47 protein-coding genes, 4 tRNA genes and 1 pseudogene (1 of these 52 cut by a window edge) are annotated in these 56,047 nt (G+C 72.3%); 31 read left to right on the top strand and 21 right to left on the bottom strand.

Annotated elements, in window-relative coordinates; all coding sequences use genetic code 11:
• Positions 1–240 carry the 3' portion of a hypothetical protein gene (locus tag ACZ4XD_RS08735; protein WP_468039576.1) on the top strand. 51 nt of this gene lie to the left of the window's left edge, so the window shows 240 of its 291 coding nt (coding positions 52–291); the start codon falls outside the window, past its left edge; the stop codon is at positions 238–240.
• Between the two features lie 66 nt (positions 241–306).
• Positions 307–2,136 (top strand): glutamine--fructose-6-phosphate transaminase (isomerizing), encoded by a 1,830-nt coding sequence (glmS, locus tag ACZ4XD_RS08730; RefSeq protein WP_468039574.1) that lies wholly within the window; start codon positions 307–309, stop codon positions 2,134–2,136.
• Between the two features lie 362 nt (positions 2,137–2,498).
• Here the strand turns inward: glmS and ACZ4XD_RS08725 are convergent, their stop codons facing one another.
• Positions 2,499–3,020: a universal stress protein gene (locus ACZ4XD_RS08725; protein ID WP_093646379.1), complete on the bottom strand. Its 522-nt coding sequence runs from the start codon at positions 3,018–3,020 to the stop codon at positions 2,499–2,501.
• 365 nt (positions 3,021–3,385) lie between these two features.
• Between ACZ4XD_RS08725 and ACZ4XD_RS08720 the strand changes: the two genes are divergently transcribed.
• From ACZ4XD_RS08720 to ACZ4XD_RS08705, 4 genes are all read left to right on the top strand, one after another.
• Complete coding sequence (locus ACZ4XD_RS08720) at positions 3,386–3,691, top strand: hypothetical protein (protein ID WP_468039571.1); 306 nt, start codon at positions 3,386–3,388, stop codon at positions 3,689–3,691.
• A 349-nt stretch (positions 3,692–4,040) separates the two neighbouring features.
• Positions 4,041–5,321, top strand: a complete 1,281-nt coding sequence (locus ACZ4XD_RS08715) for a GlxA family transcriptional regulator (protein WP_388196966.1) — start codon at positions 4,041–4,043, stop codon at positions 5,319–5,321.
• Between the two features lie 5 nt (positions 5,322–5,326).
• Positions 5,327–5,944 carry an oligoribonuclease gene (gene orn / locus ACZ4XD_RS08710; protein WP_042155020.1) on the top strand — a complete coding sequence of 206 codons (618 nt, stop codon included), beginning with the start codon at positions 5,327–5,329 and terminating at the stop codon, positions 5,942–5,944.
• Positions 5,945–6,106: 162 nt separating this feature from the next.
• Positions 6,107–6,182, top strand: a tRNA-His gene (locus tag ACZ4XD_RS08705).
• 341 nt (positions 6,183–6,523) lie between these two features.
• Here the strand turns inward: ACZ4XD_RS08705 and ACZ4XD_RS08700 are convergent.
• The 3 genes and pseudogenes from ACZ4XD_RS08700 to ACZ4XD_RS08690 form a co-directional block, all read right to left on the bottom strand.
• A pseudogene (locus tag ACZ4XD_RS08700) lies at positions 6,524–7,417 on the bottom strand (chitinase); the annotation flags it as partial.
• Positions 7,418–7,742: 325 nt separating this feature from the next.
• Positions 7,743–9,146, bottom strand: coding sequence for a sensor histidine kinase (locus ACZ4XD_RS08695; protein WP_468039568.1), 1,404 nt, complete (start codon positions 9,144–9,146; stop codon positions 7,743–7,745).
• Positions 9,143–9,835, bottom strand: coding sequence for a response regulator transcription factor (locus tag ACZ4XD_RS08690; RefSeq protein ID WP_468039566.1), 693 nt, complete (start codon positions 9,833–9,835; stop codon positions 9,143–9,145). Before ACZ4XD_RS08690 ends, ACZ4XD_RS08695 begins: the two co-directional genes overlap by 4 nt.
• 121 nt (positions 9,836–9,956) lie before the next feature.
• Between ACZ4XD_RS08690 and ACZ4XD_RS08685 the strand changes: the two genes are divergently transcribed.
• Positions 9,957–10,526 carry a hypothetical protein gene (locus ACZ4XD_RS08685; RefSeq protein ID WP_468039563.1) on the top strand — a complete coding sequence of 190 codons (570 nt, stop codon included), beginning with the start codon at positions 9,957–9,959 and terminating at the stop codon, positions 10,524–10,526.
• A 24-nt stretch (positions 10,527–10,550) separates the two neighbouring features.
• Here ACZ4XD_RS08685 and ACZ4XD_RS08680 read toward each other — a convergent pair whose 3' ends face one another.
• Positions 10,551–11,411 carry a spermidine synthase gene (locus ACZ4XD_RS08680; protein WP_468039561.1) on the bottom strand — a complete coding sequence of 287 codons (861 nt, stop codon included), beginning with the start codon at positions 11,409–11,411 and terminating at the stop codon, positions 10,551–10,553.
• 186 nt (positions 11,412–11,597) lie between these two features.
• A complete protein-coding gene (locus ACZ4XD_RS08675; RefSeq protein ID WP_468039559.1) occupies positions 11,598–11,912 on the bottom strand; it encodes a chaplin in 315 nt (104 codons plus the stop codon).
• A gap of 244 nt (positions 11,913–12,156) precedes the next feature.
• Here ACZ4XD_RS08675 and ACZ4XD_RS08670 point away from each other — a divergent pair, with 244 nt between their 5' ends.
• The 4 genes from ACZ4XD_RS08670 to ACZ4XD_RS08655 all read left to right on the top strand — a co-directional run bounded on the left by ACZ4XD_RS08670 (position 12,157) and on the right by ACZ4XD_RS08655 (position 17,325).
• Entirely contained in the window at positions 12,157–12,870 is a 714-nt protein-coding gene (locus tag ACZ4XD_RS08670) for a hypothetical protein (RefSeq protein WP_468039557.1), read from the top strand.
• Positions 12,871–12,918: 48 nt separating this feature from the next.
• On the top strand, positions 12,919–14,421 hold the full coding sequence (locus ACZ4XD_RS08665; RefSeq protein WP_468039555.1) for an exopolysaccharide biosynthesis polyprenyl glycosylphosphotransferase: 1,503 nt from the start codon (positions 12,919–12,921) through the stop codon (positions 14,419–14,421).
• Positions 14,422–14,605: 184 nt separating this feature from the next.
• A complete protein-coding gene (locus tag ACZ4XD_RS08660) occupies positions 14,606–15,868 on the top strand; it encodes a glycosyltransferase (protein WP_468039552.1) in 1,263 nt (420 codons plus the stop codon).
• 203 nt (positions 15,869–16,071) lie between these two features.
• A complete protein-coding gene (locus ACZ4XD_RS08655) occupies positions 16,072–17,325 on the top strand; it encodes an NAD(P)-binding domain-containing protein (RefSeq protein WP_468039550.1) in 1,254 nt (417 codons plus the stop codon).
• A gap of 146 nt (positions 17,326–17,471) precedes the next feature.
• On the opposite strand, the gene ACZ4XD_RS08650 is transcribed toward ACZ4XD_RS08655, so the two are convergent.
• Complete coding sequence (locus ACZ4XD_RS08650; RefSeq protein ID WP_245698566.1) at positions 17,472–17,960, bottom strand: hypothetical protein; 489 nt, start codon at positions 17,958–17,960, stop codon at positions 17,472–17,474.
• A gap of 224 nt (positions 17,961–18,184) precedes the next feature.
• Here ACZ4XD_RS08650 and ACZ4XD_RS08645 point away from each other — a divergent pair, with 224 nt between their 5' ends.
• Positions 18,185–19,633 carry a tetratricopeptide repeat protein gene (locus tag ACZ4XD_RS08645; RefSeq protein ID WP_468039547.1) on the top strand — a complete coding sequence of 483 codons (1,449 nt, stop codon included), beginning with the start codon at positions 18,185–18,187 and terminating at the stop codon, positions 19,631–19,633.
• 71 nt (positions 19,634–19,704) lie between these two features.
• Here the strand turns inward: ACZ4XD_RS08645 and ACZ4XD_RS08640 are convergent, their stop codons facing one another.
• Complete coding sequence (locus ACZ4XD_RS08640) at positions 19,705–20,298, bottom strand: histidine phosphatase family protein (RefSeq protein ID WP_042155046.1); 594 nt, start codon at positions 20,296–20,298, stop codon at positions 19,705–19,707.
• Between the two features lie 208 nt (positions 20,299–20,506).
• Here ACZ4XD_RS08640 and ACZ4XD_RS08635 point away from each other — a divergent pair, with 208 nt between their 5' ends.
• From ACZ4XD_RS08635 to ACZ4XD_RS08610, 6 genes are all read left to right on the top strand, one after another.
• The gene (locus ACZ4XD_RS08635; protein WP_468039545.1) at positions 20,507–21,832 is read left to right on the top strand and encodes a hypothetical protein; all 1,326 of its coding nucleotides are present in this window, start codon (positions 20,507–20,509) and stop codon (positions 21,830–21,832) included.
• On the top strand, positions 21,823–23,373 hold the full coding sequence (locus ACZ4XD_RS08630) for a hypothetical protein (RefSeq protein ID WP_468039543.1): 1,551 nt from the start codon (positions 21,823–21,825) through the stop codon (positions 23,371–23,373). The genes ACZ4XD_RS08635 and ACZ4XD_RS08630 overlap by 10 nt, the downstream gene beginning before the upstream one ends.
• A 40-nt stretch (positions 23,374–23,413) precedes the next feature.
• Positions 23,414–24,826 (top strand): AAA domain-containing protein, encoded by a 1,413-nt coding sequence (locus tag ACZ4XD_RS08625; RefSeq protein ID WP_468039541.1) that lies wholly within the window; start codon positions 23,414–23,416, stop codon positions 24,824–24,826.
• A gap of 104 nt (positions 24,827–24,930) precedes the next feature.
• A complete protein-coding gene (locus ACZ4XD_RS08620) occupies positions 24,931–25,314 on the top strand; it encodes a hypothetical protein (protein ID WP_063770801.1) in 384 nt (127 codons plus the stop codon).
• A gap of 184 nt (positions 25,315–25,498) precedes the next feature.
• Positions 25,499–26,134 (top strand): bifunctional DNA primase/polymerase, encoded by a 636-nt coding sequence (locus tag ACZ4XD_RS08615; protein WP_468039538.1) that lies wholly within the window; start codon positions 25,499–25,501, stop codon positions 26,132–26,134.
• 56 nt (positions 26,135–26,190) lie between these two features.
• A tRNA-Lys gene (locus ACZ4XD_RS08610) sits at positions 26,191–26,264 on the top strand.
• Between the two features lie 59 nt (positions 26,265–26,323).
• Here the strand turns inward: ACZ4XD_RS08610 and ACZ4XD_RS08605 are convergent.
• Positions 26,324–27,565, bottom strand: coding sequence for a M6 family metalloprotease domain-containing protein (locus tag ACZ4XD_RS08605; protein ID WP_468039536.1), 1,242 nt, complete (start codon positions 27,563–27,565; stop codon positions 26,324–26,326).
• Positions 27,566–27,924: 359 nt separating this feature from the next.
• Between ACZ4XD_RS08605 and ACZ4XD_RS08600 the strand changes: the two genes are divergently transcribed.
• A complete protein-coding gene (locus ACZ4XD_RS08600; protein ID WP_468039534.1) occupies positions 27,925–29,739 on the top strand; it encodes a putative bifunctional diguanylate cyclase/phosphodiesterase in 1,815 nt (604 codons plus the stop codon).
• 145 nt (positions 29,740–29,884) lie between these two features.
• On the opposite strand, the gene ACZ4XD_RS08595 is transcribed toward ACZ4XD_RS08600, so the two are convergent.
• The 3 genes from ACZ4XD_RS08595 to ACZ4XD_RS08585 form a co-directional block, all read right to left on the bottom strand.
• Complete coding sequence (locus ACZ4XD_RS08595) at positions 29,885–31,009, bottom strand: LLM class flavin-dependent oxidoreductase (protein WP_468039531.1); 1,125 nt, start codon at positions 31,007–31,009, stop codon at positions 29,885–29,887.
• Between the two features lie 147 nt (positions 31,010–31,156).
• Positions 31,157–31,882: a maleate cis-trans isomerase family protein gene (locus ACZ4XD_RS08590; protein WP_468039529.1), complete on the bottom strand. Its 726-nt coding sequence runs from the start codon at positions 31,880–31,882 to the stop codon at positions 31,157–31,159.
• A 146-nt stretch (positions 31,883–32,028) separates the two neighbouring features.
• Complete coding sequence (locus tag ACZ4XD_RS08585; RefSeq protein WP_468039527.1) at positions 32,029–32,940, bottom strand: maleate cis-trans isomerase family protein; 912 nt, start codon at positions 32,938–32,940, stop codon at positions 32,029–32,031.
• Positions 32,941–33,148: 208 nt separating this feature from the next.
• Between ACZ4XD_RS08585 and ACZ4XD_RS08580 the strand changes: the two genes are divergently transcribed.
• Together ACZ4XD_RS08580 and ACZ4XD_RS08575 are read left to right on the top strand one after the other, a co-directional pair.
• Positions 33,149–34,114 (top strand): D-2-hydroxyacid dehydrogenase, encoded by a 966-nt coding sequence (locus ACZ4XD_RS08580; protein ID WP_468039525.1) that lies wholly within the window; start codon positions 33,149–33,151, stop codon positions 34,112–34,114.
• 81 nt (positions 34,115–34,195) lie between these two features.
• Positions 34,196–35,623 carry an amidase gene (locus tag ACZ4XD_RS08575; RefSeq protein WP_468039523.1) on the top strand — a complete coding sequence of 476 codons (1,428 nt, stop codon included), beginning with the start codon at positions 34,196–34,198 and terminating at the stop codon, positions 35,621–35,623.
• Here the strand turns inward: ACZ4XD_RS08575 and ACZ4XD_RS08570 are convergent.
• Positions 35,620–36,120 carry a DUF3830 family protein gene (locus tag ACZ4XD_RS08570; RefSeq protein WP_423607617.1) on the bottom strand — a complete coding sequence of 167 codons (501 nt, stop codon included), beginning with the start codon at positions 36,118–36,120 and terminating at the stop codon, positions 35,620–35,622. The genes ACZ4XD_RS08575 and ACZ4XD_RS08570 overlap by 4 nt on opposite strands.
• A 110-nt stretch (positions 36,121–36,230) precedes the next feature.
• Here ACZ4XD_RS08570 and ehuB point away from each other — a divergent pair, with 110 nt between their 5' ends.
• The 6 genes from ehuB (at position 36,231) to ACZ4XD_RS08540 (ending at position 40,635) form a co-directional block, all read left to right on the top strand.
• Positions 36,231–37,169, top strand: coding sequence for an ectoine/hydroxyectoine ABC transporter substrate-binding protein EhuB (gene ehuB, locus ACZ4XD_RS08565; protein ID WP_468039521.1), 939 nt, complete (start codon positions 36,231–36,233; stop codon positions 37,167–37,169).
• Positions 37,166–37,897, top strand: coding sequence for an ectoine/hydroxyectoine ABC transporter permease subunit EhuC (gene ehuC, locus ACZ4XD_RS08560; RefSeq protein WP_468039519.1), 732 nt, complete (start codon positions 37,166–37,168; stop codon positions 37,895–37,897). Before ehuB ends, ehuC begins: the two co-directional genes overlap by 4 nt.
• Positions 37,898–37,929: 32 nt before the next feature.
• A complete protein-coding gene (ehuD, locus tag ACZ4XD_RS08555) occupies positions 37,930–38,547 on the top strand; it encodes an ectoine/hydroxyectoine ABC transporter permease subunit EhuD (RefSeq protein WP_042155561.1) in 618 nt (205 codons plus the stop codon).
• Positions 38,537–39,379 carry an ectoine/hydroxyectoine ABC transporter ATP-binding protein EhuA gene (gene ehuA, locus ACZ4XD_RS08550; protein ID WP_468039517.1) on the top strand — a complete coding sequence of 281 codons (843 nt, stop codon included), beginning with the start codon at positions 38,537–38,539 and terminating at the stop codon, positions 39,377–39,379. The genes ehuD and ehuA overlap by 11 nt, the downstream gene beginning before the upstream one ends.
• Before the next feature lie 317 nt (positions 39,380–39,696).
• Positions 39,697–40,455 carry an IclR family transcriptional regulator gene (locus ACZ4XD_RS08545; protein ID WP_398832398.1) on the top strand — a complete coding sequence of 253 codons (759 nt, stop codon included), beginning with the start codon at positions 39,697–39,699 and terminating at the stop codon, positions 40,453–40,455.
• A gap of 106 nt (positions 40,456–40,561) precedes the next feature.
• Positions 40,562–40,635 (top strand) — tRNA-Lys (locus ACZ4XD_RS08540).
• Positions 40,636–40,724: 89 nt separating this feature from the next.
• Here the strand turns inward: ACZ4XD_RS08540 and ACZ4XD_RS08535 are convergent.
• From ACZ4XD_RS08535 to ACZ4XD_RS08525, 3 genes are all read right to left on the bottom strand, one after another.
• Positions 40,725–41,318, bottom strand: coding sequence for a lytic polysaccharide monooxygenase auxiliary activity family 9 protein (locus ACZ4XD_RS08535; protein WP_190146608.1), 594 nt, complete (start codon positions 41,316–41,318; stop codon positions 40,725–40,727).
• 321 nt (positions 41,319–41,639) lie between these two features.
• On the bottom strand, positions 41,640–43,232 hold the full coding sequence (locus ACZ4XD_RS08530) for a hypothetical protein (protein WP_468039514.1): 1,593 nt from the start codon (positions 43,230–43,232) through the stop codon (positions 41,640–41,642).
• A complete protein-coding gene (locus ACZ4XD_RS08525) occupies positions 43,232–43,651 on the bottom strand; it encodes an SsgA family sporulation/cell division regulator (protein WP_467114760.1) in 420 nt (139 codons plus the stop codon). The genes ACZ4XD_RS08530 and ACZ4XD_RS08525 overlap by 1 nt, the downstream gene beginning before the upstream one ends.
• A 459-nt stretch (positions 43,652–44,110) precedes the next feature.
• On the opposite strand from ACZ4XD_RS08525, the gene ACZ4XD_RS08520 reads away from it, so the two are divergent.
• The 3 genes from ACZ4XD_RS08520 (at position 44,111) to glxA (ending at position 49,283) form a co-directional block, all read left to right on the top strand.
• A tRNA-Lys gene (locus tag ACZ4XD_RS08520) sits at positions 44,111–44,184 on the top strand.
• Positions 44,185–45,225: 1,041 nt separating this feature from the next.
• Positions 45,226–47,334: a glycosyltransferase family 2 protein gene (locus ACZ4XD_RS08515; RefSeq protein ID WP_468039512.1), complete on the top strand. Its 2,109-nt coding sequence runs from the start codon at positions 45,226–45,228 to the stop codon at positions 47,332–47,334.
• The gene (gene glxA / locus ACZ4XD_RS08510; RefSeq protein WP_468039510.1) at positions 47,331–49,283 is read left to right on the top strand and encodes a radical copper oxidase GlxA; all 1,953 of its coding nucleotides are present in this window, start codon (positions 47,331–47,333) and stop codon (positions 49,281–49,283) included. Before ACZ4XD_RS08515 ends, glxA begins: the two co-directional genes overlap by 4 nt.
• Before the next feature lie 112 nt (positions 49,284–49,395).
• Here glxA and ACZ4XD_RS08505 read toward each other — a convergent pair whose 3' ends face one another.
• The 5 genes from ACZ4XD_RS08505 to ACZ4XD_RS08485 all read right to left on the bottom strand — a co-directional run bounded on the left by ACZ4XD_RS08505 (position 49,396) and on the right by ACZ4XD_RS08485 (position 54,683).
• Positions 49,396–50,472, bottom strand: a complete 1,077-nt coding sequence (locus ACZ4XD_RS08505) for a glycoside hydrolase family 6 protein (RefSeq protein WP_468039509.1) — start codon at positions 50,470–50,472, stop codon at positions 49,396–49,398.
• Between the two features lie 275 nt (positions 50,473–50,747).
• The gene (locus ACZ4XD_RS08500) at positions 50,748–51,692 is read right to left on the bottom strand and encodes a sortase domain-containing protein (protein WP_468039507.1); all 945 of its coding nucleotides are present in this window, start codon (positions 51,690–51,692) and stop codon (positions 50,748–50,750) included.
• Positions 51,682–52,149 (bottom strand): hypothetical protein, encoded by a 468-nt coding sequence (locus ACZ4XD_RS08495; RefSeq protein WP_468039505.1) that lies wholly within the window; start codon positions 52,147–52,149, stop codon positions 51,682–51,684. Before ACZ4XD_RS08495 ends, ACZ4XD_RS08500 begins: the two co-directional genes overlap by 11 nt.
• Positions 52,150–52,420: 271 nt before the next feature.
• On the bottom strand, positions 52,421–53,200 hold the full coding sequence (locus ACZ4XD_RS08490; protein ID WP_042155092.1) for an HAD-IIA family hydrolase: 780 nt from the start codon (positions 53,198–53,200) through the stop codon (positions 52,421–52,423).
• A 310-nt stretch (positions 53,201–53,510) separates the two neighbouring features.
• On the bottom strand, positions 53,511–54,683 hold the full coding sequence (locus ACZ4XD_RS08485; protein WP_468039763.1) for an ROK family transcriptional regulator: 1,173 nt from the start codon (positions 54,681–54,683) through the stop codon (positions 53,511–53,513).
• A 71-nt stretch (positions 54,684–54,754) separates the two neighbouring features.
• Here ACZ4XD_RS08485 and ACZ4XD_RS08480 point away from each other — a divergent pair, with 71 nt between their 5' ends.
• Positions 54,755–55,873, top strand: a complete 1,119-nt coding sequence (locus tag ACZ4XD_RS08480) for a Gfo/Idh/MocA family oxidoreductase (RefSeq protein WP_468039503.1) — start codon at positions 54,755–54,757, stop codon at positions 55,871–55,873.
• Positions 55,874–56,047 lie beyond the last annotated feature (174 nt).

Raw genomic sequence — 56,047 nt, 5'->3', positions numbered from 1 at the left:
GACCACCTGGTGCGCAGCTCACCGCTTCAGCGCGGGGAGGCCGCCCGGGTGGTGCTGGACGTGCTGGCGTACTTCGACGAGACCACGGAGGAATTCGTCCGCCGTCGCCATCGGGAGCTCCAGTCCCAGGGACTGCGCAACGAAGCGATCTTCGAACGGATCCGCCACGAGATGCCGCACCGCGCCGTGGCCCCGCCCGAACTCTCGTCCCGCCAGCTGCGCCGCATCGTCTACGGCTGACGGCCCCGCCCGGGACGCCGGGCAGCACGCACCATTGCCACAACGCTTTTCTGGGAGGGTCACTGTATGTGCGGGATCGTTGGATACATCGGCAAACGTGATGTCGCCCCGCTGCTCCTCGAGGGCCTTCAGCGCCTGGAGTACCGAGGCTATGACTCCGCGGGTATCGCCATCCACGCCAAGGGCAGCGGCAAGGCCACGGGCGGCCTGAAGACCGCCAAGGCCAAGGGCCGGGTCCGTGAGCTGGAGTCCCGGCTGCCCAAGCGCTTCGCGGGCTCCACCGGCATCGCGCACACCCGCTGGGCCACCCACGGCGCGCCGACCGACGAGAACGCCCACCCGCACCAGGACACCGAGGGCAAGGTCGCGGTCGTCCACAACGGCATCATCGACAACGCCGCCGACCTGCGCGCCCGGCTGACCGCCGAGGGCGTCGTCTTCGCCTCCGAGACCGACACCGAGGTCCTGGCCCACCTCATCGGCCGCTCCACGGCCGAGAAGCTGGAGGAGCGGGTCCGCGAGGCACTGCGGCACATCGAGGGCACCTACGGCATCGCCGTACTGCACGCCGACTTCCCCGACCGCATCGTGGTGGCCCGCAACGGCTCCCCGGTCGTGCTCGGCATCGGCGAGCACGAGATGTTCGTCTCCTCCGACGTCGCCGCGCTGGTCTCGCACACCCGCCAGGTCGTCACCCTCGACGACGGCGAGATGGCCACCCTGAAGGCCGACGACTACCGCACGTACACCACCGAGGGCTCGCGGACCACGTCCGCTCCGGAGACCGTCGAGTACGCGGCCGAGTCGTACGACCTGGGCGGCCACGACACCTACATGCACAAGGAGATCTCCGAGCAGGCGGACGCGGTGGACCGCGCGCTGCGCGGCCGGATCGACGACCGCTTCTCCACCGTGCACCTCGGCGGCCTGAACCTCGACGCCCGTGAGGCGCGCGGGGTGCGCCGGGTGAAGATCCTGGGCTGCGGCACCTCGTACCACGCGGGCCAGATCGGCGCGCAGATGATCGAGGAGCTGGCCCGTATCCCCTCGGACGCCGAGCCGGCCTCCGAGTTCCGCTACCGCAACCCGGTCGTGGACCCCGACACGCTGTACGTGGCGGTCTCCCAGTCCGGTGAGACCTACGACGTGCTGGCGGCCGTCCAGGAGCTCAAGCGCAAGGGCGCCCGGGTCCTGGGCCTGGTGAACGTGGTCGGCTCGGCGATCGCCCGGGAGACCGACGGCGGCATCTACGTGCACGCCGGCCCCGAGGTCTGCGTGGTCTCCACCAAGTGCTTCACCAACATGGTGGTGTCCTTCGCGCTGCTCGCCCTGCACCTGGGCCGGATCCGTGACCTGTCGGTCGCGGACGGCAAGCGGATCATCGAGGGCCTGCGCAAGCTGCCCGCGCAGATCGACGAGATCCTCAAGGGCGAGGAAGACATCAAGAAGCTGTCGGCCGCCTACGCGGACGCCAAGTCGATGATGTTCATCGGCCGGGTGCGCGGCTACCCGGTGGCCCGTGAGGCCTCTCTGAAGCTCAAGGAGGTCTCCTACATCCACGCCGAGGCCTACCCGGCGTCGGAGCTCAAGCACGGCCCGCTGGCCCTCATCGAGCCCGCGATGCCGACCGTCGCGATCGTCCCCGACGACGACCTGCTGGAGAAGAACCGCGCCGCGCTGGAGGAGATCAAGGCCCGCAGCGGCCGCATCCTCGCCGTCGCCCACCAGGAGCAGGAGAAGGCCGACCACACCATCGTCGTCCCGAAGAACGAGCCCGAGCTCGACCCCATCCTCATGGGCATCCCGCTGCAACTGCTCGCCTACCACACGGCATTGGCCCTCGGCCGCGACATCGACAAGCCGCGCAACCTCGCCAAGTCCGTCACGGTGGAGTAACCCACCAACAGCGGCTCCGCGCGTGCCACCAGCGCGCGGAGCCGCCGCCTCCCCTTTGCCGGCGTCGCCCGTCCGCCGGCGGGATGCCGCCGCCCCGGGAGCCGTCACCTCCCGGCCGGCAGCACGAAGTTGCCGTGTGCGCGGCCGCCGGGCCCGTGCTGCGGCGCGCCCACGTGACGGTCTTCTACCCCTCGCGGACGCCCGATTCACCTGGCCGCGTCAGCGGAAGTGCGGCTGCGCACAATCCTCATGACGCCCCCGCACCTGTGTGCATGACGGGGAGGAAGATCTCCTGAAGAGGCGGCGCAAAACGGGGAGTTGAGCGCACGCCGAGAGGCGGACCGACCCGCCCCGGGGGTGCGTCAGGGAATCACGATCACCGGGCGCTGTGCCCGGCGGGCCAGCCGGCCGGCCACCGAGCCGAAGATCCGGCCGACGATGCCGTGCGTGGAGCCGACCACGATGGCGTCGGCCTCGTACTCCCGGCCGACCTCCTCCAGCTCATGGCAGATGTCCCCGCCGCGCTCGACGAGGATCCAGGGCACCTCGGTGAGGTGATCCGCACAGGCCAGCTCCAGGCCGAGCACTTCGGTGCGGTGATCCGGTACGTCCACGAAGACGGGCGGCTCACAGCCCGCCCAGACGGTCGTCGGCAGCCGGTTGGCCACATGGACGATGATCAATCCGGAGCCGAGGCGCCGGGCCATACCGATTGCATACGCCAATGCGCGTTCGCTCGACATGGAGCCGTCGAAGCCGACCACGACGCCGTGCCGGAAGGCGGGGTCGCAGGAGTGGCGCGTCTTTTCCGCCGCTTCGAGGTCCGCCAGGGGATCGGCGACCTGCTTGCGGTCCGCGGGTTCGGGGATTTCGTGACCGGCCATTGGTGTCTCGGCGAGGACGTCCTCTTGCGGAGGGGCGAACGGGGAACGGCGATTGACTTGATCCGGCAGTTGACTGAGCTGACTCGCCCGAAGTGCGGGAGCCATAGTTCAAAGAGGAACGATACGACTGGGAATCATCTTCCCAACCCGATACCCCAAGAGTACGGCGCCACTCCCCCGCTGCCCAGAGCCCGCCACGGACGCGGAGCGCCCGTGCGAGGTGGGTGGGGCCTCGAACGTTCCCCGGAGCATGCCGGAGCGTGGCGCGGATGGCAATGCCCCGGCCTGCCCCCGTACGTACCCCTCGCGGTGACCCATGATCGTCGGCCGCGTTGTAGTAGCAGCCCGTCCGAGGGGAGTGCGCGGTGCCGTTGCCGTCCGACAGATCACCCGACCCAGTGAGCGATGTGGTGCGCTGGGGCGCGTTCAGCTGTGCCCTGGTGCCCCTCGTCCTGATCTTCAGCGGGGCACCCTGGGCCGGTGCGGCCGGTGCCGCCGCCGGTCTGGCCGCGGTGACCTGCGCCTGTCGCGCACTGTTGCGGCATTCCGAACGGACCGCCGCCCGGGTCCGGGTGCGCGAGGTCGGACGCCACCGGGACAGAAGCGGACGTTCAGGGACAGCAGCGCACGGGGGCGGCCGGCACTCCGAAGGGCGTACGCCGGTCGATTGAGGCGTCTGCAAGTCTGCGCGCGACCGTTTTCAGCCAACTTCCGGCCGAGGTCCACACCTTGCCCGTGGCCCCCCTCAACCCTGGTGTGAGCAGGGAGGAAAGGACCGCTGGGCATGGTTGTGCCCTACTGCGAACGGGCAGAGCCGAGACGCGTACTTCCCATGTAGGCCCGACGAGTGGAACGCTTCGTGATCGAATGCTTCGCGCCAAGTTGCCATATCGACATACCAGCGGGTGGTGAACTTGGCACTCCATCCTCACGGAACACAGTAGATTCGATCTTGGTAGCAATGGCGGGGGAACTGTGCAGGACCGAGAGGGCGAGACGACCGAGGGGGGCTTAAGTGCCATGAGCCAGGACTCCGCTGCCGTACCAGATGCCGCACGCAAGCTCGCCGCCCGACGACGCCGCGAAATAGTCGCGGTGCTCCTCTTCAGCGGCGGCCCCATTTTCGAGAGCTCCATTCCGCTCTCGGTCTTCGGCATCGACCGACAGGACGCAGGCGTTCCGCGGTACCGGCTGCTTGTGTGCGCGGGCGAAGACGCGCCTTTGCGCACGACCGGGGGGCTCGAACTTTCCGCCCCCTACGGGCTGGAGGCGATCTCCCGTGCCGGGACGGTCGTCGTTCCGGCCTGGCGATCCATCACCCAGGCCCCGCCGCCCGCCGCGCTCGACGCGCTGCGGCGCGCGCATGAAGAAGGGGCCAGAATCGTCGGGCTGTGCACGGGGGCGTTCGTCCTCGCCGCGGCCGGACTGCTCGACGGCCGCCCGGCCACCACCCACTGGATGTACGCACCGACGCTCGCCAAGCGTTACCCGTCCGTCCATGTGGACCCCCGCGAGCTCTTCGTCGACGACGGCGATGTGCTCACGTCCGCGGGAACGGCGGCCGGTATCGACCTGTGTCTGCACATCGTGCGCACCGACCACGGCGCGGACGCCGCGAACGCGCTGGCCCGCCGGCTCGTCGTGCCGCCCCGCCGGACCGCGTCCGACATGGGGCACCAGCGCTACCTGGACAGGTCATTACCTGAAGAGATCGGCGCCGACCCGCTCGCCGAGGTCGTCGCCTGGGCGCTGGAGCATCTCCACGAGCAGTTCGACGTGGAGACGCTGGCCGCGCGTGCGTACATGAGCCGGCGCACCTTCGACCGGCGCTTCCGCTCGCTGACCGGCAGCGCTCCGCTCCAGTGGCTGATCACCCAGCGGGTGCTCCAGGCCCAGCGGCTGCTGGAGACCTCCGACTATTCGGTGGACGAGGTCGCCGGACGCTGCGGCTTCCGCTCGCCGGTCGCCCTGCGCGGCCACTTCCGGCGACAGCTGGGCGCCTCGCCCGCGGCCTACCGTGCGGCCTACCGTGCGCGCCGGCCGCAGAACGGGGGGCCCGAGCCCGCGCTCAGACCGGAGCGTGCGGAGCGGCCGGAGCGCGAGCGGGCGATGCTCGGCGCGGGCAGCGGGGAGCGGTACGCCGCCGCCGCGCTGGCCGGCCACGGGCTGGCGACCGCGGAAGCGGCCGAAGCGGGCAAACCGCAGTCGGACGCCTACGCCGCCCGGCTGCCGGAATCCCCGGTCGGCCGGGGTCCGGGCCGCCCCGTGCTGCCCGGACAGCGGGAGCGCCCCGTAGGGTGAGATGTATGAACGATCGCATGGTGTGGATCGACTGCGAGATGACCGGACTCTCGCTGGCGAATGACGCGCTCATCGAGGTGGCCGCCCTGGTCACCGACTCGGAGCTGAATGTGCTGGGCGACGGGGTGGATGTGGTGATCCGCCCTCCGGCCGAGGCGCTCGGCACCATGCCGGAGGTGGTGCGCCAGATGCACACCGCCTCCGGGCTGCTGGAGGAGCTCGACGGCGGTACGACGCTGGAGGCGGCGGAGGCGCAGGTGCTTGCGTACATCAAGCAGCATGTGCCGGAGCCGGGGAAGGCGCCGCTGTGCGGCAATTCCGTGGGCACCGACCGTGGCTTCCTGCTGCGCGACATGCCGACGCTGGAGAGCTACCTCCACTACCGGATCGTCGATGTCTCGTCCGTGAAGGAACTGGCCCGGCGCTGGTTCCCGCGGGCCTACTTCAACAGTCCGGACAAAAACGGCAACCACCGGGCGCTGGCGGACATCCGTGAATCCATCGCGGAACTGCGCTACTACCGGGAGGCGGTCTTCGTGCCGCAGCCCGGTCCCGACTCGGACACCGCGAAGGCCATCGCCGCCAAGCACGTCCTTCCCGCTGAGCCGCAGTCCACGCCGTAGCAAGCCACAGGGCGCGTGTCGTGCGGGTGCCCACGGGGCCACCGTGACCCGCACGACACGCCCTCGGGCCCGGGACGCGAAACCTGGGCGCGAGCACCCCTCCGGACCCTGTACACTTTTTCTCAGCCGGTGGGGAAAAAGAACCACACAGCACCGGTCATGGTGGGTATAGCTCAGCTGGTAGAGCACCTGGTTGTGGTCCAGGATGTCGCGGGTTCAAGTCCCGTTACTCACCCCACTTCAAGGCCCCCGACCTCAGGTCGGGGGCCTTGGCGTTTGTCGGCGTCCGCCCGGCCGCCCATATAAGGGGACAGCGGCCGGGGTCCGGGGCGGGGCCGGTGATCACAGTCAGGTGCGGCACTGAGGGGTCGCGGTGATCTTCACGCGATTGCCGAGGGTGCCGCTGACCTCACAGCGGGCGATCGTAGACATGGCAGAGCCCGAGGTGCGCCGTACGGGGTGGTGCGGCGGGCTGAGGACGGGCGGGGGGGAAGACGGCGGGGCGCAGCGGGTGGGGGGAGCCCGCTGCGCCCCGGCCTGGGGGACGGGCGGTCCGTGGGGGCGGACCGCCGGTGGGGGTCAGCCCTTGTACGCGCCGAAGGCCCTGGTGAAGTCCAGCGGCTTCTGCTCGATGGAACTACAGGTCGGCTGCGCGGAGTTTCCGGTGCCGCCGGGGCAGGCCCGGTCCCGGGTCGAGGACCACATCGACAGCCAGGCCAGGTGCTTGGTCCGGGCGAACTTCACCAGCTCGGTGGCGTCGTCGCGGCGGAAGACCTCGTTCTGGACGTCGTTGACGCCGATCATCGGGGTCACGGCCACGGTCTTCCAGGCGGCCGCGTCGCTCAGGCCGAGGGCCTTCTTGAGCTGGCCCTGGGTGGCGGTGGCGGCCTGGGTGGCGTAGGTGCCCATGTCGCCGCTGTAGGCGGGGCCGTAGTCCATCGCCATGATGTTGACGGCGGAGATCTTGACGCCGTTCTTCTTGGCGTCGGCGAGCAGATTCACCCCGTCCTGGGTCAGGCCCTCGGGCATCACCGGCAGGGTGAAGGAGACGTCGAGGCCGGGGTGCTTCTTCTGGAGCTGGTTGATGGCCTGGGCGCGGCGGGTGTTGGCGGCGGTGTCCGGCAGTGCGCCGCCTTCGATGTCGAAGTCGGCCTTGGTGAGCTTGAACTGGTCGATGACCTTGCCGTAGGCGGCGGCCAGTTCGCCCGCGGAGCCGCAGGCCACCCCGAGCTCGGAGCCGTTGGCGCCGCCGAAGGAGACCCGGACGTCGCCGCCGGCCGCGCGCAGCGCCGGTATCTGCTGGGCCACCGCGTCATTGCCCAGCTCGCCGGAGCCGCCCCACTTGGGCACACAGCCGCCGCCGGAGGTGACGAAGGCGAGAGTGAAGGTCTTCACGCCGGTCTTCTTGGCGGTGCCGACCAGGTCGTAGGCGGGGCTGAGTGAGGTGTCGACGTACGGGGCGAAGCCGGCCGCCGCCTTCGCGCCGGGGCCCGCGGTCCGCGGTGGTTTGGCGGCCAGGGCGGACCCCGCCACGGCGAAGGCGCCGCCGGCCGCGACCGCGGCGGCCGCACCGGTCACGATCAGCTGGGTGGCGCGGCTCTTGCGCCGGCGGTGTACCGAGGAACTCATCTCGTACCTGCCTGTCGTCACATGGGGGGTGGGAGTGCACCGTGGTGCACTCCGCACGCTAGCGACAGCGAAACGGACAAATGTCGGGAATAGACCGGCAGTTGGCGGAATTATGGCGGCCTTAAGGCCGCGGAAGGGAGCGGTTAAGAGCCTCTGGCAGGTGCCTCGTTCAGGTGCCGGCGCGCAGGGCCCGCCGCCCCCGCGCACACAGCGTGCGGCTCAGCCGGCGGCCGCGCCGCCCGCCGTGCGGGGCGCCCCCGCCGTCCAGCGCCAGCCAGACGCGCACCTCGGTCCCGCCGTACACCGAGCGGCCGATGCGCACATCGCCGCCGGTGGACTCGGCCAGCCGGCGCACGATGTCCAGCCCGAGGCCGGTGGAGCCGTCGCCGCCCCCGCCGTGGCCGCGGCGCAGCGCGGCGTCCGGGTCGTCGATGCCCGGCCCGGCGTCCGAGACCAGCACGATCACCGCCTCCTCCGCGTTGTGGACATCGACCGCGAACGCGGTGCCCTCGGGGGTGTGCCGGAAGACATTGCCGAGCATCGCGTCCAGGGCCGCGGCGAGGTCGGCGCGGGCGACGGGGAGGCGTACGGGGCGGTCCGCGCCGGCGATGCGTACGGTGCGGCCCTCGTCCTCGGCGAGCGCCGACCAGAACTCCATCCGCTCGCGGATCACCTCGGCGGCGTCACAGCCGGCCACGGCGGCCGCCTGCTGGGTCTGGGCCTTCTGCTCGCGGGCGGTGCGGATGATCTGGTCGACCTCGCGCTCCAGTTGCTCGACGGCGGACCGGGTCTGGTCGGCGGCCGGGGAATCGCCGAGCGAGGCGGCGTTGAGGCGAAGGACGGTCAGCGGGGTGCGCAGCCGGTGCGAGAGGTCGGCGGCCAACTCCCGTTCGTTGGCCAGCAGCTGGACGACCTGATCGGCCATGGCGTTGAACGCGCTGGCCGCGGACCGCAGTTCCTTGGGGCCGTCCTCCAGGACGCGGACGCCGAGCTTGCCCTTGCCGAGGTCGTGGGCGGCACCGGCAAGCCGTTGGGCGGGCCGCACCATGCGGGTGCCGAGCCGGTCGGCGACCGCGACCGAGCCGATGACCAGCGCCAGGCCGACACCGGCCAGCACCAGCCAGGAGGTGGTGACGCCGTTGGTGAGTGCCGCTTCGGGGACGAACACCTCGACGACGGCGATACCGGAGGCGACCGCGGTCGGCTGGAGGAGCGAGGAGCCGCCGGGGACCGGTGAGATGGACGCCCGGCCCAGCTTGGCGGCGGCCGCCACATCGGCCTGCGGGGCGCGCCGGGTGCCGATCTCGGCGGGGCTGTCGTTCTTGCCGCCGGCCGGGACATGGACGCCGATCCGGCCGCCGGAGCCGGTCTCGGCACTGGCCACGGCGCGTTCGAGCTGGCTGCGGTCGGTGGTGATGGCGAGGACCGGGCCGATGGTGGCGGCCTGCCGCTCGGCATTGGAGTAGGCGCGGTCGCGGGCCAGTTCCTTGACGACCAGCCCGAGGGGGACGGCGAAGGCGACCACGACCATCGCGGTGACCGCCAGCGCCACCTTGACCAGGGCCCATCTCACTGAGGCGGCTCCAGCTTCACTCCGACACCCCTCAGGGTGTGCAGGTAACGGGGCTTCGCCGCGGTTTCGCCCAATTTGCGGCGCAGCCAGGACAGATGGACGTCGATGGTCTGGTCGTCGCCGTAGGACTGCTGCCAGACCTCGGCGAGGAGTTCCCTGCGGGCGACGACGACGCCCGGCCGGCCGGCGAGGAAGGCCAGCAGATCGAACTCCCGGCGGGTCAAGTCGAGTGCCACGCCGTCCAGTTCGGCCTGCCGGCGCAGCGGATCGATGGACAGGCCGCCGACCCGGATCACCCGTGAGGGCGGTTCCGCGCCGGCCGTGGTGGCCCGGGAGCGGCGCAGTACGGCCGCCATCCGGGCCGAGAGATGCTCGACGGAGAACGGCTTGGTCAGGTAGTCGTCGGCGCCGTCGTTCAACAGCCGTACGATGTCGGCTTCGTTGTCCCGGGCTGTGGCGATGATCACTGGGACATCGGTGATTCCCCGCAGCATCTTGAGCGCCTCGCCCCCGTCCAGGTCGGGCAGACCGAGGTCGAGAATGACGACGTCGAAGCCGACGTGAGCCACCTCGCGCAGCGCCTCCAGGGCGGTACCGACACTGCGCACCGTATGGGAGGCCTCGGTCAGATGCCGGATGAGGGCCGAGCGTACGAACTGGTCGTCCTCGACCACGAGCACACTTGCCATGGGCGGCACCGTACGCCATGCGGGTGGCGTCTCCGGACCGGGCTTGACAGCGGGGCGGTGCGGTTCGCGGTGCCTGGGCCCGGGCTGCCACCGGGTGGGCCGGTGGTGCAGTATGAGCCCAATGCAACGAGGACTGGTTCACGTGGCGGCCTGGACGCTGGCGACCGGGGCCGCGGTCGCCCTGTCGTGGTTCGGCGTGCACACCGTGCTGTCCGGCACGATGTACGACGCCCCGCGCGCCCTGCCCCTGACCAGCCAAGTGGGGTCCTCGGAAGAGCAGTTGGACGGCGCCACCCCGCGGGTCTCCTCCACCCACCGCCCCAGGCCGGCCCCCTCCCCCACCCGCAGCACGGCACCCGAGGACCCCGCACCGTCGCACCCGGCCACGCCGTCGCACACCGGCTCCGCCCGGCCGCGGCAACCGGACAGCGGTCCGCCCGGCGGCGCCGCCCCCGCCTCCGACGGCCAGGTCAAGAGCTACGCCACGGCGGGCGGCCGGGTGGTCCTCGACATGGACGACCGGTCCGCCCAGCTGGTGTCGGCAACTCCCGACCCGGGCTGGGAGATGCAGGTGTGGAAGCAGGTGGGGTGGCTGCGGGTCGACTTCACCCGCGGCGGCGCCCATACGTCCGTGATCTGCACCTGGAACGGCCATCCGCCGACCGTGCAGACCAGCAATCAGGCGACCTGAGCCGGGTCGCGCGCCCGTGCGCCGTCAGTCGAAGACGTCGGCCGGCGGGGCGGGCGAGGCGGTGGCGGTGGCGTCGGTGACCGGGGCCGCGCCGGCGGTGAAGTCCAGCAGTGCGCGGCCGTGTTCGACCCGGCCGGACTGGGGATCGGTCGCCGCCCGCCGGGTCAGTTCGGCGACCGGCAGTTCCGCGTCGGCGGCCAGCAGCACGGCGTTGCCGAAGCGCTTGCCGCGCAGGACGGCCGGGTCGGCGGTCAGACACAGCTCGGGGAAGACCGTACGGACGGTGGCGATTTGGCCGCGCAGAAACCGCAGCGGCGGCCCGTCGGCGAGATTCGCCGCGTAGAACCCGCCCGGCCGCAGCGCCCGGTGGACCTCCGTCACGAATTCGGTGCTGGTCAGATGCGCGGGCGTGCGGGCGCCGGCGAAGACATCGGCGATGACCAGGTCGGCCCAGCCGTCCGGGACCTTCGCGAGACCGGCGCGGGCGTCGCCGCCGCGCACCCGTATCCGCCAGCCGCTGTCCAGCGGCAGCTGCCGGCGTATGAGCTGGACCAGCGCCGCGTCGATCTCCACGACCTGCTGGGTGGACCGCGGGCGGGTCGCCGCGACATAGCGGGCCAGGGTCAGGGCGCCGCCGCCGAGATGGACGACGCGCAGCGGTTTGCCGGCCGGTCCGGCCAGATCGGCGATGTGCCCGAGCCGCCGCTGATAGGGGAAGTCCAGGTATGCCGGGTCGTCAAGGTCCACATGGGACTGCGGAGCACCGTCGATCAGCAGCGTCCAGCCGCGTGGCCGGTCCCGGTCGGGCCGTAGCTCGGCAAGCCCGCCGTCCACCGTTCCGGTGACGGGTTCCGGGCCACCGCGCCCGCGTCTGCTCTTCGCCATGTCCTCCAGTATGGCCGGTGCCCGGGATGCCGTATCCGCTGGTCAGCGCGATAGCGGTGCCCGGAGGGCCAGGTGGCGGGCATGCGGAGCAGAGTGGCGGACCACCCACGACCGAGGTCAGGGCGATCCGCCAACTGCACATCATGACCCGTGCCGGCCCGATGTCCATCCGGACCGGCGGGCGGGTCACCTATTGATGCAAACGTTCCCGAACGCCGGGTTCAGCGCCGCGACAAGGTTGAGGCTGTTGCCGCAGATGTTGATCGGGATGTTGATCGGGACCTGGACATTGTTGCCGCTGAGGATGCCCGGGGAACCCGCCGCAAAGCCCGCCGCGTTGGCACCACTGCGGTGGTTGTACAGCCCGCGGTGGTCGTGACGGTAGTGGTCGCCACGGTCGTGACGGCCGTGGTCCCCGCTTGCGGATGCGATGCCTGCGCCACCCAGAACCATGGCACAGCTGGCCGCAGTCATCGCGGCGGTCGTAACAAACCGCTTCATCCCATTCTCCTTTCAGTTCGCGAATGGGGCAACCGGTCACAACGAGCGAAATACGGCAGGGATGCGGGCGTTCCCTCTTCCGGGAAATCATTAGCCCTTCTGGCAGTACAGCCGGACCGCGCGAACTCCCGCATTCCCCTGAATGGCCGCCACCGGCCGGGGTCCGGCGTGCCTGCCGCGGTTTCCAACATGATTTCTGTCAGAGTGCTCTCCTGTTTGACTGATTGAAGTCGGAGAGGAAGACATGCGGAAGTCGATGGACCGCACCGGGCGCGGCGTCGTATGCGCGCCGGCGTCCTTGGCATTCTCGGCCGCCCGGTCTTCGGCAGTGGCCGCACCGGCTCCCCGGGAATCCGCACGAATTCCTTTCACCGAGCGCTGTCACGTCACTCAGCACGGCGGTATCGCCCGGGGCGCCCACTCCAGCAGCGCCACCACCCTGCACCTCCCGGCCGGCTCCCGGGTGAGCTACGCCCGGCTGTACCGGGGCGGCTGGACTTCGGTGGCCGCTTACGAGAACAAAAAGCAGCCGCTGCGCGGCATCGCGCTGTGGGACGGTTTCCAGGCGCTGGGCGCGGACCGCCGGGAGCTTTCGCTGCGACTGCCCGGACCGCGTATCCCGGCGAATTCACACGGCCGGGCCGGTGTGGTGACATACGACGGCGACCGCGGCCGCGGAAATGACACGCTCTCCGTCCGGGCCGGCCGGCAGACCGCGCAGCCGGTACGTGACGCCGCCAATCCGGCGACCGACGTGATGAATTCGACGGTCACCGATTTCGGCCGGCCGACGGTGCGGTGGCCCGCTTACCGGAACACCCTCGGATTTGATTCCGACGTATTCGGCATCACCCCCGCCCTGCGGTCCGGCGGCGATCGCCGCACCTTCCGCTTCACCACCCGCGATCCCGGATATCTGCTCGGCGCGCTCTTCGTCCAGACCGATACCCGGCGCTGAGCCCCGGACATTCCCGCCGTGCCCGGAGAGCAGAGAGCGGATCAGCCGATGACGACGGAGAGCGCGGACGCGCACCGCGCCGCCCCGGTCCCGCCCCCGCCGGCGGTCCCCCGCCCGGCGGCCGCGGTCCGTCCGCCCCGCGGGCCGGCGCGGGAAACCCTGCCCCCGCCCCGGCCCGGCCGCGGCGTACGCCGGCGGACCGTCGCCCCGCTGCTGGCCGCCGACGCGCTGGCCACCGCCGTCACCGCGCTGCTCGTCCTCGGCACCGCGACACCACCGGCCGCCCTCGCTCTGCTGCCGGCGGGACTGCTGCTGCTCCACTCCCACGCCGGTCTCTACCGCCCCGGCCCGGCCCCGCGGGCGCTGACCGAACTGCCGACGCTGCTGGGCCGGTCCGCCGTCTGCTGGTGTGCGGCGGCCGCGGTACTCGCCGCCGTACGCCCCGGGCAGGCGCTGTCGCCGGTCCTTCTGGCGGGTGCGGTGGCCGGGCACACCGCGCTGGTCTGCGGCGGCCGGGCCGCGGTCCACCGGGCCCGCCGCCGGGCCGCCCGCCGCCGGCCGCGCGCCACGCTGATCGTCGGCACCGACCCGGCGGCCCGGCAGCTCGCCGCCGTACTGCACGCCCGTCCCGAGTCCGGGATGCGCCCGGTGGGGGTGGTCACCCCGCCGTCGCTGCCGCCCGGCGGTCCCGTGGACGCCCTGCCCTGCCCCACCGGTCCACCGCTGCCGCGGCTCGGCTCCGCGCCCGACATCACCCGGGCCGTCATCCAGCACACCGTGCGGGACGTGGTGTTCACCCTGCCGCCGTACAGCGATCCGCACACCGCCGCGCTGCTGCGCCGCTTCATCGACCAGGGCTCGGCCGTCTGGCTGGCCGGCGACGCGGCCGCCCGCGAGGGCCGGACCCCGCATGCCGGCACCGACCATCTGTGGGGCTTCGCCTGCCGGCGCCTGGAGACCGCCCCGCCCCGGCACGGCGGTGCGGGCAAGCGACTGATGGACCTCACGCTGGCCGCGTCGGCGCTGGTGCTCACGGCGCCCCTGCTGCTGGGCTGCGCCCTCGCGGTACGGCTCGCCGACGGGCCCGGCGTGTTCTTCCGGCAGGAACGCATCGGCCGCGGGGGCCGCACCTTCACCCTGCTGAAGTTCCGCACCTGGCAGCCGTGCGACGCACAGGAGGCGGCGACGCGCTGGAGCCTGGCGGACGAGCCCCGGATGAGCCGGACCGGCCGGCTGCTGCGGCGCACCTCCCTGGACGAGCTGCCACAGCTGTGGAACGTGCTGCGCGGCGAGATGAGCCTGGTCGGGCCGCGGCCGGAACGCCCCTGCTTCGCCGAGCAGTTTCTCCGGACCTGCCCCGGGTACGGCGCCCGGCACCGGATGCCGGTGGGCATGACCGGCCTGGCGCAGGTGCACGGGCTGCGCGGCGACACCTCCATCGAGGACCGGACCCGCTTCGACAATCTCTACATCGACAGCTGGTCGCTGCGGCTGGACCTGCTGATCCTGCTGCGCACCGTGGCCTCGGTGGTGCGGCTGGAGGGCAGATGAGCGCGGGCGCGCCGCCGCCCCGCCCCGGCCGCACCGCCCCGGTGCCCGCCCTGCCCGGCAGCCCCCGGGGCGACCGCGCCGGGGACCGGCCCGGCCCCCGTGACCGCGCCCGGCATCCGCTGCGGCGCCGTGCTCTGCCCCCCGACCGGACCACCACCCCGGCCGCTACCTCTGGAGGCATCCGGTGAAGGTTCTGCATGTGATCACAGACCTCGACGTGGGCGGCGCCGAACAGCAGCTGCGGCTGCTGCTGCGCCGGCTCCCCGTGCCCAGCGAGGTCCTCACCCTGACCAGTCCGGGCCCGGTCGCCGAGGGCATCGAGGCCGACGGCACCCCCGTAACCCACCTCGGTATGACCGGCAACCGGGACCTGACCGCGCTCCCCCGCCTCACCCGGCTGATCCGCGACGGCGGCTACGACCTGGTGCACACCCACCTCTACCGGGCCTGCGTCTACGGCCGGGTCGCCGCCCGGCTGGCCGGCGTACGGGCCGTCGTGGCCACCGAACACTCCCTGGGCGACGCGGTCATCGAGGGCCGCCGGCTGACCCGTGGCGTCCGCACGCTCTACCGGGCCACCGAACGGCTGGGGACGGCCACCGTCGCCGTCTCGGACACCGTCGCCGCCCGGCTGCGCCGCTGGGGCGTACCGGAGCAGCGGATCCATGTGGTGCCCAACGGCATCGAGGCACACCGTTTTGGCTTCGATCCGGCGGCGCGGGCGCTGGTGCGGACCCGGCTGGGGCTGCCGCTGGACGCCTTCGTGGTCGGTGGCGCCGGGCGGCTGGTGCCCGGCAAACGGTTCGACGTACTGGTCCGGGCGGTCACCCAACTGCCCGGTGTGCACCTGCTGTTGGCGGGCGCCGGACCGGAACGGGACATGCTGCGGCGGATGGCGGAGCAGTTCGGCTCGGGCGACCGGATCCATCTGCTGGGCGAGCGCGACGGCGCGGTCGACACGACCGCCGCCGACGGCCCCGGGGGCTTCGGGCCGGACATCCCCGGCCTGCTCTCGGCCATCGACGCCTTCGTCTCCCCCTCCCCCGACGAGGCGTTCGGCCTGGCCGTCCTGGAGGCGCTCGCCTCCGGCCTGCACGTCCTCTACGGCAGCTGCCCGGCCGTCGACGAACTCCCCGCCGACCAAGCCCCCGGCGCCCGCCACTTCGGCCTCAACGTCCATGAACTGGCCACCGCCCTACGGGAACTCCGACGCCGGGGCCCGGGCCGGCTGCCGGTCCCGCCCGTGGTGCGGCGCTACGACATCACCCGCAGCGCCGAGGCCCTGATGTCCGTGTACGAGCAGGCCCTGGCCGACACCCCGGCCCGGCGCGGAACCCCGGCGGCGGTACCGCCACGCCAGGGGCGGGCGGCCGCGCTCCCGCCGGCGAGCGTCTCGCTGCCGGACCCGGCCCGGTCGCCGGATCCGTCGCCGCTTTCGAATCGGTAGGTGGGGGCGTGGTTGTGGGGCCGGGGCCGGCGGCCGCCGCTTCCGTTGCTCCCCCGCCCCCTCCCCCTCCTCCCCCTTCGGGGGAGGGGGCGGGGGTGGGTTCGGGGGTGGGGGGGGAGCCGCACCACGCAACGCGGCCACGGGAAGCCGCACCAGACAAACGGGAAGCCGCACCGCACAAAGAGAAAGCGCAGGGAACTTCCATGTACGACCTCGTCGTGGTGGGCGCCGGCCCCTACGGACTCTCGATCGCCGCGCACGCGGCGGCGGCCGGACTGCGGCTGCGGGTCCTGGGCCGGCCGATGGCCTCGTGGCGCGATCACATGCCCGACGGCATGCTCCTCACGTCCGAGCCCCGGTCGACCGACCTCTCCGACCCGGCCGGCGGCCACACCCTGGCCGACTACTGCGCGGCCCACGAACTGACCACCGAGCACGGCGTTCCGCTGCCCCTCGGCACCTTCGCCGCGTACGGCAGCTGGTTCGGCGAACGGGCGGTGCCCCAGGTCGAGGAGGTCACCGTCACCGCCGTACGCCCGGACGGTGACGGCTTCCACGTCGAGACGGACACCGGCGAGCAGATCGCGGCCCGGACCGTGGTGCTCGCCGTCGGTGTGCTGCCGTTCGTCAACCGCCCCTGGCCGCTGCTCGAACTGCCCCCGGAACTCGCCTCGCACAGCAGCGACCACCGCGACCTGCGCCGCTTCGGCGGCCAGGACGTCACCGTGCTCGGCTCCGGGCAGTCCGCGCTGGAGACCGCGACCCTGCTGGCCGAACAGGGCGCCCGGCCCCGCCTCGTGGCCCGTGCCGACCAGCTGCGCTGGCACGCCCCGCCACCGCCACCGGAGCGCGGCCGGCTACGGGCGCTGCGCGACCCGCGCTCCGGGCTCGGCACCGGCTGGCCGAGCTGGCTGTGGTCGGAGCTGCCCGGGGCGGTGCGCCGGCTGCCCCCGGCGACCCGGGTGCATCTCGCCGAGCACGTACCGGCCCCGGCGGGCGCGTGGTGGCTGCGGGAGCGCTTCGAACCGGCGGTGCCGGTCCTGTCGGGCCACCGGATCCGGGCGGCGACTCCCCACGAAGGCGGGGTGCGGCTCCAACTCACCCATACGGACGGCGGTTCCGAGACCCTCGACACCGATCACGTGGTGGCGGCCACCGGCTTCACCCCGGACCTCGGGCGACTGCGGCTGCTCCACCCCCGGGTGCGCACCACCCTGCGGACGGTGGGCGGCAGCCGGGCGCCCGAACTGAGCGCCGGTTTCGAATCGTCCTGGCCCGGACTGTTCTTCGCGGGGCTGCTGTCCGCGCCGTCGTTCGGCCCGTCGATGCGCTTCGTGTACGGCGCGTCCTTCACCGCGGCGCGGCTGCTGCGCGGCGTACAGCGCCGGCTCGGCGACCGCCGCCGCGCCACCACCATCCCCCGCCCGGCACGGGACAGCACACCGGCCGCGCACTAGCGGCCACCCGTCCGAAGTCCGCCCGCCCGGAGACCGCCCGTCCGTCGGCCGGCCTTCCGGCGACCGCCCGTCCGAAAGGGCCGCCCGCCCGAAGGGGCCGTCCGGCAGTGGCCGGGCGGCCCCTCTCGTGTGCGGCCCGGCCGGGGTTACTGGCAGCGGTCGACGGCCTCGATCGTGCGGGCCGCCTCGCCGAGGGCCTCGCGCAGGACGGCCGGATCGGTGGCGGCGGCACCCGCGCCCTCCGGCGGCACCAGCCAGCCGGTGCCGGTCACCGGCGGCTCCTCCGGGGCCCCTTCGTCGCACAGTGCGCCCAGGGCGATCCCCCGCCCGGAAGTCTGGGTGCAGGCACTGCCCGGCACGTCCCAGCCGTCCGCCGTGCCCGCCGGCACGAGGAAGCCGAGGGTGTCGCAGGCGCCGTCGTGCAGGACGGGGCCGACCCCGTCCCGCAGCCGGAGGATGTCGACGGCTTCCAGACCCTGCCGGGCGGGCACCGTGACGAGGTCACACGCCTGGGCCGGTACGGCCGGTGTCCCGGCCGCGACGGCCGGCCCCCGCCCGCCGCCGGCCCGGCCCGCGGACCCGTTGCCGCCCCTGCTGACGCCGGTCTCCCACACGGAGAACCCCTCCTCCTGCACGTACCCGACCCTTTACACCGACTTCAACGGCCGGACGTGTCAACAGCTACGGCGGCGTAACGCTGCAAAGGATGGCAGTTCATGGCAGATCGCGCGCGAGATATCCGATTTGTAGCCAAACTGTGCGTATCGGAGCCATCACAGCCGGTACGGTCAACCCGCCGCACCGCCAGGAGGCGGCAACGCCACCTGATGGCACGGAGAGGGCACGGAGAGGGTCCGCCATGGCGTCGCCAGCAGCTAGTTCAGCGTCGTCCCGCACCGTACCCGCCCGCCCGAACCTCGCTTTCCGACAGCTGCGCGGCCGGCTGTCACCGGGCGAGTTCGCGGCGGCGGTCCGACGGTCCGCCCGTGAGATCGGCGAACAGGTCTCGTGCGACGCCCGCTATGTGGGCCGCGTCGAGTCCGGGGAGATCCGGTGTCCGAACTACGCCTACGAGCGGGTGTTCCGGCACATGTTCCCCGGGCTGACGCTGCCCGACATGGGCTTCGCGCCGCGCGAGGCGGTACGCGGACGGGGGGCGCGTACGGCGGCGGTCGGCGCCGCGCCCCTGGCAACCGACCCCGACCACCGCGATACCCGTATCCAGATCTGCGAGGAGAGCGACGTGCTGCGTCGCGCGTTCATCACCGGCGGCCCGGCAGCAGCCCTGGGCTTCGCCGCCCTGCATCCCATCGAGGCCGCTGCCGCCGCCGCGGCCGCCCATGTGCCGGGCCCGCGCGCGCCCGCCACCGGGCGGCCCGGAGCCGCCGAGGCCGCCGCGGTCGAGGAGGCCGTCCGCCATATCCGGCTGCTGGACGACCGGCACGGCGCGGAGGGGATCTACCGCCGCGCCACCCAGCCGCTGCGCGCCGCCTACGAGCTGCTGGACGCGGGCGTACAGCGCAGATCGGTCTCCGACCGGCTGCACGCGGGGGCGGGTGAACTCGCCATCACCGTGGGCTGGCTGGCGCATGACTCGGGCCGGTTCGGCGATGCCCGATCGCACTACGCGGAGGCCCTGGCCACCGCCCGGGTCTGCGGTGACGCCGCCCTGGAGGCGCACGCGTTCTGCAATACGGCCTTCCTCGCCCGCGATGCCGGCCGGCCGCGGGAGGCGGTGCGGGCCGCGCAGGCGGCGCAGCAGGCCGCCAAGCAGCTGTCCTCGCCGCGGCTGCTGTCGCTGCTGGCGCTGCGGGAGGCGGGCGGCTGGGCGGGGCTGGCCGACCGGGCCGGCTGTGAGCAGGCGCTGGCGCGGGCCGAGCGGCTGTTCGCGGACGGGCCGCGGGACGGCGACCCGGAGTGGATGACGTTCTACGGGGAGGCCGAACTGGCGGGCCTGGAGGCGCAGTGCTGGTCGGCCCTGGGGGACGCGGGGCGCGCGGTGGAGCATGCGCGCCGGGCGGTGGCGCTCCAGAATTCCCATTTCACCCGCAATATCGCGCTGTTCACCGCGGAGCTCGCGGACGATCTCGCGCACAGCGGTGAGCCCGAGGAGGCCGCCGCGGCCGGGGGCCGGGTGCTGTCCCTGCTGGAGGAGGTCCGTTCGGCCCGGATCCGGACGATGCTCGACGGGACGGCCCGGACACTGCGGGCCTACCACGACGGCGGTGTGGTCGCCGGCTTCCTGAAGCGGCACGCGGCCTCGGCCGGGTCCGGTGGCGGGACGCCGGCCGGGGACGCCGCCCGCTGACGGCCCGGCGGCCGGTCGCCCGACGCCCCGTCAGGCGGCCGCGGTGCCGCCCCGGGCCGGGCGGCCGTCGCTCAGCCGAGGTGCCCGGTGTCGTTCCAGCGCTCGATCGCCGGTTCCCCGTAGGCCCAGCCGAGCACCGACAGGGACGTGGGCTCCAGCCGGATCCGGGCGCCGAAGGAGATGTCCAGGCCCAGCCAGCGGGCGCCGAGCGTGCGCAGGATGTGGCCGTGGGCGAAGACCAGCACATCGCGGTCGGCGGACCGTGCCCAGCTGACGACCTCGTCCGCCCGCGCCGCGACCTCGGCGAGCGTCTCCCCCTCCGGCACCCCGTCGCGCCAGATCAGCCAGTCCGGCCGGCCGGACTTGATCTCGGCCGGGGTCAGGCCCTCGTACGCGCCGTAGTCGACCTCCATCAGCGCGTCCCACGGCTGCGCCCGGTCACCGAATCCGGCCAGCTCACAGGTCTCCTTGGCGCGTACCAGGGGGCTGGTACGGACCTCGACGCCCGGCAGTCCGTCCCAGGGGGCGCGGTGCAGCCGCTCGCCCAGCAGCTTGGCGCCGCGCCGGCCCTCGTCCAGCAGCGGGACGTCCGTACGGCCGGTGTGCCTGCCGGACAGGGACCACTCGGTCTGTCCGTGTCTGGCCAGGAATATGCGCGCTGCCATGGTCGTACCTCTCGCCGATCGCTCGGCTGCTCGTTGCTCGGCGCGGGCGGCGGTGACCGCGGGCTTTCCATCATCGCGCATCAGGTCGTTTTGTCCCTGACCGGGGAGGCCGTCCCGGCCGGGGCGGGCTCGCGGGGCGCTCTCGAATACGGCGCAGGGGGCGGGGAGCGGCATCCGGCGGCGGCCGGCCGGCGGGCGGGCGCCCCGTATGTCGGTGCCGGATGCGAGACTTCCGCGGGTGAACGTTTCGCGCGACAGTCGATCCGCGTCGGCCGCCCCTGCGGCGGAGCAGCCGACGGCAACGCCGAGCCTGCGACGGGCGGCACCTCCCGGCGTGAGCCGGGGGAGGCTCGCCGAGCTGCGCGGCCCCGGCGTCCGCCCCCGCTCGCTCGACGCCCGCGCGCTCGCCGCGCTGGCCGCCAACCCCGGCTGCCGGCGCCGCGCGCTGCTGGACGGCGCGGGCATCGACAAGGGTGCGCTGGCCCAGGCGCTGGGCTCGCCCGCGGCGTACGGCCAGTCCCAGTTCGCGATCGTCCGCGGCAACGCCTTCGAGGCCCGGGTGAAGGCCGACGGCGGCACGGAGCTGCTGCGGCTGCTGTGCGAACGGCTGGCGCCCGGCTCCCCGCCGCCCGGGCCGGAGGAGGTCGCCGCCCCCGAGCTGTCCGCGGCCGGGCCGGAGGGCCGGGCGGCCCGTACGGCGCTGGCGCTGCGGGAGGCGACCGCGGCCGGCGGCTGGGCGCTGCTCGACCATCCGATGCTGGTCGTCGAGGTGGCCGGAGCGCCGGCCTATGTGGAGCCGGATGCGGTGGTGGTGCATCCGGACGGCAGCTGGACGGTCGTCGAGATCAAGTCCTTCCCGATGATCGACGGTTCGGCGGACGCCGCCAAGGTGGGCGCCGCCGCGCGGCAGGCGGCCGTGTACGCGCTGGCCCTGGAGCCGGTCGCCGGTCATGTCGCCGCGCACACCGGCCGGGCGGCCCGGGTCCGCGACCGGGTGCTGCTGGTGTGCCCGAAGGACTTCTCCAACCTCCCCACGGCCGCCGCCGTCGACGTCCGCAAGCAACTGGCCACGACCCGGCGGCAGCTGTCCCGGCTCACCCGGGTCGAGGAGATCGCCGCCGCCCTGCCCCCGGACACCACCTTCGACCTGCGGCTGGCGGACGACGGGAAGACCGCGACCCGCCGGCCCGAGGAGCTGGCCGAGGCCGTCGAGAGGGTCGGCGCGGCCTACGCCCCCGAGTGCCTGGCCGCGTGCGAGCTGGCCTTCCACTGCCGCACGCGGTCCCGTGAGGACGGCGCGGTGGAGGCGCTGGGGCGCGGCGTCCGGGGCGAGTTGGGCGGGCTGCACACCATCGAGGAGGTGCTGGCGGCGGCCCGTCCCGAGGCCCGCCCCCAGGATTCGGAGCCGCCTGCCGCCGACGGGCCGGACGACCCGGCCGTCGTCGCGCTGCGGCGGGCCGCCGCGCTGCGGGACGGGGCGCTGGCCCGCCCCACCGTGCCGGGACCGCGAGCGGAGGAGCCGGGATGTCGCTGATCGAGACGCTGGCCCGGATGGAGGCGGTGGCGGCGGGGCGCGCCCAGCCGCGGTGCACGGTCCGGCACCGCCATCTGGCCGAACGCCCCTTGGTGTTCGTCCCGTTGACGACCGCGGGCGAGGCCGGTGCCCCGCTGGGGGCGCTGGTCGGCACGGACCGCGAGAAGCCGGCGCTGCTGGCCGTTCCGCAGCCGCGCGACCGCGACCTGCGGTTCGCGTTCCTCGCCGAGCTGGCCGAGCTGGTGCTGCCGTATGTGGACGGCTTCGCGGACGCCATCGAGTGGGAGGAGCGCAAGGAGACCGACCCGGAGACCGGAAAGAAGGTCCCGGTGCAGGTCGAACTGTGCGCGGACGCCCCGCAGTTGATCGTGCCGAGCGCCGCCGGTATCGAGTTCGTCCGGCTGCTGGGCCGCTCGATGCGGTTCCGGCGGACGGCCGAGCAGGAGCCCGAGGCGCCGTATCCCGCGCCGCCACATGTCCCGCTGCTGGGGCGCTGGCTGACCCAGTTCGGCGAGCGGGCGCGGGTGCCGGGCGCGAGCCTGCTGCTGCCCATGACGGGCCTGCTGACCCGCCATTGGGCGACGGGCCAGAGCGTGCTGGAGGACCAGCACCTGGGCGCGCTGCTCGCCTGGATCGACCCGCCGCCGGGGACGTCGGGCCGGGCGGCGGCCGAGCACGCGGAGTCGGCGCGGGACGCGGAGGGCCAGCTGTGCTGCCCGCCGGCCGGCCCGGCCACCGACCCGGCGTTCGACAACCGGCTGCTGGCCCCCGCGATGGCCCGCTACGACGCCGGGGTGCCGGGCGCCGAGGAGGCGCTCCGCACCCTCGTCGAGGGGCAGCTGCGGCCGACCTGGGACGCCGTCTGGCACGGCATCGACCTGCTGCGGACGCTCCCCGCGGGCGCCCGGGTCGCCGACCGCTGGAAGCGCGACCGCTGGTCGTACACCGCGCACCGGGACCGGATCCGTGCCGGGGAGCCCCCGCAGCCCAAGCAGGACGACGCCGTCACCGCCGCCCAGAAGCTGTCCGCACGGGAGACCGCCCAGGCCCAACTGGACGCCCAGGAAGCGCTGGACGACCCGCTGGTGATGGCCGGGCGCCGGCTGGCCGGGGAGGCGTTCCAGGGCACGGTCACCGCCGTCGAGATGGCGTTCTCCGAGGGCAAGCGGCCGATGCCCCGCCCGCTGGTCACGCTCCGGACCAGCGACCGGCCGCAGCCGGCCGAGGGCGGCAAGCTCTACCGCCCGTTGGCGGACGGCAGGACCCAGACCGCCGAATACGTCACGCACGAGCCCGGGGAGCCGGGGACGCTGGTGGTCCGGCTGACCGGCGGGATGGGGCGCGGGAAGACGCCGGAGCCCGGTTCGGTGCCGGAGCCGGACGACACGGTGTGCTGGACGCTGTTCGAGCACGCCCCGCGCGGCGGCCCGGAGCTCCCGGATCCCGAGGACACCCCGTGGACCCATGGCGGCCCGCCAACCGGCGCCGCGGACCTGCCGCACGCCGCCCCCGACCCCGTGACCGCGGAGGACTTCCTGTGACCCGCGCCCGGCCCTCGACCGCCCTGGAGAACCCTCCCGTATGACGGCCACTCAGGACCCGTACCTCCCACGCCCTTCGGACAGCGACGGAACCACCACGGACGGTCCCTTCGACCCCGCCGCCGCGGCCGCCGCGGCGACCGACGCGATCCTGCGGGACACCCTGCACGGCACCCGGCGCGGCGTGGTCGTGGACTCCCCGCCCGGCGCCGGCAAGTCCACCCTCGTGGTGCGGGCGGCCCGCGAACTCGCCGCCGCCGGACGCCCGTTGATGGTGGTCGCGCAGACCAACGCCCAGGTCGACGACCTGGTGCTGCGGCTCGCCGAGAAGGATCCGCAGCTGCCGGTCGGCCGGCTGCACAGCAGTGAGCCCGGCGCGTTCGACCCGGCGCTGGCCGAGCTGCCCGCGGTCCGTACGTCCGCGAAGATCGCCGATCTGGCCGGGCTGGACATCGTGGTCTCGACGGCCGCGAAATGGGCGTACACCAAGGTCGACGAGCCATGGCGGCACGCCATCGTGGACGAGGCGTATCAGATGCGCTCCGACGCGCTGCTGAGCGTCGCCGGGCTCTTCGAGCGGGCGCTCTTCGTCGGCGATCCGGGCCAGCTGGACCCCTTCAGCGTGGTCGGCGCGGAGCAGTGGGCGGGGCTGGCCTACGACCCGTCGTCCAGCGCGGTCTCCACCCTGCTGGCGCACAACCCCGATCTGCCGCAGCACCGGCTGCCGGTCTCCTGGCGGCTGCCCGCCTCGGCGGCGCCGCTGGTCTCCGCCGCGTTCTATCCGTACACCCCGTTCCGCAGCGGCACCGGCCACGGCGACCGCCGGCTGGCGTTCGGGGTGGCGGGCGACGGCTCCGGCGTGGACCGGGTGCTGGACGAGGCCGCCGAGTCCGGCTGGGGCCTGCTGGAGCTTCCGGCCCGCCATACGCCGCGTACGGACCCGGAGGCGGTCCGCGCGGTGGCCCATGTCGTGCGCCGGCTCCTCGACCGCGGCGGCGCCACGACCAGCGAGGCCCACGGGGCAGCGGAGGGGGCCGCGGCCGCCCCGGCACCGCTGACCGCCGGCCGGATCGCGGTCGGCACCGCCCATCGCGACCAGGCGGCGGCCGTCCGCGCCGCGCTCGCCGGGCTGGGGGTGACCGGCGTCGCGGTGGACACCGCCAACCGTCTCCAGGGCCGCGAATTCGATGTCACGGTCGTCCTGCATCCGCTGTCCGGCCGGCCCGACGCCACCGCCTTCCATCTGGAGACCGGACGGCTGTGTGTGCTCGCCTCCCGCCACCGGCACGCCTGCATCGTGGTGTGCCGGGCGGGCGTCGCCGACCTGCTGGACGAACACCCCTCGACCGAGCCGGTCAGCCTCGGCGTCACGGTCAAGTTCCCGGACGGCTGGGAAGCCAACCACGCCGTCCTCGCCCATCTCGCGGAACACCGGGTGACCTGGCGCCCTTGACGGCGTCACCCGGACGGCGTCCGGCCGCGGGTACGGCCACTCCCCGGGGCCCACTTGCGCGCAGCGGGACAATGGAATGCGGCACACGATCTGGAGGTAGGTACATGTCCGAGCCGCGACCGGCTCCCGACCCGCGTGGTACGGCGCCCGGACCACGGCGGATGAAGCCCGCGCAGCTGCTCTTCGAGCCGCCCGAGGCCGTCGCCGACCCCGAGCACTTCTTCGGCCTGGAGTCGATGGAGGACCCGCGCGAGCTGCTCGGCCGCGCCACGGAGCTGACCCTGGCCTTCCGCGCCGCGGCCGACCGCGCCACGGAGTTCCAGGCGCTGGCCGCCGCCCAGCTGTCCGACCCCAGCCGGTTCGACCGACTGCCGCTGGCCGTGCTCGCCGAGCAGGCGGAGTGGACCGAGGACTACGCGCAGAAAATGATCGAGTTCGGCCGCAGCCTGATGCGCAGCGGCAGCACCCTGCCGGGCGACATGGACTGACCGCCCCGGCCCCGACGGCCCCCGGGAATCCCACCCGTCCGACCTGCCTCACCAGCGGCCCATGGTCCATGATCATGGGCCGCTGGCATATGCGAGGGGGGAAAGATAGCGGCTCCCCCACCGTCCCGTCCCGTTTTCCGCCAATCGGCCAAGTACCGCATGCCGGCTGGGTAGACCTGTCCCCATGAGCGACTGGCTGCCTGAGACCCCCCGCACCCTGGCCTTTCCGACCGCGGCGTATGTCACCCTCGCGGGCGCCGACTGGCTCGCCTCAGCCAGCCCCCATCCGGACGAGATGCACGCCCTGTGGGCCACCCGTCCGGCCGCGCCCAGCGCCCTGCCCTGCGGTACCGCCTTCGACGTGATCAACGCCCCGGCGCTCTTCGGACGCCGCATGGTGGACCGCTTATGGTCCGACGGCCCCGGCTCGGGCCCGGTGGCGGCGCACCGCGGCCGCATCCTGCTGTTCGCCGCCCCGGGCACGGCCCAGCGGCTGCCGGCGCTGCTCGTGTGGGAGGAGTGGGCCACCGCCGTCCCGCCGCTGCTGTGCCACGGCAGCGGTGACGCGGTCACCATCCCGCCGCTGCACCCCCGCCGGAGCCCGGCCGTGGACCGGACCGCGGGCACCGGCACCCCGGCCGACGAGGACCCCGCCGGCCCGTCCGCCTCCCGCTGGCTGGTGGCACCGGATGTCCGCAACCCCTGGCTGCCCGGCCCCGACGTACTGCTCTGGGCCTGTGTCCGCGCGGCCCGCTCGATGGCCGGCCCGGCGCCTGAAACCGCAGCTCAGCACCCTGTTTCGCTGCTGACCGCGGGCTGAGACAAACCGATTTTTGTCCTCCCCGACCATGATGCTAATGTTTTCCCCGTCAGCAGGCGCCGCTAGCTCAGTTGGTTAGAGCAGCTGACTCTTAATCAGCGGGTCCGGGGTTCGAGTCCCTGGCGGCGCACAGACAGTCGAAGGCCCCCACTCCGGTGGGGGCCTTCGTCGTCTCGGCACAGCGCCCGGTCAGCCGCGGTTCACCTTCACCGCCCAGTCCCCGTCGACCGTCCGGCCCTCGACCTGGATGCGGACGCCGTCCTCGGCGTCGTCCAGGCTCTCCCCCACCCCCAGCGGCGCGTCCGCGAGCGGCGGATAGACCGAGGTGCCCCAGCAGGCCGAGGTGGCCGGATGCCCGTCGAGCACCTGCACCGGGCCCGACCCGGAGGCCGTCCGGCTGTGCACGCGGTAGACCAGGACGCCCTCGGTGCACAGGGAGCGGTCATTGCCCATGGCACCGCGTGCCTCGATGGCGAGTGCGCTGTCGGGGCCGGTACGGACCACCAGCAGCCGGGGGCGGCGCTGGGCGCGGGGCTCCTTGGGGGCGGACAGCGGCCGCAGGGAGTGCATGGCGGGCCCGGCCGGGTCGACACAGTCAACCTGGCTGTCGGCGATCCAGCCGAGCTTCCACTTGTGCCAGGCGAACGGGTCGGGCGCCAGTCCGAACTGGCTGCCCATGAGGTCCCAGTCGCCGACGTAGGTGTCCCAGTCGCCCTTGCCGTCCTCCGGCCGGTGGTAGAGGTCCGGCAGGTCGAAGACGTGCCCGGTCTCGTGGGCGAGGACGTTGCGGTCGGGCAGGCGCTGCTCGAAGACGGTGACGAAGCGGCGCAGATCGTGGTCGTCGGCGTGCATCGGCCGGTCGAGGTTGACGACCTTGGTGGCGTCCGAGTCGACGCCGGGGGCGTCCGGGTCGGCGACGAAATAGACCACGTCGTAGCGGCTGAAGTCGATGGACGGGTCGGCGGCGGCGACCGCGTCGTGCAGGTAGGACGAGCGCCGGCCGGCGTCCCAGTCGCGCCGTATCCCGTAGGCGGCGGACGGGCGCGGCATCCGCACCCAGTGGCGGTGGATGTGCGGGCGCAGCCGGAACTTCCCGTAGGAGGCGCGGTCGAAGAAGCCGGAGGTGGCCGGGAAGTAGGCGCGGGACAGCTCCTGGGGCGCCGAGAGGGGCCGGGCGTCCGGGAAGGACAGGTAGATCATCACGGCGTTGAGCGGGCGGTCCGGGCGGGGATAGGACCCGTTCCAGCTGTCGACGCCCTCGGAGTGGTGCGCGTCGGTGCGTCCCAGGGCGCACGGGAGCACGGCCTCGGAGGCGGTGGCGGGTCCGGCGACGATGGAGGTCGCGATGAGCGCGCTCAGAGAGGTGACGACGGCCGCGACGCGCCGCAGACCGCGGCGCTCCACCCCGTCGAGCGTCTGGGCGCGCGGCACACATACCTCCAGGGACGGATTCGGAGACCTCATCTACCCTGTGGCGATTTAATGCTATTCGTCCTGTTTTGAAGGCCCGGACGAGTGACCGGCGCGTCTTGGCCCTCCCGTAACGGAAAGTCACAAACGACCAAGGGGGCAATCCGTACGAACAGAGCCGGGCAGAAATGGCTGAAGTTCCGTCACGCGGGCGGGCGATCACGGCTGCGTCGCTGGATCGGCCGTCGTGCCAGCCTCTATGATCGCCACACTTTCCAGCGCGAGACCCCCCTCCATCACGAGACAGCGCCACGCGGGAGCGAGCAGTGAGCGGACACCCCGACAGCCCGGGCCGCACGCCCGGAGCGACGCTCCCCTCAGTGACGGAGCGTGAGGACACGACCAAAGAATCGACCGAGGCCCGGCCGGCCCCGAGCGGGCACGGCGACGGCACCGCCGCCTCGCTCGGCGACTACCGCGCCACGTTCTACGCGGCGCGGGTGGCGATGGCCGTCCTCAACCGCGACGGCCTGGTCCTCGCCGCCAATCCGGCCTTCGGCGAGCTGGTCGGTACCGACCCGGACGGGCTGGTCGCCGCCACCGCGGCCGACCTCACCGACCTCGGCGCCGACCCACGGGTGTGGACCGCCTACCGCGAGGTGCTGTGCGGGCGCAGCGACCGGATGCGCTGCACCCGCCGCCTCAAACATCCCGAAGGGCACTCCGTCTGGGTGGAGGTGACCGTCGAGCCGCTCACCCCGGAACCGCTCAGCGGTGAGGAGCGGATGCTGCTGTCGGTGGCGGACATCAGCGACCGGCACGATCTGCTGGCCCGGCTCCGGCACCTCCAGATGCACGACCCGGTGACCCGGCTGCCCAACCGGGCGCTGTTCTTCGAGCGGCTCGCCGCCGCCCTGGAGACCGCCTCCACCGCCCCGTCCGGCACCGGCCGCATCGGACTCTGCTACCTCGACCTGGACGGCTTCAAGGCCGTCAACGACACCCTCGGGCACCGCGTCGGCGACCGGCTGCTGAGCGCGGTGGCGCAGCGGCTGACGCGCTGCGCTGAGGCGGCCGCGGACCGCGGGCCGGGCCGTGGCGGGCACCTGGTCGCACGGCTCGGCGGCGACGAATTCGCTCTTTTGGTGGAGGACTCCACCGGCACCGACCAGCTGGCCGAGCTGGCCCAGAGCGTGCTGGACGCACTGCAGCGCCCGTTCGACCTGGCCGGGCAGCGGCTGTCGGTCTCGGCGAGCATCGGCGTCGTGGAGCGGACCGCCCCTGGCACCACCGCGACCGGCCTGATGCAGGCCGCGGACACCACGCTGTACTGGGCCAAGGAGGACGGCAAGGCCCGCTGGACGCTCTTCGACCCGGAGCGCAACGCCCACCGGATGACCCGGCAGGCGCTCTCCAGCACCCTGCGCCCGGCCGTGGACCGCGGCGAATTCACCCTGGAGTACCAGCCGCTGGTCGGGCTGGGCGACGGCCGCGCGCAGGGGGTGGAGGCGCTGGTGCGCTGGCGGCATCCGCAGTTCGGGACGTTGTCGCCGAATCGGTTCATCGCCCTGGCGGAGGAGAACGGCGCGATCGTCGAGCTGGGCCGCTGGGTGCTGGAGCGGGCCTGCTATCAGGCGCGCGCCTGGCAGCTGGCCCACCCCGCCGAGCCGCTGTTCGTCAGCGTCAATGTGGCCGTACGTCAGGTCTGGGACTCCGACCTGGTCGCGGATGTCGCCGGGATCCTCGCCGAGACCGGGCTGCCGCCGGAGCTGCTCCAGCTGGAGCTGACCGAGTCGGCGGTGATGGGCTCGGCCGGCCGCCCGCTCCAGGCCCTCCAGGCGCTGAGCGACATGGGCGTACGGATCGCCATCGACGACTTCGGCACCGGCTACTCCAACCTCGCCTACCTCAGCCGTCTCCCGGTCTCCGTACTGAAGCTGGACGGGTCCTTCGTCCGCGGCTTCCGCTCGCAGGAGCATCCCAACCCGGCGGACGAGATGATCGTGGAGGCGCTGGTGGCGCTGGCACACCGGCTCGGCCTCACGGTCACCGCCGAGTGCGTGGAGAGCGCCGAGCAGGCCGAACGGCTCCGCCGGATCGGCTGCGACACCGGCCAGGGCTGGCTCTACTCCCGCCCCGTCGCCCCCGACCGCGTCGCGGCCCTCCTCGACGCGGGCCGGCACACGGGGGCCTGAGGGGCCGGGGCGACAGAGGAATCACCGGCGCGGGCGGACCCCCGTTCCGCCCGCACCGGAAAGGAATCCCGCCGCAACGGCGCGCCACCCCCGCGGCGAGGGCCGGCGGCATCACCACCGGCCGCGACCACCACGTACGAACGCCCTACCCCGGCAGGCCATACGCGTCGGCGATCAGCTCGTACGAGCGCAGCCGGGCCGCGCCGCCATGCGCGTTGGCGGTGATCATGAGCTCGTCGGCGCCGGTGCGCTTGGCGAGATCGTCCAGGCCCTGGCGGACGGCGTCCGGGGTGCCGTGGACGACATTGCCGAGCCAGCTGTCGACGAAGCCCCGCTCCAACTCGTTGAAGCGGTACGCCTCGGCCTCCTCCGGGCTGGGGACCAGGCCGGGGCGGCCGGTGCGCAGCCGGACCATGGACAGCGCGCCGGTCATGACCTGGCGGCGGGCCTCGTGCTCCGATTCGGCGGCCAGCGCCGCGACCCCGATCAGGGCGTACGGCTCCGCCAGTGCCTCGGAGGGGCGGAAGGACGCGCGGTAGAGGTCCAGCGCGGGGAGGGTGTTGGCCGCGGAGAAGTGGTGCGCGAAGGCGAACGGCAGGCCGAGGGAGCCGGCCAGCCGGGCGCTGAAGCCGGAGGAGCCCAGCAGCCACAGGGGCGGACGGTGCGGGTCCTGGACCCCGCCCGGTGAGGTGGCCTGGACCGGGCCGGGGACGGCGTGGATCTTGGCGTACGGATGGCCGTCGGGGAAGGAGTCGTCCAGGAACCGGGTCAACTCGGCCAGCTGCTGCGGAAATTCATCCGCACCTTCATGCAGCCTCTCGGTCCGGCGCAGCGCGGCCGCGGTGGCTCCGTCGGTGCCCGGTGCGCGGCCCAGGCCCAGGTCGACCCGGCCGGGGGCCATCGCCTCCAGGGTGCCGAACTGCTCGGCGATCACCAGCGGGGCGTGGTTGGGCAGCATGACGCCGCCGGAGCCGAGGCGGATGCGCTCGGTGTGGGCGGCGAGGTGGGCGAGCAGCACCGCGGGCGAGGACGAGGCGACGCCGGGCATGGAGTGGTGCTCGGCGACCCAGTAGCGGTGGAAGCCGCGGCGTTCGGCCGTACGGGCGAGGTCGACGGCCGTGCGCACCGCGCTGGAGGCGGTGCTGCCGGCCCCGACCGTCACCAGGTCGAGCACCGACAGCGGGACGGGTGCGGTGCCCCGGGCGGTGCCCCGTATCCCGTCGCCGGCCGTCTCGCCGCCGGCCCGGATCTCCTCGTCTTCGCCGCTCACGGTGCGGGTCCTCCTCGCTTCGGTGGTCTGCGAGGAGGACAACCGGAGACGTTCTCCACTTATTCCCGGGTCAGATCCCCGGCGCCGCACCGCGGTCGGCGGGGGCCGCCGGACCTCCTTCGTCCAGGGCCCCCGGCCGAGCGCCTCCTAGGAGTGCGCGGTCCGCGAGAAGAGGGTGCCGAGCGCCGGACAGTTGATCGTCCGGTCGAGCAGCCGGAGCCCCTCCCAGGCCGTGACCTGATTGGCGGTGAGCACCGGCTTGCGCAGCTCCGCTTCGAGGGCCGGCAGATGTTCGGCGGTGTGCAGCGCGGTGTCGGGCAGCAGCACCACCTCGGCGTCCGGGTGGTCACCGGCGCGGGCGAGCGCCAGCACCTCCTCGACGCCCCAGGTGCCGACCTCCGCGGCGGTGATGATGCCGCTGCCGCGGGTCGAGACGACCTCCGCCCCGGCGGACTTCAGGAAGGCGTGGAAGCGCTCGGCCACGTCGTCGGGGTAGGTGGCGGCGATCGCGACCCGCCGGGCGCCGAGCGCCTGGACGGCATGGGCGAAGGCGAACGACGTACTGGAGGCGGGCAGGCCGGCGGTGGCGGACAGCTCCCTGACCTGTTCGTGGGCGCCCTCCCAGCCGAAGACGAAGCTGGCGCTCGTACAGGCCCAGACGACGGCCTCGGCGCCGCGCTCCTTGAGCTCGTCGACGCCGGCCGCCAGCCGCCCGGCGGAACCCATCTCCAGCAGCGCGTCGACGCGGTGGGCGTCCTCACCGATGTCGGTGTGGACGAGCGGCAGGCGGACCGTGCCGCCCAGCAGCGTTTCGAGCCGGAGGTAGTCGTCCTCCGCGGAGTGGCCGGGGTAGAGGAAGCCGACCGATGCCATGCAGTTCTCCCTTGCGTGTACGGCTGCGGGGGTGTTCGCGGGTGCGGGTGCGCTCACGGGTGGCGCGGTGACGCGGGGAAGGAGTGCTGCCGGCGAGAGGGACGGCGCCGGCAGCATCCGGGGTGGAGGCCGGGTTCGGACCGGCCTCAAACCGGGGGCAGACCACCCGTGTCATCGGGCGGATACGGCGGCGGATCCAGGCCGTCGAGGGGCTCCCCCTCCGGTGGGGCGGGGGGCCCGGCGAAGGCCGCCTCGGGGGTCGGCCCCGGCACTCCTTCCACGGGTCCGCCCGCCGCTCCCGTCATCGCGGCCGGACCGCGCCGTGCCACCGGGTCGAGCAGCGCCTGGTACGGGCCCACCGCCTGGACCCCGATGGCGCGCAGCGCGGCCCACATCGTGACCTGGTTGGCGGACAGCACCGGCATCCGCAGCTCGGCCTCCAGCTGCGGGATGACGTCGTACGTCGGCAGGTTCGTACAGCTGATGAAGAGGGCATCGGTGGCGCCGACGACGGCCGCGCGGGCCATGTCGACGACATCGCGGTACGGCACCTTCCAGATGTGCCGGGTCAGCCCGAGGTAGGCCCGGCCGGTGACCGTGATGCCGGCCTCACCGAGGTAGTCCTCCAGGGAGTCGGTGACCGATTTCGTATAGGGCGTGACCACGGCGATGCGCCGCGCGCCGATCTCGCGCAGCGCTTCGATCAGTGCGCCCGAGGTGGTGAGGGAGGGAACCTCCCCCGCCTGGACCATGGCGGCACACATGGCCCGCTCCCCCGCCACACCCCCGACAAAGCTGCCGGAGGTGCAGGCATAGGAGATGACCTGCGGAGATACCGCACACAGAGCCTGGACGGCAGCGTCCAGCGTTTCGTGCTCGCTCACCATTCGGGCCAGGTCGAGGCTGACCTCGACGGGCACAAAAGGGGTGCGGGTGAGGTGGAGGGACACGTCGTCGGGCACCCAGCGCCAGAGCTCTCGGTCGAGCGCGAAGTCGAAGGGAGCGACGACACCCACGCCGAGCTGCGGCTGTGGGCCACCCAGAAAAGAGACGTCCATGAAGGCCCCTAGAAGAAACGAAGGGCTGGATCGGCCAGGCCAGTGGCCGGAGGATGAGGTGCAACCGGATCAAGCCGGGACGTCGGTACAGAGCCGTTGTTGACACGGTAGATACGACTTCCTAGCGTGGTCAATCCTCGCATCTCAGGCATCTGTCGGCGCCCCTTTTCAGTGAAAGGGGCTCACGTTTCAGAACGGTTTCTGACCTATGTCCGAACGCACCGTCCTCGTCCTCGGATCCGACCCGCCACCGAAGCTGGACCGGCTCACCGGCCGGGCTCGGGTGATCTTCACCGATGAGGACTCGCTCGCCGACCGACTGCCCACCGCCGACGTGCTGTTGGCCTGGGACTTCACTTCCGATGCGATCCGCAGAGCCTGGCCGGAGAAGGGCCCCAGGCCCGGCTGGGTGCACACCGCGAGCGCCGGTGTGGATCAGCTCCTGTGCCCGGCACTGGTCGCCGACGACACCCTGGTGACCAACGCCCGGGGCGTCTTCGAGCAGCCGATCGCAGAGTACGTGGCCGGCCTCGTGATCGCCATGGCCAAGGACTTCTACGGAAGTTGGGAGCTCCAGCGGCAGCGGCGCTGGCAGCATCGCGAGACCCTGCGGCTGGCCGGCAGCCGGGCCGTCGTGGTGGGCTCCGGGCCGATCGGCCGGGCCATCGGCAGCACCCTCCTGGCACTCGGTGTCAAGGTCGATCTGGTCGGCCGCCGGGAGCGCTCGGACGATCCGCAGTTCGGCCTCGTCCACGCGAGTGAGGCGCTGAACGACCTGCTGCCCCGGGCGGATTGGGTGATCTGCGCGGCGCCCCTGACCGAGGCCACCCGCGGCCTCTTCGGCAAGGCGGCGTTCGCCAGGATGCCGCCGCGGGCCCGGTTCATCAACGTCGGACGCGGGCCGCTGGTGGTCGAGGACGCATTGATCGCGGCGCTGCGCGAGTGGCGGATCGCGGCGGCGGCACTGGACGTCTTCGAGGAGGAGCCGCTCACCCCGGACAGCCCCCTGTGGGACGTCCCGCATCTGATCGTCTCGCCCCACATGAGCGGCGACACCCTGGGCTGGCGGGACGCCCTCGCCGAGCAGTTCCAGGACAACTTCGAGCGGTGGACGGCGGGCGAGCCGCTGGACAACGTCGTCGACAAGCGGCTCGGGTACGTGCCGGTGAAGTGACGGGCCGGCTGCCGGCCCCGGCGCGGCAGCCGCGCTCCCCCGCCGCCGTCCCGTCCGGGGCGGCCAACGCTCGGAGGACGCATGACCACCGAACCGACCCACCTCGCCGACCTCGGCGCCACCCGGCTCACGGCCGGGTACGCGGCCGGCGAGTTCTCCCCCGTCGAGGCGGTCCGGGCGGTGCTGGAACGCGCCGAGGCCGCGCAGGCCGCGACGAACTGCTTCACCCTGATCGACGCGGACGGGGCGCTGTCCGGCGCCAAGGAGTCGGCGGAGCGCTGGCGGGCCAAGGAGCCGGCCGGGCCGGTGGACGGGGTGCCGGTCACCGTCAAGGACCTGATCCTGACCCGGGGCACCCCGACGCTGCGGGGTTCGCGCACGGTCCGGGCCGAGGGGCCGTGGGAGGAGGACGCCCCGTCGGTCGCCCGGCTGCGGGAGTCCGGTGCGGTGTTCGTCGGCAAGACCACCACCCCGGAGTTCGGCTGGAAGGGCGTCACCGACAGTCCGCGGCACGGGGTGACGGGCAATCCGTACGACCCGGCGCGCACCGCGGGCGGCTCCAGCGGCGGCAGCGCGGCGGCGGTGGCCCTGGGCGCGGGCCCCTTGAGCCTGGGCACGGACGGCGGGGGCTCGGTGCGGATCCCGGGGTCGTTCTGCGGGATCTTCGCGCTCAAGGCGACCTACGGGCGGGTGCCGCTCTATCCGGCGAGCCCCTTCGGGACCCTGGCGCATGTCGGGCCGATGACCCGGGACGCGGCGGACGCGGCGCTGATGATGGAGGTGATCTGCGGGGCGGACTGGCGGGACTGGTCCCAGCTCGGTCCGGCCGCCGGCTCGTTCCGGGAGGCGCTGGCCGGGACGGTCTCCGGGCTGCGGGTGGCGTTCAGCCCGTCGCTCGGCTGGGACGTGCCGGTGGCGCCGGAGGTCGCCGCGGCGGTCCGGTCGGCCGTCGACACGCTCGCCGGGCTCGGCGCGGTCGTCGAGGAGATCGACCCCGGCATCACCGATCCGGTGGAGGCCTTCCACACGCTGTGGTTCAGCGGCGCGGCCCGGGTGGTGCAGCACCTGGACGACGCGGACCGGGCGCTGCTCGACCCGGGGCTGCGGGAGATCTGCGAGCAGGGCGCCCGCTACAGCGCGCTGGACTATCTCGCCGCGGTCGATACCCGGATGGCGCTCGGTCAGGCCATGGGCCGCTTCCACAGCGCCTACGACCTGCTGGTGACACCGACCGTGCCGATCACCGCCTTCGAGGCGGGCGCCGAGGTCCCGGCCGGCTCGGGCCACACCCGCTGGACGGGCTGGACGCCGTTCACCTACCCCTTCAACCTCACCCAGCAGCCCGCCGCGACGCTGCCCTGCGGAGTGGACGCGGACGGACTGCCGATCGGCGTCCAGCTGGTCGGCGCACGGCACGCGGACGCGCTGGTGCTGCGCGCCGCGCATGCCCTCTACGAGGCGGGGACCGCGGCGATCCCCGCGCCGCCTGCCGTCCGGGGCGCGCCCTAGACCCGCCGGAAGTTGAGGGTCTCGCCCAGGGCGCCGGCCCGCCACAGGTCCTGGCAGGCATCGGCCATCCGGTCCAGACCGTCGACGACACTGCCCCACACGATGCCCGGAACCCAGCCCGCGTCACCGTTGATCAGTAGATTGTTGCGCTCGTAGAAGAGCGCGAGATCGACGACGGTGGCGCGGCCCTGGTGTGCGGCCTGGCTCTCGTAACCGTAGGACTTGGTGCCGAGTTGGGTGTCGGTGAAGGTGAAGTAGCACAGATCGCCGGGGATCGGGGTGATCGTCGGATTCTCCAGCGGCGGCTCCTCCGGAGCGAACGGCTCCATCAGCGCGTAGATCTCATTGCGGGCGTACTTGGCGTGATAGACGTCGCCGCCGAGTGGGAGGGCGTCCCATACGGCATTGCAGGTGATCGGCGCGCGGTCGTCGAGCAACTTGGCCGTGCAGCTCACGCCGCGCTTGTCCAGGGAGACTTCGATGAAGCGATCGGTCATGCCCCGATCGTAGGTGGGCAATACCGGCGTACGGAACAAGTCCGAGGCGCTTCTATCAAGGGCTGGAAACGATCGGCATATGTATGAGGCGTTCGGGTAGCCGCGCGCCCATGGCTCCACCACAGGAGAACACCAAAATGATCAAGAGAAAATTGGCAAGCGGCATCCGCCGCCGCTCGCTGCTCGCGGGGGTAGCGGCGCTCGGCGCAGCGGGTGCGGTGGGATCGGCCGCGGGCTGCTCACAAGTCGATGTGTCCGGCGCGACCGGCGGCGGACATCTCCTTGAGGATCTGCGGAAAAAGGGCACCGTTCGCATGGGAATCGCCAGCGAACCGCCCTACGCCTCGATCAACAGCAAGGGCGAGCTGACCGGCGAGGCCCCGGCCGTCGCCAAGACGATCTTCCGGCGGCTGGGGATCAAGAATTTCGAGCCGGTACCGGTCGAATTCGGTGCGCTGGTGCCCGGTCTGCATTCCTTCCAGTACGACGTGATCGTCGCGGGCATGTTCATCAACAAGGACCGCTGTGCGGCCGTCCTCTTCTCCGACCCGGACTACGAGAGCAAGGACGCCTTCCTCGTACGGAAGGGAAACCCGGACAACATCCATTCCTATGCGGACATCGCCAAGGGGAAATACCGGATGGGTTCCGGTATCGGCTATGCGGAGATCGACTACGCGGTCGGCAATGGCGTCAAGAAGGACGAAATCCAGACCTACGGTGACCAGATCGCCGGGATGGAGGCCCTGGAAGCGGGCCGTATCGACGTCTTCGCCGGCACCGCGCTGACCATGATCGAGGCGCTGAAGACCGGGGGCCACCCCAAGGTGGAGATGACCCGGCCCTTCACCCCGGAGGTCGACGGGAAGCCCCAGCGGGACGGCGGCGGCTACGGCTTCCGGCTCGGCGAGACCAAGCTCCGCGACGCCTTCAACAACGAGCTGCAGAAGATGAAGAAGAGCGGCGAACTCCTGCGTATCGCCAAGCCGTACGGCTTCACCGAGGAGTTCATGACCGACCTCACGGCGAAGGAGCTCTGTAAAAAGTGACCGGAGCACTGTGGGGACTTTTCTTCGAAGGTCTGTGGATCACGATCCAGCTGATGGTCTACAGCGCCGCCCTGGCGGCCGTCGTCGCCTTCGGCATCGGCCTGTCACGCACCTCGCGGTTCTGGATCGTGCGCTTCCTGTCGGGTGTCTATGTGGAGTTCTTCCGCGGCACCTCGGCACTGGTCCTGATGTTCTGGCTGTTCTTCGCGCTGCCGCTGCTGGGCTGGCAGCTGGTCGGCATCTGGGCGGGCACCCTGGCGCTGGGGCTGTCATACGGCGCGTACGGCTCCGAGGTCGTCCGCGGCGCGCTCCAGGCGGTGGCCCCCGCCCAGCGGGAGGCGGCCATCGCGCTGAGCTTCACGCCCGGGCAGCGGCTGCGGAAGGTGATCCTGCCGCAGGCCATTCCCGAGATGATGCCGCCGTTCAACAACCTGCTGATCGAGCTGCTCAAGGGCACCGCGCTGGCCTCGCTGCTGTCGATCGGTGAACTCACCTTCCAGGCCAAGCTGGCCCGGCTGTCGACCGGCCAGAGCGCCGAGATCTACGGCATCATCCTCGTCCTGTACTTCGCGGTCGCGTTCGTGCTGACCCGGATCATGCGGGTGCTGGAGCGCCGCGCCAAGGCCTCGGTCGGCCGGGCGGTGCCCAAGGGCGAGGGCTGGTTCTCCCGCAAAATCCCCGTCGAGCAGCAGGGTCCCGACGCGCTGGCCACCGGAGGAAAGCCGTGAACAACTGGTCATGGAGCTACATCGGGGAGATCATGCCCGAGATCCTCAAGGGACTGTGGATCACCATCCAGGCGACGTTCTACGGCTCGCTGGTGTCCTTCGCGCTCGGGTTGGTCTGGGCGATGGCCCTGCGCTCGCGGAGCCGCTGGGTGACCTGGCCGGTCAGCGTCTTCGTCGAGTTCGTCCGCAACACCCCGCTGCTGGTGCAGCTGTTCTTCCTGTTCTTCGTGCTGCCCGGCTGGGGGCTCACCTTCGCGCCGCTGACCACCGGCGTCATCGGCCTGGGGCTGCACTACTCGACGTACACCTCCGAGGTCTACCGCGCCGGTATCGACGGGGTGCCGCCCGGCCAGTGGGAGGCCGCCACGGCGCTGAACCTGCCGCGCCGGCGTACCTGGATCGCGGTGATCCTGCCGCAGGCGTTCCGCCGGGTGGTGCCCGCGCTCGGCAACTACGTCATCGCGATGTTCAAGGACACGCCGCTGCTGGCCGGTATCACCGTCGCCGACATGCTGTTCCAGGCGAACAGCATCAGCGCCACCACCTTCGACTACCTGGAGCCGATCACCGTCGTCGGCATCCTCTTCGTGGTCATCTCCTACCCCACTTCTCTCCTCCTGCGAGCCCTGGAGCGTCGTCTTGTCCGCTGACAGCACCCCCTCGAAAGAAACGACCCCCTCGGCGGACGGCGGCACCTCCCGGCCGGAGTCCGGGGGAGGCACCGAGCTGATCCGCTTTGACCATGTCACCAAGCGGTTCGGGACCAACACCGTCCTGGATTCCCTGGACTTCACCGTCTCCTCGGGCAAGCACGTCACCCTCATCGGCCCGTCCGGTTCCGGCAAGACCACGATTCTGCGGCTGCTGATGACGCTGCTGAAGCCCGATGAGGGCACCATCAAGGTCGGCGGCGCCTATCTCACGCACGAGGAGAAGGCCGGCAAGCTCGTACCGGCCGGGGAGAAGCACATCCGCGAGGTGCGCAAGAACATCGGCATGGTGTTCCAGCAGTTCAACCTCTTCCCCAATATGAAGGTGCTGCGGAACATCACCGAGGCACCGGTCCACGTCCTGGGGATGGAGAAGGACGCCGCCGAGGAGCGGGCCCGCGAACTCCTCGACCTGGTGGGCCTGACCGAGCACCTCGACAAGTACCCGACCCAGCTCTCCGGCGGCCAGCAGCAGCGGGTCGCCATCGCCCGCGCGCTGGCGATGCGCCCCCAGGTGCTGCTGCTGGACGAGGTGACCTCGGCGCTCGACCCCGAGCTGGTGGCCGGGGTGCTCGACGTCCTGCGGGACATCGCGCACACCACGGACATCACCATGCTCTGCGTCACCCATGAGATGAACTTCGCCCGGGACATCTCCGACGACGTCCTGATGTTCGACGCGGGCCGGGTCATCGAATCCGGTTCCCCGGAGAAGATCTTCACGGAGCCGGAACACGAGCGCACCCGGGAATTCCTGAGCGCCGTGCTCTGACCGGCACACCGCAGGCCGTGAGTTCGGGTGGTGGACCCTCGCCGGGGGCCACCACCCTTCTCGTCCGCGGGGGCCGGGGACCACACGGCGTACGGCCTCCAGGGTGCCAGCACTGTGACCTTGGCATATGCCAAGGTCGCGCGCCCCAGTACAGCCGACCGGGGCCCGCTTCTTTTCGGTCAAGACCCTCTCCCCCGACGGCCGTTGGCCGCTATCGTGAGGGAAGCCCCGTTGCCCGGGAGCGGCCGCGCCAGCCCCGGCCGTGACCATCGACGGCGGTCACGACGCAAGCGGTAACAACCTGCTAGGGGGACACCGTGGCGCTGAAGCCCGAGCCGACCGCGCCGTTCCATTCGGTGCAGTACGCCCTTCGCGTGCTCGAAACGGTCTCCAGGCACGCCGAGGGCGTGACCGATGCGCAGATCGCCCGCGAGACGGGCCTGTCCCCGGGCCAGCTCGGCCACATGCTGGCGATGCTCCGGCGCGAGGGCTATGTCGAGCAGGTCACCGACGGCGCGTATGTCATCGGTGAATCGCTCCTGCTCCTCGGCTCGGGCGGCGATCGCGACCAGGCGCTGCGTGACAAGCTCCAGCTCACCCTTGACCAGCTGCGCGACTCGGTCGGCGCGGCCGTCTACATCAGCCGGTACATCGACGGCGAGGTGAAGATCCTCCACTACGCCGACGGACCGCTGGCCCCCAAGGTCAACGAGTGGGCCGAATTCCACCGCACGGCGCACGCCAGCGCGATCGGCAAGTGCCTGCTCGCGCAGCTCGACCACGACGGCCGCAAGGACCATCTCTCCCGCCACAAGACCGCCCGACTCACCTCGCGGACGATCACCAACGAGAAGGTCCTGTTCCACAAGCTCGACAGCCAGCCGCCCACGGTCCCCGTGCTCGATCTCCAGGAGTACGCCGTGGGCACGGTCTGCGCGGCGGTCCCGATCACCGCCGGTGCGACGGTCGGGTGCCTCGCGCTGTCGATGCCGCTGGAGCACGCCCACCGACTGCGCCAGGCGGCCGACACCCTCAATCGTCAGGCCGCCCCGGTCCTGCTGTCCCTGGCCATCTGAACCGGGCGCGGGCCGCGTCGCACGGCCGGCGGTGCCGGAGGGCCCTATTCCGCGGCCATGGTTCTGAGCACCCCTCTCGACCAGGTAGTATTTCTTTCGTCAGCGCGCGCCGCTAGCTCAGTTGGTTAGAGCAGCTGACTCTTAATCAGCGGGTCCGGGGTTCGAGTCCCTGGCGGCGCACGTATCGAGTGGGCGTTTCCGGTTCTCCGGAAACGCCCACTTCGTTGTGTCCGGCGGCCGGGCCCTTCCGGCACCGCCCGGCGGCGGCGTCAGGAGAGGTCGACGTCCGAGCAGGCGTAGAAGGCGTTGCCCGTGTCGGCGATGTTCCAGACGCCGAGGATGAGGTGGCGGCCGGACTTCTGGGTGGGGACGGTGCCCTGGTGCTGGACGGTCGCGTCCGGCTGCGCACCGCCCATGGGGACGGTCATGAAGGGCTCGGGTTCGAGGTCGGCGCGGGTGAGCGGCTTGCCCGGGTCGTAGCCGTCCTTGGTGATGAAGTACTGGAAGTCCGTGGTGGCATGACGTGCCGTCAGCCGCCAGGTGAAGGTGTAGCCCTGCCCCGGGGAGAGCTTGGTGCCGGGCCAGCCGCCGCCGCGCGGATCGTCGAGTTCGGCGAAGTTCTCATGGCCGCCGGAGCAGATCTTGCCGTCCGCGGGACCGGCGGCCGGGAAGCCCTTGGGGGCCTCGACGCTCTGCGGTTCGTACTGGATCGCGCCACAGTCCTTGACGGTGCCATTGGCGCAGAGCGCCTGGCGGCTGGGGGGCGCGTCGCTGTAGCCGTGGCCGGCGGCGCTGCTCGTCGAGAGGAGGGACACACCGAGGACGCCGAGGCCGATCACGGCAGCACTGATCTTTTTGCGCATGCTTCGCTCCTGAAGAACGTGGGGGGAGTTCCATGAGCCGAGAGGGAGAGGCAGTGCGGTCTAGACCAAAGAGCAGGTTAAGCGGCGGCGTCTCGACATGTCCATACCAAGGTCCGGACCAATGTCCGGGCCGGGGCGGGGGCGAGTACAGGACCGGGTGAGGGAGCAGGGTGAGGGAGCAGGGTGAGGGAGCAGGGTGAGGGAGCAGGGTGAGGGAGCAGGGTGAGGGCAGGGGTGAGGGCAGGGGTGAGGGCCGCACCGACGGCGGCCGTTTTGACGCACGGCGGAAGGGCGGCGGCGCGGGCGGGAGGAGCGCTCGGGTCAGGCCGCCCGCGTGAGGGGAGCCTCCGTGGGACGGGCCGCGGCCTGCACCAGGGCCGTATAGGTGCGGCGGAGGGCGATCAGGGACTCCTGGGCCTCGCGGTAGACGGCGGCGTCGGGGCCACCGCGGTGGGCGAGGGTACGCACCGGGGCGCAGTGGCGGTCCATCGCGCTGAGCCAGGCACGGTGCTGCGCCGGGAGATGGCGGCGCAGCAGCTGTCGCCGGCCCTCCCGCAGCCGCCGGGCGCCGATGCCCAGGACGGCGTCGGCCGCCTGGAGCACCGGTGGTTCCAGGGCACCCTGTCCGGCGAGCGCGCCGAGTACCGCGCGCTGCTGCGGGGTGGCCGGCGCGGCCGCCAGTTCCGCCGCCTCGGCGAGGAGCTGGGCGCGCAGCGCGTGCTGGACCCGGACCAGCCGACGCAGCGCCGTCGGGGTGGAGGAGTCGTCGGGCGACCGGCCGGCCAGGGTCTCGGCGAGCCGGAAGAGCCAGATCCCGTGTGCCTCCAGGCGGGTCGCGGCCAGCATCAACCGGTCCAGCCGGCTGAGCGGTTGACCCTCCGGGGCCCAGCGGACTATCGGTACGAGCGTTTCGGTGCGGGCCAGTTGGTCGATGGGGATATGGCGGCGGGGTTTGCGTTCCGGGGCCCAGTTGTGGAGCGCGAGGGTGGGCAGCGCGACGAACTGATCGTGGTCGATACGGTGCGCGATCGCCGCCCAGAGGTCGAGGAACGCCTCGTTGGCGACCTCCCGGGCGGCCGGCGCCTGGGGGTCGATCCCGCACCAGCCGCAGGACACCGCGATGACCGCGATCCGCATGGCGGCGGCCTCCGCGTTGCGCAGCGAGAGCCGGGAGACGCGCTGCCGGAGCGCGGCCAACTCATCGGCGCGGTGCGCCCGTTCGACGAGCGCGACGGCGGCCTCCCGGTCGGGCGCGACCGCGGCCGCGCGGGCCATGGCGTCCAGCCGGGTCCAGGTGCCGATCAGGGAGCGTACGGGCGGCCGCTCGGGCAGAAAGCCATGTGCACAGGGGTCGTGCGGGGCGGTCGTGGCGGCATCGGCGGGCCCGTCCGGCTCCCCGCCGGCACGCCCCGGCCGGGCGGCGGCCGACTGCCCCTTGCCCTCCCGGCCGGCCGGCGGTGCGGCCTCCTCCGCTCGGGCCGAGCCCGGGGCTCGGCGTGGGGCCGGTAGCGGGGAGGCGGGGGTCGCGGCGGCGGGGGCCGAGGTGGGGGGCGGGGTCCCGGCGGCGGACGGTATGCCTGGGCCGGGCGATATGCCGACGCCGGACGGTCTGCCGGGGGCGGGCTCCGTGGTGGCGGGCGAGGCACCCGGGCTCGTCGTGGGGAGGGCCGCCGCGTGGACCGGGCGGGAGGGGCCGGACGCGCCGGACCCAGCCGTGGTCACCGTCGCCGGTCCGGTCGCCTTCACCGGCTGGGCCGTCGTCACCGGTCCGGTCGCCGTCGCCGGTCCGGTCGCCGTCACCGGCTCGGCCGCCGTCGCTGGTCCGGCCGCCGTCACCGGTCCGGTCGCTATCACCGGCTCGGTCGCCGTGACCGGCCCGGCCGTGGTCGTCTTCGTGATTGCCGTGTCCCCCATCAGCACTTCCCAGCGAACAGCCGGGCCAGGTGAGCGTCCATGTCGAGGTAGCCACCCTCATGGCCGGGCGGCACGATCGCCGCGGTCTGCTCCAGCCAGGCGGTCAGCTCCGTCGCGCGCACCGAGAGCTCGCAGACGCTGTCGTCGGTGGACAGCTCGATATGTACGCGGCGCGCTTCGCCCGGCCGGCGGAAGGACCACACCCGCACGTCCCCCTCCCCTGCCTCGTCATGCAGCCCGGCCAGCAGGAGCTCGCGGGCGAACAGCCAGGTGGCGACCGTCTGGCCGCGGCTGATGAAGGCGACCTCGACCTCGTACGGGCGGTCACTGCGGTAGCTGAACCGGCCGGCCACCGGAACTGCTTCGTCCGGCCCGAGAAGGAGCCGCATCTCAAGGGTGCGCTTGGCTGTCGACACCACGACGATCAACCTTTCCGACGGAGGGGCGAGTCCCGGGGACCCGGTCCGGGGCTGCGCGTCCTGGCAGACGTTGCTGTGGAGGGTGGGGTTGCGGCAGGCGCAAGAGGAGTGACGGACGCCATGGCCGGCGCCCTCTGGACAATGTTCAGTTCTTGCGTCCCAGCGCTCGCCTCAGCCTCTCAACCGGCAGGAGATACCGCATGTTGACGGGGCAACTGGTGGGACATGGGGACGGAAAGGGATGAAGTAGCACTTTGCGGAATGATTCAGGCGGCCGTCGAGAGGAGACGCCAAGATCATGTGGCTTTTGCCCCGTATGCCCGATGGCGCTCTCGGAACGAGGGGAGCAATCAGGAGGGCGCCACGAGTGGCAGGGATCACACTGACCGAGTGCGTGAGCAGGGCGGTCGCGGGTACGGAGCACCCTCCGAGTTCGTGTAAAGTTCTTCAGGTCAGCACGCGCCGCTAGCTCAGTTGGTTAGAGCAGCTGACTCTTAATCAGCGGGTCCGGGGTTCGAGTCCCTGGCGGCGCACGACACACTGAGGCCCCTCGCCATGCGAGGGGCCTCAGTCGTATGTCCGGCCACATGGGGCGGGGCGCAAGATCACCGTCGGGTGGAACGTTTGTACGAGGTGCGGCGGCGCCGCGTGTCCCGCACCTCGCACCGCCTGCCACACGCCGCACGCCGCGACGAGCCACTCCCTGGAGGCGGGACCACCCCTTAAGGGCCGCCCCCCGCCACCACCGGCCGGCATCACCATGCCCGCCCCCCCACGGGAAGCCGGACACGGTGCCACCGGACCCGCCGCACTGTCCAGGGGGTGACGCAGACGCCGGGGGCGCTGGGCCTGACGTTCAGCCAATTCCCCGTACTGGCAAGTCACTTAGGGGGAATCGGCGGTTCATGCCGAATCCGTCGCGGATCTGCCCATCCCCTGTTTTGCGGGTGAATTCCTTCAGATACTGTTCCAAATCGCACGCACGGCCACAAAGGTGCCTGCCGGTCCGTACGGCCGTGTCGCCTCGAAGCGCAAATCATGCTGCGCTGCGTGCTCGAATCCGCCGACTCTCCTTATTGCATTGGCAGTTGCCGACGGACTTTTACGAACGAGCGGCGCCGCCTTTACCGGAAGGGTAACTCTACGCTTACGGAGCATGCTATTCCAGTTATTGAGACACGAACTGTCAACAAGCCCGAAATCGGCTGCCGTTCCAGGTCAAAGCACTGCGCTCGGCGCCATATGGCGTCCGGATATTGCCTCTTTGACCTGCGTAACTTGTGTTGCATCTTGCAATCGGCTGGGCCGTTCGGCACTCTGACCTGGGAACTCGGTCGAAATGCGGCGGGGTTCCCAGGAGTGGGAAGAAAGGGATACGCCGGTTGGCGTGATGTGAACGCGGGGAACCCGCTGCTTGGCAGGATTACGGGGCGTTCCTCACACCACCGGAACATGGCCGTCACCGTCGCAGGTGCGGACGGCCTAGACCAGTGAGCCCGAGTCGGTCGTGGGGACCGGGAAATCGGGCTATCAGCACACGGCACGCAGCCAGTTGCGTGCGGGGGGATGGACTCATGACGTCGCCACCTGAGGGTGCCCGGCCGCAGCACTCGTACGATTCGTCCGCCACCGCGCGCCTGCGGGTGCCACGTCAGCAGCGGCAGCGGCGCACCCCGCGCAAGCCACTGCCGCGCTACGACTACGAGCACTACAGCAGACTCGCCGGGCCGCTCACCCAGCCCGACCCGGACAAGCCGTACAAGGTCCGCTATCGCTCGCTGCTCGCCGACGAGCCGCACCGTATCCGGGCCGCGCTGCTGCTCGGTGCCGCGCCGCTGCTCTCGTTCGGGCTGCTGATCTGGCTGATGCAGCCGAACCACTGGACCGAACGCGACTACCCGGCCTACGAGTTCCTGCCGGTGCTGGACGTCGTCATGCTGGTCTCGATCGGGCTGATCGAGTTCTTCCGGTGCATGAATGTGCTGTCCAACGCGCACGCCACCCTGGTCGCCCGCGACCCCATACCCGTCATACCCGAGAGCGGCACCCGCGTCGCCTTCCTCACTTCCTTCGTGCCGGGCAAGGAGCCCCTGGCCATGGTCACGAAGACGCTGGAGGCGGCGGTCAAGATACGCCACCGCGGGCTGCTGCACATATGGCTGCTGGACGAGGGCGACGACCCCGAGGTCAAAGAGGTCTGCCGGCGTCTGGGCGTGCACCACTTCTCCCGTAAGGGCATCCCGGAGTGGAACCGGCCCAAGGGACCGCACCGCGCCAAGACCAAGCACGGCAACTACAACGCCTGGCTGGCGGCGCACGGCGACGACTACGACTACTTCGCCTCCGTCGACACCGACCATGTCCCGCTGCCCAACTACCTGGAGCGGATGCTGGGCTTCTTCCGCGACCCGGACGTGGGCTTCGTCATCGGCCCCCAGGTGTACGGCAATTACGACACCTTCGTCACCAAGGCCGCCGAGTCCCAGCAGTTCCTCTTCCACGCGCTGATCCAGCGGGCCGGCAACCGCTACGGCGCGCCGATGTTCGTCGGCACCTCCAACGCCGTACGCATCAGCGCGCTCAAGCAGATCGGTGGGCTGTACGACTCGATCACCGAGGACATGGCGACCGGGTTCGAGATCCACCGGCACCGCAATCCGCGGACCGGGAAGAAGTGGCGCTCGGTCTACACCCCGGATGTGCTGGCGGTCGGCGAGGGGCCCACGGCCTGGACGGACTTCTTCACCCAGCAGCTGCGCTGGTCCCGCGGGACGTACGAGACGATCCTCAAGCAGTTCTGGAAGGCACCGTTCACCCTGCCGTTCGGCCGGCTGGTCAACTACACCATGATGGTGATCTTCTACCCGATGTCGGCGCTGAACTGGATTCTGGCGGCGCTGAGTTGTGCGCTGTTCCTGGGTCTCGGCGCCTCGGGTGTGGAGATCGATCCGACGGTGTGGATGATGCTGTACGGGAACGCCTCGGCGCTCCAGATCGGCCTGTACATCTGGAACCGGCGGCACAATGTCTCCCCCCACGAGCCGGAGGGCTCCGGCGGTGTCGCCGGCATGGTGATGTCCGCGCTGTCCGCGCCGATCTACGCCCGGTCGCTGTTCGATGCGGCGCTGCGCCGCAAGAGCAAGTTCGTGGTCACGCCGAAGGGCGACTCGTCCAGCCCGGACACGCTCTTCGGGACGTTCCGGGTGCATCTGTTCTTCCTGCTCGTCTTCGGCGGCTCGCTGATCGCCTCGTTCGTGCTGGGGCACAGCCATCCGGCGATGGTCATCTGGGCCGTCCTCGCGATGCTGATCACCGCCGCACCGATCTACGCCTGGCGGCGGACCGTACGCGACGAGAAGCGGAAGCGGAGCGCGGCCGCCGGCGGCTCCGGTGCCACGACCGAGGGCGCCGATGCCACGGCCGGCGGCTCCGGTGCCACGGCCGGCGGCTCCGGTGCCACGGCCGGCGGCGGGGGGTCTGCGGACGTGGCCGGTGGCTCTCCCGCCACGGCCGACGGTGAGGGCTCTTCCACCACGACGACCGACGGTGAGGGCTCTTCCGCGACGGCTGACGGTGAGGGCTCTTCCACCGCCGCCGCTGACCAAGCCGCCGCTCCGGCCGACGGCCCGCCCGCCACCAGTGAACAGACCATGCAGATCGCCCTTGGGGGACGTCACACATGAAGTACCGTCCGAGCCGTCGCACCCGCAGAGTGGCGATAGCAACGGCGGTGGTGCTCGCGCTGGCCGGGATGAACGGGCCGGCTCTCTACGGCTTCGCCTCGGAGCAGTACCACCAGTACGTGATCAACAAGCCGGAGTACAAGGCGGAGAACGGCCACTGGGACGTCCTCAACGTCCCGCAGAAGTACCGCATCAACACCATCCACGCGGCACTGCTGCACACCGGAAAGGTGCTGCTGGTCGCGGGCTCCGGCAACAACGCGGCGAATTTCAAGGCCAAGTCGTTCCGTACGGTCCTGTGGGATCCGGAGAAGAACACCTTCAAGAACATCCCCACCCCCAAGGACCTCTTCTGCTCCGGGCACACCCAGCTCCCGGACGGCAAGCTGCTGGTGGCCGGCGGCACCCAGCGCTACGAGAAGCTGAACGGCGATGTGAAGAAGGCCGGCGGCCTCATGATCATCTACAACGAGGACCCGGACGGCCCGAAGACCTTCCCGGCCGGCACGCTCTTCACCGGCAAGAAGAACGGCAAGACCTTCGCCGCGAAGGACCCCGTCGTGGTGCCCCGGGCGAAGAAGAAGACCGACCCGGCGACCGGCAAGGTCACCGTCGTGCACAGCGAGGCCCGGGTCTATGTCGAGGCCCTCAAGGACGGCCCGTCGCACTCCACGGGCACCCAGGACAACTACCGCATCCACGGTCTGACCGGCGCGGACGCCCGTAACTTCTACGGCATCGCGCAGAAGCTGTCCTTCGACAAGAAGGACTTCCAGGGGATCAAGGACAGCTTCGAGTTCGACCCGGTGGCCGAGCGCTATGTGCCCGTCGACCCGATGAACGAGGCCCGCTGGTACCCGACGCTCACCACGCTTCAGGACGGCAAGGTGCTGTCCGTCTCCGGGCTGGACGAGATCGGGCAGGTGGTCCCCGGCAAGCAGGAGATCTACGACCCGAAGACGAAGAAGTGGCGCTATCTGCCCAAGAAGCGCTTCTTCCCGACCTACCCGGCGCTCTTCCTCACCGACCAGAACCGGATCTTCTACACCGGCTCCAATGCCGGTTACGGCCCCGACAACATCGGCCGCAAGCCCGGCATCTGGGACCTGAAGACCAACAGGTTCCAGTTCGTGCCCGGCATGAGCGACCCGGACATCCTGGAGACCTCGATGTCGGTGCTGCTGCCGCCGGCCCAGGAACAGCGGTACATGGTGCTGGGCGGGGGCGGGGTCGGCGAGGACCCGAGGGCCACGGACAAGACCCGGATCGTGGATCTGCACGCCCCCTCGCCGCGCTTCAAGGACGGCCCGCCGCTGTACGCGAAGGCCCGCTACCCCAGCAGCGTGATCCTGCCGGACGACACCGTGCTGACCACGAACGGCTCCGGTGACTACCGCGGGCGCAGCGACTCCAACGTGCTGAAGGCGGAGCTGTACGACCCGGCGTCCAACACCGCCCGGAGGGTGGCCGATCCGCTGGTGGGCCGCAACTACCACTCCGGTGCGCTGCTGCTGCCCGACGGCCGGGTGATGACCTTCGGCTCGGACTCCCTCTTCGCCGACAAGGACAACACCAAGCCGGGCGTCTTCCAGCAGCAGATCGACCTCTACACCCCGCCGTACCTCTACGGGAAGTCACGCCCGAAGCTGACGGCCGGCCCGACGGAGACGCTCTCGCTGGGGCAGCGCGCGACCTACGGCTCCCCGCACGCCGCCGGCATCAAGAAGATGCGGCTGATGCGGCCCGGCTCGTTCACCCATGTCACCAATATCGAACAGCGCTCCATCGCGCTGGACTTCACGGTGACGAAGGACGGGAAGGGCGTCACGGTCACCCTGCCGAAGGATCCCTCGCTGGTGCCGCCCGGGTGGTACATGCTCAACGCGGTGGACGGGGAGGGGACTCCGTCGAAGGCGGTGTGGGTGAAGGTCGCGGCTGAGCGGCAGTAGGGGCGCGGGGCCCGCAGGGGCCGTCCCGTTCGGGGCCCGGTGGATTCTGGATCCACCGGGCCCTCGCCGTGGGGGGCGCCGTCACAGCAGGGCGCCGGCCCGGGCGTGGTGGTTACTTCGCGCCCTGGGCCAGGCCGAGGGCGTACTTGGGCCACCAGGTGCCTGCCTTGGGGCCGCCCTTGCAGGTGCCGTCCGACTCGCCGGGGCGTTTGATCCACAGATAGGCGGCTATCTGGGGGTCGCCGGTCTTGGTGGTGGGTGCCGCGCCCAGGGCTCGGCCGGGTGGGTTGCACCAGTTTTCCGGGTCGTCGCCGCCGGGGGCCGGGCCGTTGCCGTTGCGGCTGGTGTCGATGACGAAGCGCTTGCCGTCGACCATGGCGGACAGCTTCTTGCCGTACTTCGTGTTCTCCGCGGTGGTCTGGTAGTTGGAGATGTTCAGCGCGAAGCCGTCGGCACGGTCGATGCCGGCCCGCTTGAGCGGCTCGACCATCCGGCCCGGGTCCTTGATCCAGTGGGGGTTGCCGGCGTCCAGATAGACCTTGGTGCGCGGCAGCGCCTTGAGCTTGCCGACCGCCTCCGTCAGCAGGGCGTAGCGCTCCTCGTGGAACTGCTGCGGGGTGCACTTGTCCGCGATGTGCGGCAGGGCGTCGGGCTCCAGGATCACGGTGGTGGCGCGGTTGCCGATGCCCTTGAGGACGCCGTCCAGCCAGGCACGGTACGCGTTGCCGTCGGCGGCGCCGCCCTTGGAGTAGCTGCCGCAGTCGCGGTGCGGGATGTTGTAGAGCACCAGCAGCGCCTCACGGTCGGCCTTGGCGGCCGCCTCGGTGAAGCCACGGGCCTCGCTTTGCGGGTCGTCGACGCCTATCCATTCGGCGACCGGCTGCTTCGCGATCTTGTTGACCAGGCGGGCGTCGCCGGACTCGCCGCCCTTGCCGTACGCGGACACCTGACGGGCCGCCTTGCTGTCCGGGTTGACCCAGAACGGGGCGACGGACTTGGGGCGTTGGCCGGGTCTGTCCGGCACGCTGCCGTCACTGTCGCCGTCGGAGCAGCCGGCGAGCAGCAGCAGAGCCAGCGCCCCCACCACCGCCCTCGACGGCGCCGCACCGGCATGCGCGGAGCGCCGCCGGCCGTCGCGGGACCCACCCGGCGCACCGGCCCCGGCCATCCGTCGCAGATTGCCGTACATCCACTCCCCCCTCGGAGCACGAACACGGAACACGGTCGGCAGGGGACCACCGGCCGCATCCATCGTGGCACACCCCGACTTGCCCGGGTCGGCCTGTGGACGAGCCGCGCACCGAGCGCTCCGCGGGACGTGCCGAGGGGGCCGAGGGGTGCCGAGAGGCGCTGAGAGGTGCTGTCGTGCGGCTGCGGCTGCGTCGTGGCGCGTCGCGCAGTTCCCCGCGCCCCTTCGGGGGACGACCGCACCGCACCCACCGCAGCGGGCTTCGGCGAGGCGGCTCAGTCGCCGCCGGGGGCGTGCGGGGGCTCCTGGTAGGACGTCAGGTAGGCGGAGACCACCACGATCACGTGGGTCGCCGCCCCGCCGTGTGGCCGGCCCGAAGCACCGGCGCGGCTGTTGTCGTCGGCGATCAGGCGGAGTTCGGAGCGGCCGCGGTCGTGGGCGGCGTAGGCCCTGCGCGGGTCGAAGCGGTGGCGGTCGTAGAGCTGGATGTCCTCGACGGTGAAGCGAGCGGTGCTGCCGTCGGCGCGCCGGATGTCGACCCGCTCCCCTGGCTTGAGGCGGGACAGCCGGTGGAAAGCCGCCCGTTGGACATCAGGGCCGTGCATGTCCTGGCGGTCGCCTTCCGGGCCTTCGGCGTCCGCCCGGGCCACGAGCAGCGCCGCGCCCGCCTCCCCCGGTTGCGGCCCCTCTGCGTACCAGCCAACGGGCTGCGGGGAGGTGTACGGGGGCGCGGTGAGGAGGCCGTCCCCGTCGAGGCCGCTTTCGGTGATGCCCGCCTCCCGTACGCCGAGCGCGTCGATGGTGATCCGGACGGGCCGTGCGGTGGTCGCGGCGTGTACGGGCGCGTGCGCGTGCGGAGGCGCCTGCCGGCCCAACGGGCGTCCGGCGGCGGCCACATCACCGGTCGTGGCAAGCTGCGCGGCCACCTCGTCCGCCAGATCACGGCCCCACAACCACAGCCCCAACAGCAACACCGCCCAAGCCACACCGGCGAGCAGCCGGCCGGGGCGGTGGACGGTTCCGGGGGTGGGGTCGGCGGCGGTGTCGGGGGCGGTGTCGTGGAGGGGGCGCGTGCCGGTGGAGGGTAGGGGGCCGGGGCCGGCATGGGTGCCCGGTAGGACAACGGCGTTGAGCGCCTTACAGGTGCCAAGGGCGCCGGATGCGCCGGGCCTGGCGGTCACCCCGGCCGCACTCGCCCGCCCCTCCTCGTCAGCGCTCATCGGCGTCGCCCCGCCGCTCGCGGCGCAGTCTCAGCCGGAGCCGGAGCAGCTGCCCCGCGATGACCAGGATGGCGCCACCGGCCAGCACCAGGCCCACGGCCGAGGTACTGCTCAGCTCACGGCTCGATGCGGCTCTGGCTTCTTTGGCGGTGTGGGCAGCGGCGCCGGCTCTGCCCGTCTCGGCGGCCGGAGCGGGCGGAACCGGATGGGCGCCGGGTGCCGAGCCGGGGTGGACGCGGCCTGCGTCCGACCGGGCGGTCGGGCTCCCGGCGGTCCGGGTGAACCGCGATGCCTCGTGGACGGACACGGAGCGGACGAGGGCCCGCCCGGCGTTGCCACCCGGGCCCCGCGAGGTGTCCGCGCCGGGGGCGGCGGGGGTGGCGGGGGTGGCCTGGACCGTTGCGGTTCCGGTGGCGCGATCCTTCGCGGCGTACGCGGGTGCCGGCGCCGTTGTCACCGCGCACGCCGCGATCGCGGCACAGAGAGCAAATTGCCGTGAGCGCATGGTGAACCTCCGATAACTCCGAAGGTCCGCCCCCGCGCGCCCGGCCGCATCCGGTGCGGTCCGAGGCTGCGCCGTTCGGGTGGGGCTCCTGGGCCACCGGCGGCCCACGGCCGGATCAGACCGCGGACCGTGCAGCGGCCGGAGCCACGGCTCAGACCGGCACCGGCCCGGTCACACCAAGCTGGCCACTGCCCCGCTCAACCAGGCAGCCCCACCGCCCCGCTCACACCAGGTCGATGAGATCCGCGATCGAGTCCACCACACGGGAGGGCCGGAACGGGTGCCGTTCGATCTCCTCGGGGCGGGTGAGGCCGGTCAGGACGAGGAAGGTCTCCATGCCCGCCTCCAGGCCGGCCAGCACATCGGTGTCCATACGGTCACCGATCATCGCGGAGGTCTCGGAATGGGCGCCGATGACGTTCAGCCCGTGCCGCATCATCAGCGGGTTGGGCTTGCCGACGAAGTACGGGTCGACGCCCGTCGCCTTGGTGATCAGCGCGGCCACCGACCCGGTGGCGGGCAGCGCGCCCTGCGGGGAGGGGCCGGTCTCGTCGGGGTTGGTGGCGATGAACCGGGCACCGTCGTTGATCAGCCGGATCGCCTTCGTCAGGGCCTCGAAGCTGTAGGTGCGGGTCTCGCCGAGGACCACGTAGTCCGGGGAGTGGTCGGTCAGGACGTAGCCGATGTCGTGCAGGGCGGTGGTCAGGCCCGCCTCACCGATGACGTAGGCGGTGCCGCAAGGCCGCTGGTCGTCCAGGAACTGGGCGGTGGCCAGCGCGGAGGTCCAGATCGACTCCCATGGGACGTCCAGGCCGATGCGGTTCAGCCGGGCGTGCAGATCACGCGGGGTGTAGATGGAGTTGTTGGTCAGCACGAGGAAGGGTTTGCCCGATTCGCGCAGTCGCTTGATGAAGGCGTCCGCCCCGGGAACCGGAATGCCCTCGTGCATCAGGACGCCGTCCATGTCGGTGAGCCATGACTCGATCGGCTTGCGCTCTGCCACTGCCGGACTCCTGCCGTACGTGAGGACCAGGGGCGCCGACCGCCTCCCGCACGCACCGTGGACCACACGGGGTAACCCACGCGTCGTACGTACGGCCGACGCCCCCACCCTAAGTCAGCCCCCGCGCCCCTGACCCTGGTGATCCCTCCGGTCTTCGGCCGGCCTGGCAGAGCCCGCACCCCGGCTCCCGGCACTCCGCGACACGTTGCGCAGCGCCTCGGTCAGCCGCTCAACCAGACAGCGCAGTTCACCATTCGAGGCCGGGCGGTCGTCGGGCACGGCTCCGGCATGCCCGAGCAAGGCCGCCCCCTCACCGCACCGAAGTGGCCCCCCGCCCCCCGAACAGCGGCGCCAGCACCAGCTCCGCCGCCCCGTCCGCGACCGCCTGCGCGCCACCCCGGGCCAGCGCCACCGGTACCGCGGCCCGGCCACGGGCTCGTGCCTGGCCGTCGAGCGCCTCGGCCACCCCCGTCCGGAACACCTCGGGGTTCTCCAGTACGGTGCGCCCGCCGAGCAGCACCCGGTCGATGTCCAGCAGCTCGACGAGGTTGGCGGCGCCCGCCCCCAACACCTGGGCCGCGCCCGGCAGATCGCCCCGGGCCACCGCCGCCAGGCACAGCGCCTCGATGCAGCCGCGCCGTCCGCAGCCGCACCGCGGCCCGTCCCACTGCACGGTCTGGTGCCCGAATTCCCCGGCGCCGGTACGCGGGCCGCGGTAGAGGCTGCCGCCCAGGACGAGTCCGGCGCCCAGGCCGGTGCCGAGATGCAGATAGCCGAACGAGCCGGCGCCGGCCGGCATCCCCTGGGCCAGGCCGAGGGCGGCCGCGTTGGTGTCCTTGTCGAGGACGACGGGCAGGCCGAGGCGTTCGGCGAGCGCGTCCCGCAGCGGGAAACCGTCCCACCGGGGCGCGCCGGTGACCCGGTGCAGTACCCCGGCGGTGTGGTCCAGCGGCCCCGGGCAGGCCGCCCCGGCGCCCAGCACCGGCGGCCCGCCGGCCTCCGCGCGCAGCGCCGCGACCTCCCGTGCGGCGGTGTCGAGCACCGGCCCGGCGCCCGCCTCGAAGGCGAGCGGGGCGCGGCGTACGGCAACGGCGGCGCCGGTGAGATCGGCGAGTACGGCGATGAGCTCATCGCGGTCCAAGTGCAGCCCGACCGCGTGCCGGGCGCCGGGCACCAGCCGCAGGACGGTGGCGGGCTTCCCGCCCGTGGAGGCGCGGCGCCCCGCCTCGACGGCCAGCCCCTCGGCCCGCAGCCGCGCGGTGATCTTGCTGACGGCCTGGGGGGTCAGCCCGGTCCGCGCGGCGAGCTCCAGCCGGCTGAGCCCCGGCTCACCGGCCGCCCGGAGCAGCCCGAGCACCAGCGCGGCATTGTGGCCGCGCAGCGCGGGGAGGTTGGCCCCGGGATTTCCCAGGGCGGCCGGGGTTCCGGTGGCGACCGGATCGCCGCCGGCGGCCGGACCTCCGGCGCGCCCCGCCGGGGAGATGTCATCGCTGCTCACCCACCCATTGTCCGCATCGCTTGCACTTTGGCAACAGCGTTGCTTAAGTGGAACTCATGAGCAGCGAGACGAGCGACCCCACCGGCACCGCCGCCCCCCAAGGCCCGCTCCGCGTCGGCCTCATCGGTTACGGCCTGGCCGGCTCGGTCTTCCACGCCCCCCTGATCGCGGCCACCGACGGCCTGCGGCTCGACCTCGTCTCGACCTCCGCCCCGGAGCGGCAGGCACAGGCCCGCGCCGAACACCCCCAGGTCCGTACGGTCGACACCCCCCAGGCGGTGCTGGACCGCGCAGCGGACCTCGACCTGATCGTGCTGGCGTCACCGAACAAGACCCATGTGCCGCTCGCCACCGCCGCGTTGGAGGCCGGGCTGCCGGTCGTCGTCGACAAGCCGCTGGCCGCGACCGCCGCCGAGGCCGAGAAGCTCGCCACGCTCGCCGAGGAGCGCGGCCTGCTGCTCTCCGTCTTCCAGAACCGCCGCTGGGACAACGACTTCCGCACCGTCCGCAAGCTGATCGAGGACGGCGCGCTCGGCGACGTCCAGCGCTTCGAGTCCCGCTTCGAGCGCTGGCGTCCGCAGCCCAAGGGCGGCTGGCGCGAGTCCGGCGACCCGGCGGAGCTCGGCGGGCTGCTCTACGACCTCGGCAGCCACCTCGTCGACCAGGCGCTGACCCTGTTCGGCCCGGTCGTCTCGGTCTACGCCGAGTCCGACATCCGGCGCCCGGGCGCGGAGGCCGACGACGACACCTTCCTCGCCCTCACCCACGCCAGCGGCGTCCGCTCCCACCTGTGGGTGAGCGCCACCACCGCCATGCTGGGCCCGCGCTTCCGGGTCCTGGGCAGCCGGGCCGGCTACGTGAAGCACGGCCTGGACCCGCAGGAGGCCGCCCTGCGCGAGGGCCTGCGGCCCGGCACCGAGGGCGTCGAATGGGGCGTAGAACCGGACTCCTGCCGGGGCCGGCTCGGCGCCGGCTCGTCCCCGCAGAACGGCGGCGGCGAGCCCGTGCCGACCCTGCCGGGCGACTACCCCGCGTACTACGCCGCGATCGAACGGGCCCTCCGCGAGGGCGGACAGCCGCCGGTAACGGCCCGGGAGGCCGCGGCCGCGCTGCGCGTACTGGAGGCCGCGAAGCGCTCCGCGGCGGAGAGCCGGGCCGTACGGCTCACGGGCTGACCCCACGTTTTTGTCTGTCCCGCCGTGGTGGTTTCTCGCCGTTGCGCCTGGCGGCGGGCGTTGCCGCTGCGCGGGGCTGTCGGGGTGCGGTGACGGGCCTGCGCGGGGGGGGGGGGGGGGGGGGGGGGTGGGGTTCGGCCCCGCGCACCCCACCCCCCCCCCCCCCCCCCCCCC

The sequence above is a fragment of the Streptomyces sp. NPDC029466 genome, assembly GCF_055574515.1.
The sequence above is the reverse complement of the archived record's forward strand: the minus strand, read 5'-3'. Positions and strand labels throughout refer to the sequence as shown.

Excerpts from the sequence above, each read along its gene's own strand:
- ACZ4XD_RS08480 (WP_468039503.1), top strand. The coding sequence starts at position 54,755 with ATGAGCAGCGAGACGAGCGACCCCACCGGCACCGCCGCCCCCCAAGGC.
- glmS (WP_468039574.1), top strand. The coding sequence starts at position 307 with ATGTGCGGGATCGTTGGATACATCGGCAAACGTGATGTCGCCCCGCTG.
- ACZ4XD_RS08625 (WP_468039541.1), top strand. The coding sequence starts at position 23,414 with ATGACGGCCACTCAGGACCCGTACCTCCCACGCCCTTCGGACAGCGAC.
- ACZ4XD_RS08620 (WP_063770801.1), top strand. The coding sequence starts at position 24,931 with ATGTCCGAGCCGCGACCGGCTCCCGACCCGCGTGGTACGGCGCCCGGA.
- ACZ4XD_RS08580 (WP_468039525.1), top strand. The coding sequence starts at position 33,149 with ATGTCCGAACGCACCGTCCTCGTCCTCGGATCCGACCCGCCACCGAAG.
- ACZ4XD_RS08530 (WP_468039514.1), bottom strand. The coding sequence starts at position 43,232 with ATGGGGGACACGGCAATCACGAAGACGACCACGGCCGGGCCGGTCACG.
- ACZ4XD_RS08655 (WP_468039550.1), top strand. The coding sequence starts at position 16,072 with ATGTACGACCTCGTCGTGGTGGGCGCCGGCCCCTACGGACTCTCGATC.
- ACZ4XD_RS08635 (WP_468039545.1), top strand. The coding sequence starts at position 20,507 with ATGTCGGTGCCGGATGCGAGACTTCCGCGGGTGAACGTTTCGCGCGAC.
- ACZ4XD_RS08685 (WP_468039563.1), top strand. The coding sequence starts at position 9,957 with ATGCAACGAGGACTGGTTCACGTGGCGGCCTGGACGCTGGCGACCGGG.
- ACZ4XD_RS08590 (WP_468039529.1), bottom strand. The coding sequence starts at position 31,882 with ATGGCATCGGTCGGCTTCCTCTACCCCGGCCACTCCGCGGAGGACGAC.
- ACZ4XD_RS08725 (WP_093646379.1), bottom strand. The coding sequence starts at position 3,020 with ATGGCCGGTCACGAAATCCCCGAACCCGCGGACCGCAAGCAGGTCGCC.
- ACZ4XD_RS08690 (WP_468039566.1), bottom strand. The coding sequence starts at position 9,835 with ATGGCAAGTGTGCTCGTGGTCGAGGACGACCAGTTCGTACGCTCGGCC.
- glxA (WP_468039510.1), top strand. The coding sequence starts at position 47,331 with ATGAAGTACCGTCCGAGCCGTCGCACCCGCAGAGTGGCGATAGCAACG.
- ACZ4XD_RS08640 (WP_042155046.1), bottom strand. The coding sequence starts at position 20,298 with ATGGCAGCGCGCATATTCCTGGCCAGACACGGACAGACCGAGTGGTCC.
- ACZ4XD_RS08535 (WP_190146608.1), bottom strand. The coding sequence starts at position 41,318 with ATGCGCAAAAAGATCAGTGCTGCCGTGATCGGCCTCGGCGTCCTCGGT.
- ACZ4XD_RS08575 (WP_468039523.1), top strand. The coding sequence starts at position 34,196 with ATGACCACCGAACCGACCCACCTCGCCGACCTCGGCGCCACCCGGCTC.
- ACZ4XD_RS08515 (WP_468039512.1), top strand. The coding sequence starts at position 45,226 with ATGACGTCGCCACCTGAGGGTGCCCGGCCGCAGCACTCGTACGATTCG.
- ACZ4XD_RS08680 (WP_468039561.1), bottom strand. The coding sequence starts at position 11,411 with ATGGCGAAGAGCAGACGCGGGCGCGGTGGCCCGGAACCCGTCACCGGA.
- ACZ4XD_RS08665 (WP_468039555.1), top strand. The coding sequence starts at position 12,919 with ATGACGACGGAGAGCGCGGACGCGCACCGCGCCGCCCCGGTCCCGCCC.
- ACZ4XD_RS08505 (WP_468039509.1), bottom strand. The coding sequence starts at position 50,472 with ATGTACGGCAATCTGCGACGGATGGCCGGGGCCGGTGCGCCGGGTGGG.
- ehuD (WP_042155561.1), top strand. The coding sequence starts at position 37,930 with ATGCCCGAGATCCTCAAGGGACTGTGGATCACCATCCAGGCGACGTTC.
- ACZ4XD_RS08500 (WP_468039507.1), bottom strand. The coding sequence starts at position 51,692 with ATGAGCGCTGACGAGGAGGGGCGGGCGAGTGCGGCCGGGGTGACCGCC.
- ACZ4XD_RS08615 (WP_468039538.1), top strand. The coding sequence starts at position 25,499 with ATGAGCGACTGGCTGCCTGAGACCCCCCGCACCCTGGCCTTTCCGACC.
- ACZ4XD_RS08645 (WP_468039547.1), top strand. The coding sequence starts at position 18,185 with ATGGCGTCGCCAGCAGCTAGTTCAGCGTCGTCCCGCACCGTACCCGCC.
- ehuB (WP_468039521.1), top strand. The coding sequence starts at position 36,231 with ATGGCTCCACCACAGGAGAACACCAAAATGATCAAGAGAAAATTGGCA.
- ACZ4XD_RS08630 (WP_468039543.1), top strand. The coding sequence starts at position 21,823 with ATGTCGCTGATCGAGACGCTGGCCCGGATGGAGGCGGTGGCGGCGGGG.
- ACZ4XD_RS08670 (WP_468039557.1), top strand. The coding sequence starts at position 12,157 with ATGCGGAAGTCGATGGACCGCACCGGGCGCGGCGTCGTATGCGCGCCG.
- ACZ4XD_RS08715 (WP_388196966.1), top strand. The coding sequence starts at position 4,041 with ATGAGCCAGGACTCCGCTGCCGTACCAGATGCCGCACGCAAGCTCGCC.
- ACZ4XD_RS08585 (WP_468039527.1), bottom strand. The coding sequence starts at position 32,940 with ATGGACGTCTCTTTTCTGGGTGGCCCACAGCCGCAGCTCGGCGTGGGT.
- ACZ4XD_RS08570 (WP_423607617.1), bottom strand. The coding sequence starts at position 36,120 with ATGACCGATCGCTTCATCGAAGTCTCCCTGGACAAGCGCGGCGTGAGC.
- ACZ4XD_RS08675 (WP_468039559.1), bottom strand. The coding sequence starts at position 11,912 with ATGAAGCGGTTTGTTACGACCGCCGCGATGACTGCGGCCAGCTGTGCC.
- orn (WP_042155020.1), top strand. The coding sequence starts at position 5,327 with ATGAACGATCGCATGGTGTGGATCGACTGCGAGATGACCGGACTCTCG.